This window comes from Actinoallomurus sp. NPDC052308 (genome assembly GCF_040679195.1).
Taxonomy (GTDB): Bacteria; Actinomycetota; Actinomycetes; order Streptosporangiales; family Streptosporangiaceae; genus Actinoallomurus; species Actinoallomurus liliacearum.
In genome coordinates this window covers 397065-454529 of record NZ_JBFAUM010000004.1, presented here as the reverse complement: position 1 = coordinate 454529, position 57465 = coordinate 397065, and the positions used below count along the sequence as shown (strand labels likewise).

54 protein-coding genes and 1 pseudogene (2 of these 55 running past the window's edge) are annotated in these 57465 nt (G+C 70.5%); 32 read left to right on the top strand and 23 right to left on the bottom strand.

The annotated features are described in order from the left end of the window. From zwf to tkt, 4 genes are all read right to left on the bottom strand, one after another. On the bottom strand, positions 1–211 hold the 5' end (the start) of the coding sequence (gene zwf, locus AB0L00_RS16730) for a glucose-6-phosphate dehydrogenase (RefSeq protein WP_364434293.1). It extends 1325 nt beyond the left edge of the window; the window shows 211 of its 1536 coding nt (coding positions 1–211); the start codon lies at positions 209–211; the stop codon falls past the left edge of the window. A gap of 381 nt (positions 212–592) precedes the next feature. Next, positions 593–2215, bottom strand: a complete 1623-nt coding sequence (locus tag AB0L00_RS16725) for a glucose-6-phosphate isomerase (protein ID WP_364434291.1) — start codon at positions 2213–2215, stop codon at positions 593–595. Between the two features lie 245 nt (positions 2216–2460). Next, entirely contained in the window at positions 2461–3555 is a 1095-nt protein-coding gene (tal, locus tag AB0L00_RS16720; protein WP_364434288.1) for a transaldolase, read from the bottom strand. Between the two features lie 8 nt (positions 3556–3563). Then, entirely contained in the window at positions 3564–5684 is a 2121-nt protein-coding gene (tkt, locus tag AB0L00_RS16715; protein ID WP_364434285.1) for a transketolase, read from the bottom strand. 364 nt (positions 5685–6048) lie between these two features. Between tkt and AB0L00_RS16710 the strand changes: the two genes are divergently transcribed. The 3 genes from AB0L00_RS16710 (at position 6049) to AB0L00_RS16700 (ending at position 11983) form a co-directional block, all read left to right on the top strand. Continuing rightward, entirely contained in the window at positions 6049–6987 is a 939-nt protein-coding gene (locus AB0L00_RS16710) for a heme o synthase (protein WP_364434478.1), read from the top strand. 16 nt (positions 6988–7003) lie between these two features. Continuing rightward, positions 7004–8404 carry a PrsW family intramembrane metalloprotease gene (locus AB0L00_RS16705; RefSeq protein WP_364434283.1) on the top strand — a complete coding sequence of 467 codons (1401 nt, stop codon included), beginning with the start codon at positions 7004–7006 and terminating at the stop codon, positions 8402–8404. 291 nt (positions 8405–8695) lie between these two features. Continuing rightward, entirely contained in the window at positions 8696–11983 is a 3288-nt protein-coding gene (locus AB0L00_RS16700) for a GH92 family glycosyl hydrolase (protein WP_364434280.1), read from the top strand. An 84-nt stretch (positions 11984–12067) separates the two neighbouring features. Here the strand turns inward: AB0L00_RS16700 and AB0L00_RS16695 are convergent, their stop codons facing one another. From AB0L00_RS16695 to AB0L00_RS16670, 6 genes are all read right to left on the bottom strand, one after another. Further along, positions 12068–13306 carry a cytochrome P450 gene (locus AB0L00_RS16695; protein ID WP_364434278.1) on the bottom strand — a complete coding sequence of 413 codons (1239 nt, stop codon included), beginning with the start codon at positions 13304–13306 and terminating at the stop codon, positions 12068–12070. Between the two features lie 23 nt (positions 13307–13329). Further along, positions 13330–14937: an FAD-dependent oxidoreductase gene (locus AB0L00_RS16690; RefSeq protein WP_364434275.1), complete on the bottom strand. Its 1608-nt coding sequence runs from the start codon at positions 14935–14937 to the stop codon at positions 13330–13332. Between the two features lie 145 nt (positions 14938–15082). Further along, complete coding sequence (locus AB0L00_RS16685; RefSeq protein ID WP_364434272.1) at positions 15083–15931, bottom strand: carbon-nitrogen hydrolase family protein; 849 nt, start codon at positions 15929–15931, stop codon at positions 15083–15085. Beyond that, positions 15928–16584 (bottom strand): response regulator transcription factor, encoded by a 657-nt coding sequence (locus AB0L00_RS16680; RefSeq protein ID WP_364434269.1) that lies wholly within the window; start codon positions 16582–16584, stop codon positions 15928–15930. The genes AB0L00_RS16685 and AB0L00_RS16680 overlap by 4 nt, the downstream gene beginning before the upstream one ends. Continuing rightward, positions 16581–17729, bottom strand: coding sequence for a sensor histidine kinase (locus tag AB0L00_RS16675; RefSeq protein ID WP_364434267.1), 1149 nt, complete (start codon positions 17727–17729; stop codon positions 16581–16583). The genes AB0L00_RS16680 and AB0L00_RS16675 overlap by 4 nt, the downstream gene beginning before the upstream one ends. Beyond that, a complete protein-coding gene (locus AB0L00_RS16670) occupies positions 17726–18934 on the bottom strand; it encodes a sensor histidine kinase (protein ID WP_364434264.1) in 1209 nt (402 codons plus the stop codon). The genes AB0L00_RS16675 and AB0L00_RS16670 overlap by 4 nt, the downstream gene beginning before the upstream one ends. Positions 18935–19068: 134 nt before the next feature. Here AB0L00_RS16670 and AB0L00_RS16665 point away from each other — a divergent pair, with 134 nt between their 5' ends. The 5 genes from AB0L00_RS16665 to AB0L00_RS16645 all read left to right on the top strand — a co-directional run bounded on the left by AB0L00_RS16665 (position 19069) and on the right by AB0L00_RS16645 (position 24467). Then, positions 19069–19980: an ABC transporter ATP-binding protein gene (locus tag AB0L00_RS16665; RefSeq protein WP_364434262.1), complete on the top strand. Its 912-nt coding sequence runs from the start codon at positions 19069–19071 to the stop codon at positions 19978–19980. Further along, a complete protein-coding gene (locus tag AB0L00_RS16660; RefSeq protein WP_364434260.1) occupies positions 19977–20828 on the top strand; it encodes a hypothetical protein in 852 nt (283 codons plus the stop codon). Before AB0L00_RS16665 ends, AB0L00_RS16660 begins: the two co-directional genes overlap by 4 nt. Positions 20829–21726: 898 nt before the next feature. Next, a complete protein-coding gene (locus AB0L00_RS16655; RefSeq protein ID WP_364434258.1) occupies positions 21727–22257 on the top strand; it encodes a peptidase inhibitor family I36 protein in 531 nt (176 codons plus the stop codon). Between the two features lie 5 nt (positions 22258–22262). After that, a complete protein-coding gene (locus tag AB0L00_RS16650) occupies positions 22263–23540 on the top strand; it encodes a NucA/NucB deoxyribonuclease domain-containing protein (protein ID WP_364434254.1) in 1278 nt (425 codons plus the stop codon). Positions 23541–23660: 120 nt separating this feature from the next. Then, on the top strand, positions 23661–24467 hold the full coding sequence (locus tag AB0L00_RS16645; protein WP_364434252.1) for a hypothetical protein: 807 nt from the start codon (positions 23661–23663) through the stop codon (positions 24465–24467). Between the two features lie 455 nt (positions 24468–24922). Here AB0L00_RS16645 and AB0L00_RS16640 read toward each other — a convergent pair whose 3' ends face one another. Next, a complete protein-coding gene (locus tag AB0L00_RS16640) occupies positions 24923–25024 on the bottom strand; it encodes a DUF397 domain-containing protein (protein WP_364401750.1) in 102 nt (33 codons plus the stop codon). Between the two features lie 11 nt (positions 25025–25035). After that, the gene (locus tag AB0L00_RS16635; protein WP_364434249.1) at positions 25036–25875 is read right to left on the bottom strand and encodes a helix-turn-helix transcriptional regulator; all 840 of its coding nucleotides are present in this window, start codon (positions 25873–25875) and stop codon (positions 25036–25038) included. 207 nt (positions 25876–26082) lie between these two features. Between AB0L00_RS16635 and AB0L00_RS16630 the strand changes: the two genes are divergently transcribed. The 3 genes from AB0L00_RS16630 (at position 26083) to AB0L00_RS16620 (ending at position 27537) form a co-directional block, all read left to right on the top strand. Next, positions 26083–26583, top strand: coding sequence for an ATP-binding protein (locus AB0L00_RS16630; protein ID WP_364434247.1), 501 nt, complete (start codon positions 26083–26085; stop codon positions 26581–26583). Continuing rightward, positions 26580–26804: a hypothetical protein gene (locus AB0L00_RS16625; protein ID WP_364434244.1), complete on the top strand. Its 225-nt coding sequence runs from the start codon at positions 26580–26582 to the stop codon at positions 26802–26804. The genes AB0L00_RS16630 and AB0L00_RS16625 overlap by 4 nt, the downstream gene beginning before the upstream one ends. A gap of 316 nt (positions 26805–27120) precedes the next feature. Continuing rightward, a complete protein-coding gene (locus AB0L00_RS16620; protein ID WP_364434241.1) occupies positions 27121–27537 on the top strand; it encodes a hypothetical protein in 417 nt (138 codons plus the stop codon). Between the two features lie 473 nt (positions 27538–28010). On the opposite strand, the gene AB0L00_RS16615 is transcribed toward AB0L00_RS16620, so the two are convergent. The 3 genes from AB0L00_RS16615 to pdhA are packed head-to-tail and all read right to left on the bottom strand — an operon-like array spanning position 28011 to position 31355. After that, a complete protein-coding gene (locus AB0L00_RS16615) occupies positions 28011–29291 on the bottom strand; it encodes a dihydrolipoamide acetyltransferase family protein (RefSeq protein WP_364434239.1) in 1281 nt (426 codons plus the stop codon). 8 nt (positions 29292–29299) lie between these two features. After that, a complete protein-coding gene (locus AB0L00_RS16610; RefSeq protein ID WP_364434236.1) occupies positions 29300–30286 on the bottom strand; it encodes an alpha-ketoacid dehydrogenase subunit beta in 987 nt (328 codons plus the stop codon). A 10-nt stretch (positions 30287–30296) separates the two neighbouring features. After that, on the bottom strand, positions 30297–31355 hold the full coding sequence (gene pdhA / locus AB0L00_RS16605) for a pyruvate dehydrogenase (acetyl-transferring) E1 component subunit alpha (protein ID WP_364434233.1): 1059 nt from the start codon (positions 31353–31355) through the stop codon (positions 30297–30299). Positions 31356–31499: 144 nt separating this feature from the next. On the opposite strand from pdhA, the gene AB0L00_RS16600 reads away from it, so the two are divergent. The 5 genes and pseudogenes from AB0L00_RS16600 to AB0L00_RS16580 all read left to right on the top strand — a co-directional run bounded on the left by AB0L00_RS16600 (position 31500) and on the right by AB0L00_RS16580 (position 36924). Next, on the top strand, positions 31500–32117 hold the full coding sequence (locus AB0L00_RS16600) for a GntR family transcriptional regulator (protein WP_345347191.1): 618 nt from the start codon (positions 31500–31502) through the stop codon (positions 32115–32117). A gap of 54 nt (positions 32118–32171) precedes the next feature. Further along, positions 32172–32300, top strand: a pseudogene (locus tag AB0L00_RS16595) (hemin transporter); the annotation flags it as partial. Positions 32301–32417: 117 nt separating this feature from the next. Further along, positions 32418–33899 carry a phytoene desaturase family protein gene (gene crtI / locus AB0L00_RS16590; RefSeq protein ID WP_364434229.1) on the top strand — a complete coding sequence of 494 codons (1482 nt, stop codon included), beginning with the start codon at positions 32418–32420 and terminating at the stop codon, positions 33897–33899. Between the two features lie 52 nt (positions 33900–33951). Next, positions 33952–35664: a DNA polymerase/3'-5' exonuclease PolX gene (polX, locus tag AB0L00_RS16585; RefSeq protein ID WP_364434226.1), complete on the top strand. Its 1713-nt coding sequence runs from the start codon at positions 33952–33954 to the stop codon at positions 35662–35664. A gap of 192 nt (positions 35665–35856) precedes the next feature. Further along, the gene (locus tag AB0L00_RS16580; RefSeq protein ID WP_364434223.1) at positions 35857–36924 is read left to right on the top strand and encodes an alpha/beta hydrolase-fold protein; all 1068 of its coding nucleotides are present in this window, start codon (positions 35857–35859) and stop codon (positions 36922–36924) included. Between the two features lie 127 nt (positions 36925–37051). Here AB0L00_RS16580 and AB0L00_RS16575 read toward each other — a convergent pair whose 3' ends face one another. The 5 genes from AB0L00_RS16575 to AB0L00_RS16555 form a co-directional block, all read right to left on the bottom strand. After that, positions 37052–38059, bottom strand: a complete 1008-nt coding sequence (locus AB0L00_RS16575) for a COX15/CtaA family protein (RefSeq protein WP_364434220.1) — start codon at positions 38057–38059, stop codon at positions 37052–37054. 37 nt (positions 38060–38096) lie between these two features. After that, complete coding sequence (locus AB0L00_RS16570; protein WP_364434217.1) at positions 38097–38678, bottom strand: Uma2 family endonuclease; 582 nt, start codon at positions 38676–38678, stop codon at positions 38097–38099. A 173-nt stretch (positions 38679–38851) separates the two neighbouring features. Next, complete coding sequence (locus tag AB0L00_RS16565; RefSeq protein WP_364434214.1) at positions 38852–39793, bottom strand: EamA family transporter; 942 nt, start codon at positions 39791–39793, stop codon at positions 38852–38854. Between the two features lie 3 nt (positions 39794–39796). After that, the gene (locus AB0L00_RS16560; protein ID WP_364434475.1) at positions 39797–40513 is read right to left on the bottom strand and encodes an ABC transporter permease; all 717 of its coding nucleotides are present in this window, start codon (positions 40511–40513) and stop codon (positions 39797–39799) included. A gap of 47 nt (positions 40514–40560) precedes the next feature. Continuing rightward, on the bottom strand, positions 40561–41472 hold the full coding sequence (locus AB0L00_RS16555) for an ABC transporter ATP-binding protein (protein ID WP_364434211.1): 912 nt from the start codon (positions 41470–41472) through the stop codon (positions 40561–40563). Between the two features lie 119 nt (positions 41473–41591). On the opposite strand from AB0L00_RS16555, the gene argF reads away from it, so the two are divergent. The 12 genes from argF (at position 41592) to AB0L00_RS16495 (ending at position 51541) form a co-directional block, all read left to right on the top strand. After that, complete coding sequence (gene argF, locus AB0L00_RS16550; protein ID WP_364434472.1) at positions 41592–42590, top strand: ornithine carbamoyltransferase; 999 nt, start codon at positions 41592–41594, stop codon at positions 42588–42590. A gap of 32 nt (positions 42591–42622) precedes the next feature. Next, positions 42623–43930 (top strand): epoxide hydrolase, encoded by a 1308-nt coding sequence (locus AB0L00_RS16545; protein WP_364434208.1) that lies wholly within the window; start codon positions 42623–42625, stop codon positions 43928–43930. Continuing rightward, a complete protein-coding gene (locus AB0L00_RS16540; RefSeq protein ID WP_364434469.1) occupies positions 43848–44333 on the top strand; it encodes an MFS transporter in 486 nt (161 codons plus the stop codon). The genes AB0L00_RS16545 and AB0L00_RS16540 overlap by 83 nt, the downstream gene beginning before the upstream one ends. 168 nt (positions 44334–44501) lie before the next feature. Beyond that, on the top strand, positions 44502–45032 hold the full coding sequence (locus AB0L00_RS16535; RefSeq protein ID WP_364434466.1) for an MFS transporter: 531 nt from the start codon (positions 44502–44504) through the stop codon (positions 45030–45032). Between the two features lie 76 nt (positions 45033–45108). Beyond that, positions 45109–45867 (top strand): metalloregulator ArsR/SmtB family transcription factor, encoded by a 759-nt coding sequence (locus tag AB0L00_RS16530; protein ID WP_364434205.1) that lies wholly within the window; start codon positions 45109–45111, stop codon positions 45865–45867. Next, positions 45864–47276, top strand: a complete 1413-nt coding sequence (gene sufB, locus AB0L00_RS16525; RefSeq protein ID WP_364434202.1) for a Fe-S cluster assembly protein SufB — start codon at positions 45864–45866, stop codon at positions 47274–47276. Before AB0L00_RS16530 ends, sufB begins: the two co-directional genes overlap by 4 nt. A gap of 2 nt (positions 47277–47278) precedes the next feature. After that, on the top strand, positions 47279–48397 hold the full coding sequence (gene sufD / locus AB0L00_RS16520) for a Fe-S cluster assembly protein SufD (protein WP_364434199.1): 1119 nt from the start codon (positions 47279–47281) through the stop codon (positions 48395–48397). Beyond that, entirely contained in the window at positions 48394–48708 is a 315-nt protein-coding gene (locus AB0L00_RS16515; RefSeq protein WP_364407930.1) for a non-heme iron oxygenase ferredoxin subunit, read from the top strand. The genes sufD and AB0L00_RS16515 overlap by 4 nt, the downstream gene beginning before the upstream one ends. Positions 48709–48712: 4 nt before the next feature. Continuing rightward, entirely contained in the window at positions 48713–49462 is a 750-nt protein-coding gene (gene sufC / locus AB0L00_RS16510) for a Fe-S cluster assembly ATPase SufC (RefSeq protein WP_364434196.1), read from the top strand. After that, entirely contained in the window at positions 49459–50739 is a 1281-nt protein-coding gene (locus tag AB0L00_RS16505) for a cysteine desulfurase (protein WP_364434193.1), read from the top strand. The genes sufC and AB0L00_RS16505 overlap by 4 nt, the downstream gene beginning before the upstream one ends. A 38-nt stretch (positions 50740–50777) precedes the next feature. Continuing rightward, on the top strand, positions 50778–51224 hold the full coding sequence (gene sufU, locus AB0L00_RS16500) for a Fe-S cluster assembly sulfur transfer protein SufU (RefSeq protein WP_364434190.1): 447 nt from the start codon (positions 50778–50780) through the stop codon (positions 51222–51224). Continuing rightward, complete coding sequence (locus AB0L00_RS16495; protein WP_345347137.1) at positions 51221–51541, top strand: metal-sulfur cluster assembly factor; 321 nt, start codon at positions 51221–51223, stop codon at positions 51539–51541. The genes sufU and AB0L00_RS16495 overlap by 4 nt, the downstream gene beginning before the upstream one ends. 6 nt (positions 51542–51547) lie before the next feature. On the opposite strand, the gene AB0L00_RS16490 is transcribed toward AB0L00_RS16495, so the two are convergent. After that, complete coding sequence (locus tag AB0L00_RS16490) at positions 51548–52060, bottom strand: hypothetical protein (protein ID WP_364434186.1); 513 nt, start codon at positions 52058–52060, stop codon at positions 51548–51550. A 96-nt stretch (positions 52061–52156) separates the two neighbouring features. Here AB0L00_RS16490 and AB0L00_RS16485 point away from each other — a divergent pair, with 96 nt between their 5' ends. Next, positions 52157–52741, top strand: a complete 585-nt coding sequence (locus AB0L00_RS16485) for an HD domain-containing protein (RefSeq protein WP_364434183.1) — start codon at positions 52157–52159, stop codon at positions 52739–52741. A 22-nt stretch (positions 52742–52763) separates the two neighbouring features. Continuing rightward, entirely contained in the window at positions 52764–53249 is a 486-nt protein-coding gene (locus AB0L00_RS16480) for an SRPBCC family protein (RefSeq protein WP_364434180.1), read from the top strand. Here the strand turns inward: AB0L00_RS16480 and AB0L00_RS16475 are convergent. Continuing rightward, on the bottom strand, positions 53244–54071 hold the full coding sequence (locus AB0L00_RS16475) for an alpha/beta fold hydrolase (RefSeq protein ID WP_364434178.1): 828 nt from the start codon (positions 54069–54071) through the stop codon (positions 53244–53246). The genes AB0L00_RS16480 and AB0L00_RS16475 overlap by 6 nt on opposite strands. A 94-nt stretch (positions 54072–54165) precedes the next feature. Between AB0L00_RS16475 and AB0L00_RS16470 the strand changes: the two genes are divergently transcribed. Then, positions 54166–55509 carry a PLP-dependent aminotransferase family protein gene (locus AB0L00_RS16470; RefSeq protein WP_364434176.1) on the top strand — a complete coding sequence of 448 codons (1344 nt, stop codon included), beginning with the start codon at positions 54166–54168 and terminating at the stop codon, positions 55507–55509. Positions 55510–55603: 94 nt separating this feature from the next. Further along, positions 55604–56836 carry an alpha/beta hydrolase gene (locus AB0L00_RS16465; RefSeq protein ID WP_364434173.1) on the top strand — a complete coding sequence of 411 codons (1233 nt, stop codon included), beginning with the start codon at positions 55604–55606 and terminating at the stop codon, positions 56834–56836. Here AB0L00_RS16465 and AB0L00_RS16460 read toward each other — a convergent pair. Next, positions 56830–57465, bottom strand: the 3' portion of a protein-coding gene (locus tag AB0L00_RS16460) for an EAL domain-containing protein (protein ID WP_364434170.1). 501 nt of this gene lie beyond the right edge of the window; only the last 636 of its 1137 coding nucleotides appear in the window; its start codon lies beyond the right edge, outside the window; its stop codon occupies positions 56830–56832. The genes AB0L00_RS16465 and AB0L00_RS16460 overlap by 7 nt on opposite strands.

Below are 57465 nucleotides of genomic sequence, written 5' to 3'. Positions count from 1 at the left end.
GCTCCCAGTCGCGGCGGGCGAAGCCGACCAGCGAGAAGCCCGGCGGCAGCAGGCCGCGATTGGCCAGGTCGTAGATGGCGGGCAGCAGCTTCTTGCGGGACAGATCACCGGTGACGCCGAACAGCACGAGCACACACGGCCCGGCCACCCGCGGCAGCCGCTTGTCCCGGGGGTCGCGAAGCGGGTTCGGTGGCTGTTGACCCGTGTTCATCGCGTATCTCCGTTTCCGTGGGCTTCATGTGTCCCGGAGGGCCATCTCATGCCCAACTTCCCCGTCCTTCCTAGTGGCGCGCCTGGCGGCGCTCCGGCCGGGCGGTGGGCCGCTCGGCGTTCGTATTCTCTCGTTTCGGGCCGATCATCCGCACGCTGGCGAGGCGACGGCCACCTTCGGTAACCCTCGCACGGTGCGCGATCTTCCCGTCACCGGAGGATCCACACAGTCCGTATTCGGCTCCTCGACTGCTTCATTCTCCGCCGAAGGCTCGGTGAACCGAAATGGCACGATACTTCGACCGTCCCCGGAGACGCCGGAAAGACCCCGATGACCCGGCGAACCCCCGGTAGGTCCCAGGATCGCACGCCGGGCTCCCCGTCAGTCGCCGAGGGCGCTCCCCAACTGGGCGAGGCCCGCGGCGCGGTCCCGCAGGTGCAGGCGCACGGCCGTGCGGCCGCGAGAGCGCAGCGTCCGTAGATCGCCGAACGCCTGGGCGAGCTGAAGGGCCGTCAGCCCGTACGGCCGGCCGGGCACGGGTACGTCCGCCCGCGCCGCGCCGGTGAGCTGCAGGACGACTCCGCCCGGAGGGCCGTCCTTGTGCGCCTGACCGGTCGAGTGCAGGCTCCGGGCGCCCCATCCGAAGCCGACCGGAGCGCCGCGCAGCCGGCGGGCGAGCAGCGGCCGCAGGCGCTCGGCGGCCGCGTCCCCGACGCGGTCCAGGTGGGCGACGACGGCGAGATGGCCGCGGTCGGGGACCGCGCGGATCACCGCGTCGAGAGCGCCGCGCAGGTCCTTGACGCCGTGGAACAGCTCGGCGGCGCCGTGCACCTCGACGTCGCCGTCCACCAGCGCGGGCTCCCCGGCGATCAGAGTGGGGGCGGCGCCGTCCTCCGAACCGCGGAGCAGCGACGCCGCCGCGGCCCGGGACTCGCGCAGCGCCGGCTCGTCGAACGGATCGACGCCGACGACCCGGGCGGCGACGGCCACGGCGAACTGCCAGAGCGCGATCTGCGCGCCGAGCGGGCCGGCCACCGCCAACCCGGCGCCGGCGGTCCGCCCGCCCAGGGTCAGGGACAGCAGATCACCACCCGGGCGGGCCCTCGGCGCGGCCGGATCCTCGACGACGACCGGGACGATGCCCTTGCCGTCCTTGCCCGTCGCCGCGGCGACCAACTGCTCGACCCAGCCCGCGAGCCCGGGGATCCCCGAGCCGCCGTCGGCGATGACGAGCTTGTCCCTGCCGCGGGACGCGGCCGCGCCGAGCGCCGCGCCCAGCGTCAGACCCGGGTTGTCGTACGGCAGCCGGAGCGCGGGCAGGATCGCCGCGGCCTCGTCGAGCCACCGCTCGACGTCCACGCCGCACAGCGCCGCCGGGAGCAGCCCGGACGCCGACAGCGCCGCGAACCGCCCGTTCACCTCTGGATCGGACAGGACCACCCGGTAGCCGGTCTCCTTGGCCGTGGCCTCCAGCGGCGAGCCCGGATCGGTGACCACGACGATGCGGTCCGCCGGGTCGGCGCCCGCCGCCTGGAACGCGCGCTCGAAGATCCGCCGCAGCACGTCGGCCTCCAGGGTACGGCCGCTCTTGCTCGACACGACCAGGACCGTGCGGTCCAGCCGGTCGTCCAGCGCACGGCGCACCTCGTGCGGATCGGTGCCGTCGAGGACGGTCAGGTCGGCGCCGCCCGCGCCGGCGATGAGCTCGGCGGCGCGCGCGGAACCGCCGGTGCCCGCGAGCACGACGTGGTCCAGATCCGCGAACCGGTCCGCGGCCTCGGTCAGCTCGGGGAGCAGGCGGCGGGACGTCTCCGGCGCGTCGACCCATCCGAGCCGCCCGGCGGCCCGGCCCGTCGCGTCGGGCCCCCAGAGGCTGGCGTTCTTGGCCATGAGCGCCGCCGGCACCCCGTCGTACGTGAGACGCCCCAGCGCCTCGTCGGTGTGCGCGACGGCGTCGTCCTGGACGGTCACGGACGTGCGTCCGGCGGTCACTCGCAAGGTCACGGCGTCTCCTGGCCCCGATGCGTCCGCCACGCCCCGCGCGGCGGGCGCCGCCGGTGGGTCGCAGTCCCTCCTGCCGCGTGCGCCGACGCGCCACGCGGGCCGTGACGTGTCCTGATTCGCTTCTCGCGTCCGGCAATACCCGGCCCGGCGCGTGTCACTCACAGTACGCGCTCATAACGGAACGTGCCCGGCCGGTCACCCGCCGCATGGCGGGGACCGGCCGGGCACGTATCACGTATCGGCGGTCAGGCCTTGTCGCGCAGCTCGCCCTTGATCGTGTCGAGCAGCTCGGTCCAGGACGCCTCGAACTTCTCGACGCCCTCCTCCTCGAGGACCCGGACGACGTCGTCGTAGTCGACGCCGGCCTCCTTGAGCGCGGCCATGTGCGCCCGCGCGTCGTCGTAGGCGTGGATCGTGTCGCCGGTGATCTCGCCGTGGTCGGCGACGGCGTCGAGCGTCGGCTCGGGCATGGTGTTGACCGTGTCCGGGGCGACGAGCTGGTCGACGTACATCGTGTCGGAGTAGTCCGGGTTCTTCACGCCCGTCGACGCCCACAGGGGACGCTGGACGCGGGCGCCCGCGTCCTTGAGCGCCTTCCACCGGTCGGTGCCGAACTTCTCCTCGTACAGCGCGTACGCCAGCCGGGCGTTGGCGATGCCCGCCTTGCCGGCCAGGTCGGAGCGGCCGGCCTTGTCGAGACGCTTGTCGATCTCGCTGTCGACGCGGCTGACGAAGAACGACGCGACGGACGCGATCTTCGACAGGTCGTGGCCGTTGGCCCGCGCCTTCTCCAGGCCCTCGAAGAAGGCGTCGATGACCTGGCCGTAGCGCTCCAGCGAGAAGATCAGCGTCACGTTCACGCTGATGCCCTGCGCCAGGGTCGCGGTGATCGCCGGCAGGCCCGCGAGGGTCGCCGGGATCTTGATCATGGTGTTCGGCCGGTCGACCAGCCACCACAGCGCCTTGGCCTCGGCCGTGGTCTTCTCGGTGTCGTGCGCCAGGCGCGGATCCACCTCGATCGACACCCGGCCGTCGAGGCCCTCGGTGCGGTCGTAGACCGGGCGCAGCACGTCGGCGGCCCAGCGGATGTCGTACGTCGTGACGGCCCGGACGGCCTCTTCGAGGTCGACGCCGCGGACGGCCAGGTCACGAACCTGCTCGTCGTACGCCGAGCCCTGGCTCAGCGCCTTGGAGAAGATCGTGGGGTTCGAGGTGACGCCCACGACGGACTTGTCGCGGATCAGGGACTCGAGGTTGCCCGTCCGCAGGCGCTCCCGGCTGATGTCGTCCAGCCAGATGGACACGCCCTCGGCAGAGAGCTTCTTCAGGATGTCGCTCATGTCTCTCCTCAGTTGCCGGTCGTCGAACCCCGGCCGCCGGCGTTCGCCTTCGTGAGGCTGGCGCGCGCGGCCGCCACGACCCGGTCGGCGGTGAAGCCGAACTGCTGGTACAGCGTCTTGTAGTCGGCGGAGGCGCCGTAGTGCTCGAGGCTCACGCTCTCGCCGGCCTCGCCGACGTAGCCGCGCCAGCCGAGCGCGATGCCGGCCTCGACGGACACCCGGGCGCGCACGGCCGGGGGCAGCACCTGCTGCTTGTAGGCGTCGTCCTGCTCCTCGAACCACTCGACGCAGGGCATCGAGACGACACGCGTCGGCGTGCCCTCCTCCTCGAGGACCTTGCGGGCCTCGACGGCGATCTGCACCTCGCTGCCGGTGGCGATGAGGATGACCTCCGGCTGCCCGTTCGAGGCGTCGGCCAGGACGTACCCGCCCTTGGCGGTGCCCTCCGCGGAGCCGTACTCCTCGCGGTCGAACGTCGGGACCTTCTGGCGGGTCAGCGCCAGGCCCGCGGGCCGGTCGGTGTGCTCCAGGACCGTCCGCCAGGCCACCGCGGTCTCGTTGGCGTCCGCCGGCCGGACGAGGTCGAGGCCGGGGATGGCGCGCAGCGCCCACAGGTGCTCGACGGGCTGGTGGGTGGGGCCGTCCTCGCCCAGGCCGATCGAGTCGTGCGTCCAGACGTAGGTCACCGGCAGCTTCATCAGCGCGGCGAGCCGCACCGACGGGCGCATGTAGTCGCTGAACACCAGGAACGTGCCGCCGTACGGGCGGGTGCCGCCGTGCAGCGCGATGCCGTTCATGATGGCGCCCATGCCGTGCTCACGGATGCCGAAGTGCAGGGTCCGGCCGTAGCGGTCGCCGGGGAACGACTTCGTCTGGTACTCGTCGGGGATGAAGGACGGCTCGCCCTTCATCGTCGTGTTGTTGCTCTCCGCGAGGTCGGCCGAGCCGCCCCACAGCTCCGGCAGCACCGGGCCGATGGCGCTCAGCACCTCGCCGGAGGCCGCGCGGGTCGCCAGGTCCTTGCCCGCCGGGAACTCCGGCAGCTTGGCGGTCCAGCCGTCCGGCAGCCGCCGCGCGCGGATCCGGTCGAACTCCGCGGCGCGCTCGGGGTTGGCCGCCCGCCATGCCTCGTACGGCTTCTCCCACGCGGCGTGCGCCGCGCGACCCCGGTCGACGACCTCGCGGACGTGCTCGAGCACGTCCTCCGGGACCTCGAAGGTCTGCTCCGGGTCCCAGCCGAGGACCCGCTTGGTGGCGGCGACCTCGTCGGCGCCGAGCGCCGAGCCGTGGATCTTGCCGGTGTTCTGCTTGTTCGGCGCCGGCCAGCCGATGATCGTGCGCAGCGAGATGAACGACGGCCGGTCGGTCACCTCGCGGGCGGCCTCGAGCGCGCGGTACAGCGCCTCGGGGTCCTCCTTGTAGTCGCCGTCCGCGGTCCAGTCGACCTTCTGGACGTGCCAGCCGTACGCCTCGTACCGAGCCGCCACGTCCTCGGACTTGGCGATGTTGGTGTCGTCCTCGATCGAGATGTGGTTGTCGTCGTAGATGACGACGAGGTTGCCCAGCTTCTGGTGGCCCGCGAGCGAGCTGACCTCGTGGCTGATGCCCTCCTCGATGTCACCGTCGGAGACGATCGAGTAGACGAAGTGGTCGAACGGGCTGTCCCCGACCGCCGGCTCCGGGTCGAACAGGCCGCGCTCGCGGCGCGCCGCCATCGCCATGCCGACGGCGTTGCCGAGACCCTGGCCGAGCGGCCCGGTCGTCGTCTCGACGCCGATGGTGTGCCCGTGCTCCGGGTGACCGGGCGTCAGGCTGCCCCACTTGCGCAGGTGCTTGAGGTCGTCCACGGTGAGGCCGTACCCCGACAGGTACAGCTGGATGTAGAGGGTCAGGCTCGAGTGGCCGGCCGACAGGACGAACCTGTCGCGACCGGTCCAGTCGGGGTCGGTCGGGTCATGGCGCATCACCCGCTGGAACAACACGTAGGCCGCGGGGGCGAGGCTCATCGCGGTGCCCGGGTGACCGGAACCCGCCTCCTCCACCGCGTCCATGGCCAGCACGCGGATGGTGTCCACCGCCCGCCGGTCCAGGTCGGTCCACTCGAATGACTTATTGGATTGCGTACTCACGAGACGCTCCAGGCTCCTCTCGACTTCTGTCATGTCCCCAGACCCGACCCCAGCCGAAAAGAACCCATGACCAGGCCATGCCGGGGCCCGAATGCGAGCCTATCGCCCGCGCTCCCACCGCTTTGACGGGTGCTCCTCTATCTCAACGCCGCGACCTTGTGCCGAATTTCCCATGGACGCCGCGGTTAATCCGATCTGCCGCGCCTACCCCGGTGACGGGGTACACGGGGACCGGCACTACAGTGATTGCGCGGTGGAGCCCACGTGGCCGGTGCCCGATCAGAGCCGACTGGCGGCAGGAAATCCGAGGATCAGACACAGTGTCCCTTAACGTCGTGAACGTGCAGGTGAACATCCGGTGACGGTGGTCATCAACCGTCCGGCGAGGACCCCTGCGCCGCCCACGTCCGGCCGTCGACCGTTCGGCGCTCTCGTGCGCGCCTACGTGGCGCTGACCAAGCCGCGGATCATCGAGCTCCTGCTGATCACGACGATCCCGGTGATGTTCCTGGCGGCCCGCGGACTGCCGCCGCTGTGGCCCGTCATCGCCACCCTCGTCGGCGGCATGCTCTCGGCGGGCAGCGCCAACGCCCTGAACTGCTACATCGACCGCGACATCGACGCGAAGATGCGGCGGACGCGCCGTCGGCCCCTGCCGATGGTGCAGGTCACGCCGAAGGAGACGCTGGTCTTCGGGATCACCCTCGCCATCGCCTCCACCGTCTTCCTCGCCCTCGCCGTCAACCCGCTGTCCGCCGGCCTGTCGGTGTTCGCGATCCTGTTCTACGTCTTCGTCTACTCGCTGGTGCTGAAGCGGCGCACGAAGCAGAACGTCGTTTGGGGCGGGATCGCCGGCTGCATGCCGGTCATGATCGGCTGGTCCGCCCTCACGAACAGCGTGTCCTGGACCCCGATCGTGCTGTTCCTCGTGGTGTTCTTCTGGACGCCGCCGCACACCTGGACGCTGGCCATGCGCTACCGCGAGGACTACGCGGCCGCCAACGTTCCCATGCTGCCCGTCGTGGCCACCGAGCGCCGCGTCGCCGTCGAGGTCATCGTCTACACCTGGGTCACGGTGGCCTGCTCCCTCGCGCTCTGGCCGATCGCGCACACGACGATCTTCTACCCGATCGCCGCGGCCGTCCTCGGCGTCGCCTGCCTCGTCGAGGCGTACCGCCTCCTCGGCAGGGTCCGGGCGGGCATCACCGGCGCGGTGCTCAAGCCGATGCGCTACTTCCACCTGTCCAACGCCTACCTGGCGCTGCTCTTCCTCGCGGTGGCGATCGACCCGCTGCTGCACTGACGGTTAATCTCCCGGCATGGCACGTGTCGATCCGAAGGCGATCCTCGAAGGACGGATGCCGGGCCGGGCACCGGTCGGGCTGATCATCGGTCTGGTCGTCTCGTCGGCCTGTGCGATCGTCGTCCTGGGCCTCGACGCGATGAACGGAGCGCCGTTCATCGTCGGGTTCGTCCTGGCGATCCTGCCCGTTCCGCTGCTGATCGCGCTCGTCCTGACCCTGGACCGGCTCGAGCCCGAGCCGTGGCGGGCCCTGCTGTTCGCCTTCATGTGGGGCGCCGGCGTCGCCGTCCTCGGCGCGCTGATCCTCAACACCGCCGGGTACGAACTGCTCACCAAACCGGTCTTCGGCGAGCGCGGGGAGCTGGTGACGGCCTCCGTCGGCGCGCCCCTGGTCGAGGAGTCGCTGAAGGGCGCGGTGCTCTTCGGGTTCCTGTGGTTCCGGCGCAACGAGCTGGACGGGCTGACCGACGGGATCATCTACGCCGCGATGGTCGCCCTCGGGTTCGCGATGATGGAGAACGTCGGGTACTACATCCGGGCGTTCCACCAGCACAACCTCGAGGCCGTGTTCATCATGCGCGGCGTGGTCTCGCCGTTCGGGCACCCGCTCTTCACCTCGATGACCGGGCTGGGCGTCGCCTACGCCGCGCTGCACCGGGGCGCCGCCCGGGTCGCGGCGCCCGTCGCCGGCCTTTGCACGGCGATGCTGCTGCACGGCGTTTGGAACTTCTCCACCGCGTTCGGTCTCAAGGGCCTGATGGTCGCCTACGGCATCGACTTCTGCATCCTCATCGGGCTGATCGTCATCGTCCGATGGGAGCGCCGCCAGACCGTCCGGCTGATCCAGCGGCACCTGCCCATGTACGCCGGCACGGGGCTGGTCACGCCGCAGGACGTTCACATGCTCGGCAACCTCAAGCTGCGCCGCCGGGCCCGCCAGTGGGCCCGCATGGCCGGCGGCACCGGGGCGAGCCGGGCGATGGCCGACTACCAGCTCGCCGCGACGGAGCTGGCCCTGCTGCACCAGCGGGCCGAGCGGAACGTCGCCGAGCCGGCGTGGTTCTACCGGCGCCGCCAGGACCTGCTGAACCTCATGCACCTGGCCCGGCAGGCGTTCCAGGGCCGGCAGCCGCGTCCTCTCGTCCCACCGTGGACCGGGCAGGGCCAGTCGGGATTCCTCCATCCGGGCGCGTCGTACGGCCCACCGCCGCCGGGCCCGTTCTCGGCACCGGGTCCGTACGCCGGTCCCGCCGGCCCCTACGGCCCGCCAGGCCCGTCCGGCCCACCTGGTCCACCGGCTCCTCCGGGACCTTCCGGTTCGCCGGGCTCCTACGGCCCGCCGGGCCCGTACGGTCCGCAGGGCGGCGACGGCATGTCCGGGCCGGGGGGACGGCCCTGGGGCCCACCGGGCTCCTGAGGCCCCGAACCGTACCGGGACGGTGACCGGATCCTGCCGGGCCGCGCACGGCGGGACCGGGACGGTGCGGCTTGTCCGCGGTCTACGGCGCATTCGGCGAGCCTCGCGTTCGGAGTGAGTCGATCAGTGGGCAGCGCGGTCAAGTGACTGGTTGATGCGCTTGTGACCGGTTTTGACCATTGACTCCGCAGTGACGGACGTTGACAATGCGGGTAGCCGTGACAACGTTGTCATGGCCCTGCGATGGTCCTCCGCCAGCGCGCCCTGTGACCTCCCCCCAGAGGAGCAGCTGTGTTCAGACGCGTCCGCCCTCGATTGGCAGGCCTGCTCGGCCTCGCCTTGACCTCCCTGGCCCTCCCCGCCCTGCCGGCCCACGCGGCGGCCCCCGATCTCGCCTCCTACGTCAATCCGTTCGTCGGGACCCAGGACGGCGGGCCCGACTTCGGGCACGGCGGCGGCGCCGGGATGAACTTCCCCGGCGCCGTCGCGCCGTTCGGGATGATGCAGTGGAGCCCCGACACCGTCCGTTCGTCCGGCGGCGGCTACAAGTACGAGGACAACCGCCTGCGCGGCTTCAGCATGACCCACATCTCCGGGCCGGGCTGTACGGGCGCGCAGGACTTCCCCGTCATCCCGTTCTCCGGGCCGATCAAGAACTCGCCGGCGACCCACGGCACCGACTACGTGCAGACCTTCAAGCATGAGAACGAGCAGGCCGCTCCGGGGTCGTACGCCGTGACGCTCGACAGCGGCGTGAAGACGGAGCTGACCGCGACGCAGCGGGCCGGCGTCGCGCGGTTCACCTTCCCGACGGACAAGGTGGGCACGCTGCTGCTCAACGTGACGGGGTCGATCAACGGCGTGGACGACGCCGAGGCCACCGTCAAGGGCAACACCGTCTCGGGCTGGGCGAAGACCGGGGGGTTCTGCGGCGCGGACACCAAGTACTACGTCTACTTCACCGCGACCTTCGACCGGCCGTTCCAGGCGTACGGCACGTGGAAGGACGACTCGGTCGAGCCCGGCGAGGACGCGGTGCGCGGCAGCTCCCCGGCGAAGGTGCCCCAGCAGACGCGGAAGACCTTCGGGCGGCTCAACAACGGCCCCCAGGGCAGGCCGATGCCGCAGCGCTCCGCGCAGGCCTTGACCCGTGACGTCACCGTCAAGGGGCCGGGATCCGGCGTCTACCTGCAGTTCGACACCAGCAAGGCCAAGCCGGTGCAGATGCGCACCGCGGTGTCGTACGTGAGCATCGACGGCGCGAAGCAGAACCTGAAGAAGGAGATCGGCGGACGGGGCTTCGACTCCGTACGATCCGCCGCGCGGGCCGCGTGGAACAAGCGGCTCGGGCAGATCCAGGTCGGCGGCGGTGCCGCCGACCGGCTGCGGACCTTCTACACGGCGCTCTACCACGCCATGCTGCAGCCGTACGTCTTCGACGACGTGGACGGCACCTACACCGGGTTCGACTACCGCACCCACAAGGTCAAGAAGGGCCACCACCAGTACGCGACCTTCTCCGGGTGGGACATCTACCGCAGTGAGGCGCAGCTCATCGCGCTGCTCGCCCCGGACGTCGGCGCGGACATCGCCCAGTCGATGTACAACGACGCGCACTCCGTCGGTGACGTGTGGGACCGCTGGTCGCACCAGAACACCATCACCGGCGTGATGAACGGCGACCCGTACCACTCGATCATCGCGACGATGTACGCCTTCGGCGCCCGGAACTTCGACGCGAACGGCGCGCTGGCCGCCATGGTCAAGGGCGCGAACCGCGTCGGCGAGGACAAGGGCACCGGATACACCGAACGCCCCGGCAACGCCGACTACCTCAAGCTCGGCTACGTGCCGGGCGACCCGGCGACCACGCTGGAGTACGGCATGGCCGACTTCGGCATCGCCCAGCTCGCCCAGCGCCTGGGGGAGAAGGACACCTACCAGGAGTTCATGAAGCGGGCGCACGGCTGGGAGACGATCTACAACCCGTTGAACGACTGGATCCAGCCGCGCTTCGGCGACGGTTCGTTCCTCACGCCGTTCGACCCCGCCGACTCCAACTGGTACGTCGAGGGCAACGGCGCGCAGTACCACTGGATGGTCTACGAGGACGTGGCCGGGCTGTTCAACGCGATGGGCGGCCGGGACCAGGCGGTCAAGCGGCTCGACACGTTCTTCACCAAGCTCAACGCCGGCTCGCACGAGGCGTACGCCTACCTCGGCAACGAACCGTCCCTGCAGTCCCCGTGGCTGTACGTCTGGGCGGGGCAGCCGTACAAGACCCAGGACGTCGTCGCGCGGGCCCGTACCGAGCTGTTCAAGTCCACCCCGAACGGGCTGGTCGGCAACGACGACCTCGGCACGATGTCGGCGTGGCGGGTGTTCGCCGGACTCGGCATGTACCCGGCGGTCCCGGGGCGCGCCGAGATGGTGCTGAACAGCCCGGAGTTCCCGCAGATCACGGTCAAGCGGTCGAGCGGCCAGAAGATCACGATCAACGCGCCGGGAGCCTCCGACACCAACAAGTACGTCCAGTCGCTCAAGGTCGGCGGCAAGGCGACGAGCCGCGCCTGGCTGCCCGAGTCCTTCGTGGCCTCCGGCGGGAAGCTGGACTACACGCTCGGCGCGCAGCCGAACACGAAGTTCGGCAGCGACCCGAAGGACGCGCCGCCGTCCTTCGGCACCGGCGCGCGGCCGTTCCTGTCGGCGCTCCAGCCGGGCACCGCGTCGGTCGAGCCCGGCGGCTCCACCGAGGCCACCCTGCGCGTGCAGGCCGTCGGCGCGGGTGACACCGTCACCTGGACCGCCAAGCCGCCAGCGGGCATCACCGTCACGCCGTCCTCCGGCACGCTGAAGGTGGCCGACGCCGGGCACGCCGACCAGAAGGTCACCGTGTCGGTGGCCGCCGACCAGAAGCTGGACTACTACTCGGTGCCGTTCGAGCTGACCGCCTCCGGGAAGTCGGTGGGCACCACCGGCATCTCGCTGAACGTCGCGAAGCGCGGCACGATCGAGTGGTACCAGAACAACGCCGGCATCTCCGACGACGGCAAGGCGGGGACGGCCAACTTCGACGGCGGCGGCTGGAGCTACTCCGCGCAGGCCCTGGCGGCGGCCGGCCTCAAGCCGGGGCAGCCGGTGGCGTGGAACGGCTTCACCTTCACCTGGCCGAACCGGACGCCCGGTCAGCTCGACAACGTCCAGGCGAACGGTCAGGTCGTCGACCTGCCGACCGCCCCGAGCGGCGCGTCGAAGCTGGCCTTCCTCGGCGCGGCCGGCAACGGCGACGCCTCGTCGACGGTGACGATCACCTACACCGACGGGTCGACGGCAACGGCCAAGCTGGAGTTCAGTGACTGGGCGCTCGGCGCCGACGCCTACCCGCCGAAGTTCGGCAACGCGACCGTCGCCAAGACGCCGTACCGGAACACCTCCGACGGCGGCAACCAGAAGATCAACATCTACGTGTTCGCGGCCACGCCGATCGCGCTCGACGCGAGCAAGCAGGTCAAGAGCGTGACGCTCAACACGCCGTCCAGCGGAGGATCGCTGCACGTCTTCGCCTGGGCGTTCGCCTGATCCGATCCGGGTGAGCCCGCCGCGCCGGCGGGCTCACCCGGACCCGGCTCCCCGTGATGCCCCGGTGCCACGCGTACCGGGGCATCAGCCGTGCTCCGGGTCCGCCACGCCGTCGACGTCGACGAGGAGGTGGCGGGGCCCGCGCAGTTCGGCGCTCGGACGGTACGGCGGCGGGTCGGCCACGAGGCGGGGATTCTTCAGCCGCTTCGCCAGCTCGGTGAGGGCGATCTGCGTCTCCAGCCGGGCGAGCGGAGCACCGAAGCAGTAGTGGACGCCGCCGCCGAACCCCAGGTGCTCGGTGTACCGGCGATCCGGGTCGAAACGGTCGGGGTCGGGCACGTGCGCCGGATCGCGGCTCCCCGCCGCGAGCGCCACGGCGATGGGCGAGCCCTTCGGGATGGTGGTCCCGCCGAGCTCGATGTCATCCAGGGCGACCCGTGAGGACAGGAAGTGCACGGGAGGCTCGTACCGGAGCAGCTCCTCGACCGTGGAGACGGCCAGGTCCGGCTCGTGGCGCAGCCGATCGAGCAGCGCCGGGTGACGCAGCAGGGTGAGCATCCCGTTGGTGATCAGGTTGACCGTGGTCTCATGGCCGGCGATCAGCAGCAGCGTGGCGGTGGCCACCACCTCGACCGGGGACATCGCCCCTTCCGGGCCCTCGTCGGTGACGAGGCCGGAGAGCAGGTCGTCCCCGGGCCTCTCGCGGCGCTCATCGATGATCCCGCCGAGGTACCGGTGCAGTTCGATCACAGCCGCCTGCCGTCGCCGCATCCGCTCCGCCCGGCCCTTCTCCCGGGGGTCGAGCGACTCCACCACCGCGTCGGCCCACTCGTGGAACCGAGCCTCGTCCTCGTGCGGCACCCCGAGGATCCGGCAGATCATCGTGACCGGGAACGGGTAGGCGATGTCGTCGACGATGTCGATGCGCGCCCGGGTCGCGACACCGTCGATCAACTCCGTGACCACGCGGAGCATCTCCGGCCGCAGGCTCTCCACCAGGTGCGGCGAACGCGGCGGACCGAAGTGACGCATCGCCAGGCGACGGAGCCGGTCGTGCTCGGGCGGGTCGGTGTTGATGAAGGAGGGCGGCAGCACCGCCGTGACGTCCCCGGATCCGGGCTCGCCCGGCTGCGGGACGTTCCGGCGGGTCGAGCTGAGACGCGGATCGTGCAGCAGCGCGACGATCTCGTCGTACCCGCTGACGACGTAGAGTCCGTCCTCCTGCCGGGACACCGGGGTCCTGCGCAACTCGGCGTACAGCGGGTACGGGTCGGCGCGGTTGGCCGGATCGAGGATCTGGTCGAAGACGCTGATCGGCGCCACGGCGGCACCTCCTTCTGACTCGTTCACCGGTCGCCGTGCAGCAGCGAGGCGCGGCGTTCGGCCGGATCGTGCCCCGTCACCATGACGGTGACCTGGGTCGCCTCCAGCCGCTCCGGCACCTCGGCCGGGACCGGCCGCCTCTCCTCGGCCCGGTCGGCGGTGCGGAGCTCGGGCGGGAAGGGCGCGGCGCGCTCGATCAGGCGCTGATAGAACTCCAGCCACATGGCCTGGTCGAACGTGACCGCGGCCGTGATCCGGCCCCGGTAGCCGTAGACGGCGACGAATCGGCGTTCCGCGAGGGAACCCTGCGCGATGACCACCTCGTCGGCGAAGGTCGGCACTCCGACGGACTTGATGTTCGTCCCGAACTGGTTGGACCAGAACACCGGCAGGGACAGGTGCGGCCAGCGGTGCGCCTGGTCGCTGATCATGTTGTGAGCCGCGATCTCGGCCTGGGCGACCGCGTTGCCCCAGTGCTCGAGCGCCATGAACTGGTAGTTGTAGACCGGATGCGGGAAACGCGCGACATCCCCCGCGACGAAGACGTCATCGGTCACCAGGCCGTTGCTGTCGAAGGCCCGGCAGCCCGCGTCGCAGGCGACCCCCCACACTCCCGCGGCCAGCCCGGAGTCCCGCAGCCACTCGACGTTGCGGATCGCCCCGAGGGCGACCACCACGACGTCGGCCTCCACCGTGCTCCCGTCGGAGAGCCGCGCGGCCCGGACCCGGCCGTCCGCGTCGCCGTCCAGGGCCTCCACCGTCACGCCGCACCGCAGGTCCACGCCATGCTCCCGCTGCAGGTCGGCCGCGGCGGCTCCGATCACCCCGCCCAGCGCGCCGACCAGCGGTGCCGGGCCGCGCTCCACGACGGTCACCGGCAGGTCCAGCACCCGGCAGACCGACGCGACCTCCGAGCCGGTGAACCCCGCACCGATGACCAGCACCCGGCGCGGGCCGGCCGCGAGGCGCTCCCGCAGCCGGGCCGCCTCGTCCATCCCGCGCAGCGGGAGCACCCCCTCCAGCGCCGCCTCCCGGGCGTTCGGCCACGGCCGGGCCCGCGCGCCCGTCGCGATCAGCAGCCGGTCGAAGGACACCTCCCGGTCGTCGGCGAGCCGCACCCTCTTGGCCGCCAGGTCGAGGCCGGTGGCGGCGATACCGGACAGCCACTCGGCATCCAGTTCGCGCAGGCGGGGCAGCAGCGTGTGATCCTCCGGAGCGAGGCCCGTCAGCACCTGCTTGGACAGCGGCGGCCGGTCGTACGGCTCGTACGGTTCGTCACCGATCAGGGTGAGCGAGCCGGCGAAGCCGTCCCGGCGGAGGACGCCCGCGGCCCGCGCGCCGGCCAGCGAGGCGCCGACGATCACGATCCGTCCCGTCTTCCGGAACCCGTCGCCGGCCGCCGGGGGCGCGGGACCGGCCCTCGTCCCACGATGCCGGGTGGCCATCCGGTCGACGTGGATCGCCTGTACCGGGCAGGCCGCGGCCGCCCGCAGGATGTGCTCGCGCTGCGCGTCGTCCGGGTCGGGGTCGTACAGCAGCGCCTCCTCACCGTTCATGGTGAACACGTCCGGCGCGAGGAACGCGCACTGTCCGTACCCCTGGCACCGCGTGAGGTCGACGATCACCCGCATCCGGCGCACCCCCCGTTGCGCGCGGCCGCCCGGCGAACCCGGCCGACGCCGACGCGACGGCCTTACCCGGCTGTCGGTCGGAGACCTACCCCGCGTTCCGGCCTTTCAGGCAAGGTGAAAGACCGGTACGCGGCATCGACGACGCTCAGAAACGGGTCTTGGCCACGCTGCGGGGGTCGTCGACGCGGCGGGCCTCGTACAGGTCACCCGCACGCGCCCTCGCCCGCCACGGCCGGGCCTTGTGCAACGCCACGTCGAGGGCCGGGTCGCCCCGATCGAGCCGCACGCAGACCAGCCCGGGCCGGCCGTCCCCGGCACAGCTCCCGAGCCGGTACCCGTGGGGCCCGATCACCCCGGACGGCATGGCGGCGCTGCACTGCGCCGGCACGGACACCGAGATCCACAGGCCGGCGGCGGCCGCGTGCGCCCGCGCGAGGACCTCGAAGATCGGGTCCCGCGAGTACGAGGAGAACAGCACGCAGTCGACCCCCGAGGCGGCGTACTCGAGGAACAGCTCCGGGAAGTTGATCTCGATGCAGAGCGCACAGCCGAATCGGAACCCGTCGACGTCGAACACACAGGCGTCGAAGCCGGGGGAGTACCAGTCGCTGATCTCGGTGTGCGAGCACCGCCTCTTGTCGTACCGGCCGATCGGCTCACCCTGGTCGGAGATGACGTACAGGCTGTTGTGCGGCCGGTTCGGAGGTGTCAGACGGTGGTTGCCGCCGACCACCACCCACAGGCCGAGCTCACCCGCCAACGCGGCGACGCCCCGCAGTTGCTCCCGGACGGCGGCCCAGTCGACGTTCCAGCCGGACAGGGCCTGCTTCGCCGCCCGGTCGCCGGGATAGCCGGAGATCGCGCCTTCGGGGAACTGGACGAGCCGGGCGCCCGCCGCTCTCGCCGCCGTCATCATCTCCCGGACGGCCGTGCCGTTGGCCTCGGGGTCGCACCCGACCGGGATCTGCGCGGCCGCGACGGTCAGGGCGTTCATTGCGTCGCGGTCACCAGGCCGGTCTCGTAGGCGATGATGACGAGCTGCACCCGGTCGCGGGCGTCCAGCTTGGTCAGCAGCCGGGTCACGTAGGTCTTGACCGTCGCCACGCTGATGACCAGCTCGGCCGCGATCTCGGCGTTGGACAGGCCGCGTCCGACGAGGGTCAGCACCTCGTGCTCGCGTTCGGTGATGCCGTTGAGCGTGCGCCGCCCCGGAACGGGTCCCGGACGGTCGGCGAACTCCTCGATCAGGCGGCGCGTGACGCTCGGCGCGATCAGACCGTCCCCGGCGGCGACGACGCGGATGGCGGTGAGGATGTCGTCCAGCGCCATGTCCTTGACGAGGAACCCGGCCGCACCGGCGCGCAGGGCGCCGTAGACGTAGTCGTCGTCGTCGAACGTGGTGAGGACGACGACGTGCGTCGATCCGCCGTCGGCGGTGATCCGCCGGGTCGCCTCGATCCCGTCCATTCCGGGCATGCGGATGTCCATCACGACGACATCCGGCTCGAGGCTCCCGGCCAGCTCGACCGCCTCGGCGCCGTTTCCGGCCTCTCCGACGACCTCGATGTCGGGAGCGTCGGTGATGACCATCTGCAGTGCGGTGCGCACCAGCGGCTGGTCGTCGGCGAGGACAACGCGGACGGTCATTCGACTCTGACTCCTGTCGGTAGGGGGAGGCGGGCGGTCACGCGGAACCCGCCCTCAGGGCGTGGTCCGGCGGTGAGGTCGCCGTGCAGCAGGGCGGCGCGCTCGCGCATGCCGACCAGGCCGTAGCCGGTGCCGGGGGTGGTGCCGTGGCCGCGGCCGTCGTCGACGACCTCGATCGACACGTCTTCGTCCTGGTAGTCGATGGAGACGGTGCAGGAGGTGGCGTCGGCGTGGCGGACCACGTTGGTGACGGCCTCCTGGATGATCCGGTACGCCGACAGGTCGACCTCCGGGGGCAGCGGGCGTCGTTCCCCTCGCCGGCGGACGTCGACACGGACCCCCGCGGCGGTCGTCGTCGCGGCCAGCCGGTCGACGTCGGCCAGGCCGGGCATCTCGTCGAGCGGCGCGGTCTCGGCTCCCTTCTCCAGTTCTGCCTGGCGGAGGGCGCCGAGCATCCGGCGCAGCCCGGACAGCGTCTCCCGGCTGGCGGTCTCGACCTCGCCGAGCGCCTCGCGCGCCCGGGCGGGCTGCGTGTCGATCACTCGTTTCGCCGCGCCGGCCTGGAGTGCGACGATGCCGATGGTGTGCGCGACCATGTCGTGCATCTCGCGCGCGATCCGGAGCCGCTCGGCGGTGACGGCGTCGGCCACCGCGCGCGTACGCAGCGCCTCCCCGTGCTCACGGCGCTCGCGGATCAGCCTGCCGACCATGTACGCCGTGGCGAGCGCCAGCAGGGCCATCTCGGCGTTGCTGCCCACGTCCGTTCCGTCGGAGAAGGCCCCGACGGTCAGGAACTGCACAACGAGGGACAGCAGGACGGCGGCGATCGAGACCCGGGAGGTCCGCGTGGCGACGATGAACGCCAGGGCCAGATCCACCGCCAGAAAGGGGAGGAACGGGGCTCGGCCGCTCTGGTGCTGGGGCCCCGCCAACAGGACGACGGTGACGCAGCCGAGGAGCATCATGAACAGCGCGAGCAGCGGGACCCGCCGGAGCACGCCGATGAGCAGGCTCATCGACAGCATCGCCGCGACGGCCAGGACAGGGTTGTAGTACAGCCTGGGGCCCGGCGAGCCCAGTTGTGACCAGGCCAGCGCGAGCGGGAACAGGGCGGCTCCGCCCCAGACCGCGATCGTCCTCATCATCGCCGGACTCCCGCCGGCAGGGGAAGGCGGGCCGCGACGCGGAAGCCGCCTTCGGGGCGGGGCCCGGTGGAGAGGTCTCCGTTCAGCAGGACGGCGCGCTCTCGCATGCCGAGCAGGCCGTAGCCGGTGCCGGGGGTGGCACCGTGACCGCGGCCGTCGTCGACGACCTCGATCGACAGCTCATCGTCCCGGTAGTCGATCGACACGACGCATGATCGGGCGTCGGCGTGGCGTACCACGTTGGTGACGGCCTCCTGGATGATCCGATACGCCGACAGGTCGACCTCCGGCGGAAGCGGGCGTCGTTCACCCAGCGATCGGACGTCGACGCGGACCCCGGCGGCGGCCGTCGCCGCGGCCAGCCGGTCGACGTCGGCCAGGCCGGGCATCTCGTCGAGCACGGTCGTCCGTGCTCCATCCTTCAGCTCGGCCTGGCGGAGGGCGCCGAGCATCCGGCGCAGCCCGGACAGCGTCTCCCTGCTGGCCATCTCCACCTCCCACAGGGCGTCGCGCGCTCCGGTGGGCTGCGTGTCGATGACTCTTCGCGCCGCGCCGGCCTGCAGGGCGACGATGCCGATGGTGTGCGCGACCATGTCGTGCAACTCGCGCGCGATCCGGAGCCGCTCGGCGGTGACCGCCTCGGCCGCGGTCTGGGCCCGCCTGGCCTCGGCGTGCTCGCGGGCCTGGTGCGTCGAGTTGCCAACGAGCCAGGCGACCAGCGCGGTCATCGCCACGGCCAGCTCCGTCGACGTCTGGATGGACCAATCGCGGGCCAGCCGGAACGTGAGAAACGCCATGAGCGTGGCGAAGACCAGACCGGCGGCGGTGAGGGACACCCGGCGTCGCCCGGTGGCCGCGATGAAGTACAGGGCGACGTCGACGGACAGGAACTGCGGCACCGGGATCGCGCCGACGCTCAGCGGGAGCGTCCCGAAGACGGAACCGGCGAGCACCAGGACGAGAGCCGCGATCGGCCACCGCCGCAGCAGGCCGCCGCCGAGCAGTGTGAGCGCCGTGGCCAGCGCCAGCGTCGTCCGGCCGTCCCACCGGTGGAAGAGGACCCCGGCGTAGACCGAGGCCACGCTCTCCCCGGGCAGTCTCATTCGGATGAGGAACGTGAACACCGTGCCGGCGCACCAGGCCAGGGCCGTCCACGCGCCCGGCGGTACGCGCTTGAGCAGGGGAGAAGGGGGCACGGCGGACATGCCTGGAATCGTAATCGTCTGATCTTCGTGCGGCATCGGACCACGGATGTACGACCACGGTCGGCACCCGCGCCACGCGAATGCCGACGACGGCCCGATGCGCGGCGGACCCGGCGCGCGACACCGTTGGCCCCGTGATCGAAGTGAGCGGACTGACGAAGCGCTACGGCTCGAAGACGGCCGTCAACGGATTGACCTTCAGCGTGCGTCCCGGACACGTCACGGGGTTCCTCGGCCCCAACGGCGCGGGCAAGAGCACCACCCTGCGGATGATCCTCGGATTGAACGAGCCCACCAGCGGAACCGCCACCGTCGCCGGCCGTCCGTTCCGCGACCGCCCGTGCGGCCTCCGTCACGTCGGCGCGCTGCTCGACGCCCAGGACGTGCACGGCGGCCGCACGGCGTACGCGCACCTGTCCACCCTCGCCCGCGCCAACCGGATCCCGCGCGGCCGGGTGGACGAGGTCCTGCGCGAGGTGGGGCTGACGGAGGCGGCGCGCCGTCGCATCGGCGGGTTCTCCCTCGGCATGAGGCAGCGGCTCGGCATCGCGACCGCCCTGCTCGGCGACCCGCCCGTCCTGCTGTTCGACGAGCCGATCAACGGCCTCGATCCCGAGGGCGTGCGGTGGGTCCGCGGCCTGTTCCGCCGCCTGGCTGCCGAGGGCCGGACCGTGTTCGTCTCCAGCCACCTCATGAGCGAGATGGAGCACACCGCCGACCATCTCATCGTCATCGGCCGGGGCGAGCTGATCGCCGACGAGAGCCTGGCCGAGTTCGCCGCCCGCGGCACGCCCCAGAGCGTGACCGTGCGCACGCCCGACACCTCCGCGCTCACGGCCGTCCTGACCGCCGAGGGCGGGTCCGTGCGACCGGACGGCGACCAAGCGCTGATGGTCACCGGGCTGAGCGCCGCCCGCATCGGCGAACTCGCCTTCCAGCACCGGGTGCTGCTCCACGAACTCGCCCCCCGTACCGCCTCGCTGGAGGAGGCGTTCATGGAACTCACCGCCGACAGCGTCGAATACCTCGCCGGAGACCCCCGATGACCGCACCGACCCGCACCGTCCGCCCCGCCGTCACCGAGCCGCGCGCCCGGTTCCGCGACCTCCTCGCCGCCGAGTGGGCCAAGCTCTGGTCGCTCCGCTCGACCTACTGGACCCTGCTCCTCAGCGGGCTGACCATCATCGGAATCAATATCAACGCGGCCGTCGCCGACTACCACAACTGGCCGCAGTACAACTCCGACATCCGCGCCATCTTCGTCCCCATCTGGGCGATGCGCGACGCGTTCGCGCAGCCCTCCGGCCTGGTCCTCATGCTCGCCGCCGGCAGCATCGGCGCCATCACCCTCACGGGCGAGTACGGGACCGGCCTCATCCGTACCACCTTCGCGGCCGTGCCGGCCCGCCGTTCGCTGGTGACGGCCAAGCTGATCGACGTCACGGTGGTCATGCTCGGCTACGGGACGGTCGTCGCCGGAGTCTCCTTCTGGGCCACCCAGGCCATCCTGTCGGGCCGCCACGTCGGCATGTCCATCGAGTACCCCGGAGCGTTCCAGGCGGTGGTGGCGTCGGCGCTGCTCGCACCGGTCAGCGCGCTCATCGGCATGGGCCTCGGCGCGATCGTCCGGCACGGCGCGGCCACCATAGTGATCACCACGGCGGTGCTCCTGCTGCTGCCCCTCTGCTTCACCGACCACTACCGCTGGACGGCCGACATCAAGCACGCGCTGCCCGCCAGCGCCTGGCAGCGCCTGGTCGACATCGGCTACGGACGCTTCAACTTCGCCGTACGCCATCCCACGACGACCACCGAGGCATGGATCACGCTGGCCTCATGGGCGGTCGCCGCTGCGGTCGTCGCCGTCACGGTCGTCGACCGCCGCGACGTATAGCGGAGGGCGCTCTTCCACGCCGATGGTGGAAGAGCGCCTTCCCTTGGCTCAGGCGATGATGCAGAGCGGATTCTCAACAACTCGGCCAGCTCACCGAGGAACTTCGCGCCGGTCGCGCCGCAACTGCGCTTCTCCGCGTCGGTGCCTGCCTTCGTGATGCGGGGGTGGGGCGCGCGAGCACCGCTCGTAACCGGGATTATGCGCTAGGAGGGGTGGCCGGAGGGCGCCAACCAGTTCAGCCAGCGCATACGGACTCGCCGGCCGGGCGAGCACCGGCCAGGAACAAGACAAGGCGATGTGGGTGACCTTCCGCTGATCCAGTAGTCACCAGGTGGCCGTCGTTCGTGCTGCACGGGCCAACGTCCGGTCACCCATGCTCTTCGATAGGCATCGACGGCGGCTCAAGTACGCGGTGGCGGCATCAGCTCTGGATTCCGGCCCAGCTATCACTAGACCAGCTACTCGTTCGCACGCTTTGGCGTCGAATCGATCTTCCATGTTCGCCAACGCCTGTGTATCGGCGCCGACTAGTCGAGCTCGCAATCGGCTTTATCGCGCACTCGTCTTATTTCTTCAGTCGCTGCAACTGTCAAGTCAGATAGCACCCGTCGGTGTTGCCTGTTGCCTCTGATGGCCATGATCGGTCGCCAGAGGCAGTATTTGCCACGTTGTCGAAACGCTTCCCCGTGTGGTAAATGGGGCCACCTCGATAGAGCAGGGGCCTGTTGGGAGAGTGAGTGTCTGGCTACAGGTCGTTGTGTGACCTAAATAACACATTTCATGACGACTGAGTCATCGACACTTTTCTCGCTTGTGACACACGTGATCTGATCGGGATCGCAATGCATTGCGCTTTGCTGCGTTGCTGGTTGTCCGAATCGGATCAAGGAGTAGTGGCTTGAAGTTCGCCCTCCCCCTAAGCAAGCTTCCTTCAATCCCCATGATTGCGGCATCGGTGATCGCCGCTACGATGCTGGCCGCCCCGGCGCAAGCCGCCTCAAGCAGCGCGCCGGCAGATGTGCAACAGCAGGTCGATCAGGTCATATCCGGGCACCCGGATGCCCGGCAGACCGGGCCAGGAACGGTCACCTTTAGCAACGGAGTCGTTCTGACAATCCCGGCTGCCGACACTACCGCCGGAGTCTGCGACTCCGGGTCTTACTGCTTCTTCCAATACACCAACTACGGGGGCCGCAAGCTTACCTTCAAGGACTGCAGCGCTACGGGCCTGTGGCAGTACCTCACCGACTACGGGTTCGGCAACATGACGTCCTCCTGGCAGAACTACTCCCCGAATACCGTGGTGGTCTACAACCAGGCCACGACGCCGCCGACCGCCCTGTGGACCGAAAACCCGAGCACGGAATCCACGAACGTCGGTACCGCGACCGATAACAAGGCCGACGCGTTCCAGACGTACTGCGGGTGACCGGGATGAGATTCACGCGGACCCGCACCGGTACGCTGGTGGCCGCCGTCGTCACCTGCCTCACGTTGACGCTGACGGCCTTCACCCCTAGCCCAGGGGTGGGTCGCTCGTCGAGAAACCTGCCACATGACGAAAAGAAGCTGTCGAAGGCGATGACAGAGGCCCGTGCGTCGGGTCCCCACTGCGTCGGCGGGCAGGGCAAGGACGGCAAGAAGATCAAACTGTGTCTTGAGGTTGTCGACCCGAGCCAGTTGCCGCCGTCATTCTCGCGGCCGCTACGTGCAGCCGCTGATCCGGTCCCTCCAGACCTGTGCTACGACAAGCCAGGTCAGGTGAACTACGACCGGTTCCACGCCTGCCAGCAGAGCGCTAGCAAGATTACCTTCACGAAGGAGGGCAATCCGGCACCGCAAGTCGGATGGCTGTGGTGGGGCGTCTGGGAGACCCTCCCCGCCAAGGGCGGCCGGTCGTGGAAGATGCAGTTCGGCGTCAAGCCATACAACCTTCCCCCCGACCTGGTCAACGCCGGGCTTCTTGGGACCGTAGGCACGCTGTGCACGCAGCATTGCGACGTATCCGATACTGAGATGAAGCCCCTCAGCAACGGTACCTACACCTACTATGACAGCCAAGATGTCAAGTCTTCCGGCAGCGACATCGCCTACTCCAATCCGGCGATCGTCCTCAAGCTCAGCACAGACGACGCCACCATTCTTTGGGATAAAGACACCGCCGAGCTCAACGACCCATTCGACATCCGCTGCGACAGCGAGTCCTACATCGGCAGCACCGGCGGATGCGTCCACTACATGGGACAGTCCGCCATCCCCATCTACTACATCAGCTATACCGGACCCTATGCTGGCGTCGCCGCGAACGATCTATACGGAGAAACAGTTGGTGACCCAGTCAACCACTACGGCAATATTCAATACGGCCACCCATTGACCCGTGAAGACCCTGGAGTGGCTGACGATCACCGTGACTCGATCTGTACCTCGAGCATTAAGAATAAGGCGTCCGCGCTAGGACTATCCTGCGACGAGTATCCATACGCATCGTCTGAGCAGGGTGGCAGCGGCAACCCACGATTCTCCTGTGCCTTCGTTCCTGGACCTGAGAACACGAATCAGGGGAGCGACCTGAACAGCCACTTCTATATCCCCAACCGGATCCTGCCTGCGCTTCACGAAACCACTTACATTCCTGGTGACGCTTTCTGGGTGTGGGTGACCGACGCGCCAGCAAGCCCTCCGGCGGTCAAGCAGTGCAAGACCTATTGATATAACCGGAGACCAGCCACAGGTGACATGCGACGCGGCCAGGACATCGATACCCTGGCCGCGTCCGTCCTGCCCTTCGGAAAGGATCAGCACGTGAGGACTCCCGGCAGGTCCTGGCCTGTGACTCTCACCGCATCCCAGGCCGACGACATTATCCTGGTCACCGCCGAAGAGGCCGTGGTAGAGGCCGAGCGGGGCGACCCTCGTAATGTCATCGACGACTGCACGACAATCACGGACGCCATCAGATCGCAACGCCGAGAGGGCGGCGGACAGGTGCAGGGCGCCTTGACCTCCAGGCAATGGGACGTCACCGTCGCGGCCCTCGACAGGCAAGCCCTCCGCGCCTTGCAGGCTGGTGAGGCGGACGTGGCCGACTCCTATGCCAAGGTCCGCGACACGGTGCTCGCACAAGTCGCAGAGCAGTTGCCCGTCCATGCCCGGCAGTCCGTCACCGCACGGCATGTGCTTCTTCGTGAAGAAGGTGCGTCCGCATATGTTGTTTTCCAGCCTTCACGGCGTGGGCGGTACACCTGGTCAGGAAGCACGTCGGCTCTCGACGACATCGGCACCCCGAGTCTCGGCACGACTCTCAACGGTAAAGTGGTCGTGGCCCAGGCGCGCGCCGGCAAGGTGAACATCGAGGCCCAGGTCCTGCCCCGAGCACCCAAGCCCGATCAGACGTCATGGGAATCGATCGGCGAGATCAGCAAGCAGTGGGCCAGCTACCCGTATCCCGAGCTGGTTCTAGCGGTGCCCGGCCAGGAGGGAACGGTACTCGGGGAACTGACGACCGAGGTGTGGCCCCACGTCACCTATCGCATGCGACTGAGTGTCAACGCCTCCGGCCATACTGCAGAGGATCACCTGCTTCAGATGTGGCCGGACCACGCAGCCCCGCCTGTCGTGTATAAGCCCACCGCGTAAGTCGACGCTTGGTGGATCGCTCACGCTGATGGCCGCGAACGTGGCCCATCTCCTTAAATGATCAAGTAGATAACCTTCGTTATCTGGCACGATCGCCCTATGGAAGGCGGGGCGATCTCGACGGGGCCGACCCGGCGCGAGGTGTTCGTTTCCAGTTACCTGGAAACTCGCCGAACGGCGCAAGGAGAGAGGCAGGGGTCGCCGGTCCTGAGTGAACACCTGGGCCTCGAGCATCCGCTCGCCCGGCACCTCGACGACTTCCTCACCGACCTGTCCAACGCTGGCGCCTCCGCGCCTACCGCGGCGACTTCATCGGCTTCGCCGCCCACATCGACGGCGAGCTCGGCCAGATGTCCGCCGGACCGGTCCGCGCCTACCCGGGCAAGATCCCGGTCGGCTGGATACAGCGAGGGTCTCAGAAACGTTCTGACTCTGAGACCCTCGGTGTTGCCGTATTACGGGCGTTGCGACTCGGTGACGACGGCGACCTCGACGCAGTTGCCGGACCCGCTGCCGGAGCGGCTGCTCTTACGCCAGTTGGTGGAGGACTGGGGCACGGTGTGCTACCTCATTCATTCTCGGCCAACCGCCTGAGCCAGGCGATCGACTCATCCGGCCCGAGCGCGGTTGCGGTCAGGAACTGGAAGACGTCTCGTCGTTCCTCGATCTCGGCGACGCCTTCTACGTAGGAGGAACCCGGCTGTGCCTCGCGGTAGACCAGGGTTGGATCATCCTTATAGTCCAGGATGACGAACGATCCGTTAAGACCTGCATGCGGCGCAATCTTCATCGGCATGACCTGAACGGTGACGTGCTCCAGCCGCTCCGTGTCGATCAGCCGCTGGAGCTGCTCGATCTTGGCCTGGCGTGGTCCGAAAGAGCGTTTCAGGGCGTTTTCGTCAATGACCGCCCATAGCTTCGGTGGGTTCTTGTCGGTGAGGATCTTCTGTCGCTCCATGCGGAGCTGGACGAGGTTCTCGATCTCGTGCTCGTCCTTGATGCGGGCGCGCTGAATCGCGCGGGCGTACTCCGGTGTCTGCAGCAGGCCGGGGATGATGGCGAGCTCGTAGGTACTGATCTTCATCGCCTCAGCCTCGAACTCGACGTAGTTGTCATCGAGCGGTCCATAGGCGGTCCACCATCCGCGCTCGCGTGCTTGTCGGGTCAGGTCGAACAGTGCATCGCGGATGGTTTGGTCGTGTACCCCGTAGGTCTCCAAGAGCACCCGGATGTCGGTGACGCGCGGCCGGACGGTCATGGCCCGCTCCAGCTTGTTCACCTTGCCGTTCGCCCATTCGAGCTTCCGGTTGACCTCGTCGGCGGTCATCCCTGCCGCCTCGCGAAGCTTGCGAAGCTCCCTGGCGAGTCGACGGCGGCGCACCGTCGGGCTGTGCCTGGCGTCGGCCATTGTGTCGTCCTCTTCCCGCTTCTCTCGGAGCGTCACTGATCGTAGAGCTTCCGACACAGAATCGGCGCTACTACACGAATGACTAATCGATCTTGACTAATAGCGCCAACCTCATTGTGAATTACCTAATAGGCAGAGCATAGTGAGGCGCAACGTGTTCTGGTGGCTACTGCACGTAGCAATCCTCCGCCTCCAGAGGAGACCTCCATGACGCGATGCGTGCCATCACCGCGACGACCGGGGCATATCGCCCAGGGCTACGTTTCAGGCTCAAACCGGATCGAAATCATGCCGATGTCTTCAGCCGTCGCTGACGCTTGCCGTGCAGTTCGCGATCGACTGGTCCAGGCCGATCCGGATTTCACCTACAACGTCCAATTGGTGGCTTCCGAACTCGCCACCAATGCCATTCGGCTTGTCCGGACGCAGGAAGCACCATCGCCCCGAGTCGATCCGGGTATCTGGCTCGCCCTCGAGGCGTGGGCCCGATGGACCCACCTGCGGGTCCGCGACGCCTACCCCAGTGTGCTGCCGACGAAGAGGCGGCCCGACCACACCGAGGTGAGCGGGCGAGGCGTCCTCATCAGCGAGTCCGTGGCCGATTACCTCTGGGTTGAGGTCTCCGACACGGACAAGGTCGTCCATGCCGTCCTCGCGATGCCTGGAGTGGTCCTGTCCAGAGACGACGTCGCGAGCTTCGGGCAATGAACGAGCAGCGCCCCGTCCCGGTGATCCCCGGCTTCACCGTCCAGGAGGATCCGCTCACCAGGGAGTGGGTCGCCGTCTCCGCGTCCGGCAAGTACAAGATCCGGGGCCGCTCCCAGTGGGAGTTGGAGAGCCGGCGCTGGGCCCTGTACACGCAGGTGCTGGCGGAGTTCCGTCAGGCCATCGCCGAGACCTGGCCCCATCTCAACGTGCCGGCCTCTTAGAACTCCGCACGGTCGTCCTCCCCCGAGACGGCCGTGCGGACCCCACGCCTCAGGGGCGGCGAGGGGGCCGCTCCTGAGGCTACTTCCCCTGCCCTGACTCCCTCCGCGGCCCGTGGAGGGCCACGACGAGGTCAGAGAGGAGGTGAGGTTCGTGAAGAAGACCGTGGGGCGCAAGGCCGTACGCCGTTGCGGTGGCTACACCGGTGAGGACGGCGAGGCCTGCGTCGAGATCACCGTCATCCGCAGGTAGTGAGTGACGGGGCGTCCCCCCGAGGCCAAGTCGGGGGGACGCTCCCACGATCCTAGGGACTGATCCGTGCACTTCCACGCGTACCTCTACCGAGGTCCCGGCGAAGCGATCAAACCGTTCGACGACGCCCGGAGACTCGGCACCCCACAGTTCCAGACCGCCGTCGTCCCACCCGAGGCCACGAGTGCCTGGCTCGGCAGACCCGCTCGGACGGTGCAAGGCACCTGGGAGGACCCGGCCGACGCGGTCACCTGGCTGGCCCAGCAGTACGCCGACATCTCCGACCTGCGCCTGCACATCGACCAGCAGCGCGCCGCCCCGCTCATGGGAACGATGACCGGCAACGCCCTGGACACGCTGAAGCGGGGTAACGACGTCGTCTGGGCCTGGTGGCTCCGGGGCGGGAATTTCATCGACCTGGCGGTGGTCTGCTGCCCGAACCGCGACGGCGACGTGCGCTGCCCACTGGGGCTCGCCGGCTGAGGCGTACCGAATGCTCGGCGACCGCGGTCCGAGAAGGGGGCGAAGCTCGCATATCGGCACCACGGGCGAGGCCTTTCCCGAGCATCCGGTACGGCCCCGCGCGATCACGCCAAGGAGGAAACGGGCGATCTCTATAGATCGCATGCCAGGGTCGCCCGTTGCTCTCACCGGCGTCTCACTGCCGAGGATTTCAGTCGCTCACACAACCAAATCCTCGGCAGAGACCGAGGGCGACCAGCAGCCCGGCCGGCGGGCGAGCCAGCGGATGACAGCGCCGCCATCAGGCTCTCGCCGGGCAGGCGGGGGAGCGCCGTACCGGAGACGTATCGAGCCGGGAACGCGAGAAGACGCCCCGTCATCCTCCGCAGAGGATGACGGGGCGTCGTCGTGTCGTTCCGGCCGGGCAGCGGGCACTCTGTCCTGCCGGAGGGGCACCCTTCCACGGCGACCGTGGAGGGGTGACCTCGCTCTGGTCAGGCGATGATGCGGAGCGGGTTCTCCAGCAGTTCGGCCAGCTCGCCGAGGAACTTGGCGCCGGTCGCGCCGTCGCAGGCGCGGTGGTCGACGGACAGCGTCAGCGTGAGCCGGTCGCGGGCGACGAACTCCCCGTCGTCGCCGACCACGACGTCCTTGCGGGTCGCGCCGACGGCGAGGATCCCCGCCTCCGGCGGGTTGATGACCGCGGTGAAGGAGTCGACGCCGAACATCCCGAGGTTGCTGACGGTGAACGTGCCGCCGGACATCTCCTGCGGGGTGAGGCGCTGCTCGCGCGCCCGCCCGGCCAGCTCGCGGGTCTCCGTGCCGATCTGCGACACGGTCTTACGGTCGGCGTCCCGGATCACCGGGACGACGAGGCCGTCCTCCAGCGCCACGGCGACGCCGACGTTCACCCGCTTGTGCACGAGGAGGTTGTCCTCGGTGAACGACACGTTCAGCACCGGGTTCGCCCGCAGAGCCGTCGCGCACGCCTTGACGATGAGGTCGTTGACGCTCACCTTTGCCGGGGCGAGCGACTCGTTCAGCGTCTTACGGAAGGCCAGCAGCGCGCCGACGTCGACGATCCGCGTCAGGTAGAAGTGCGGCGTCGTCTGCATGCTCTCGGTGAGCCGGCGGGCGGTGACCTTCCGGATCCGGCTGAGCGGCACCCGCTCGACGTCCGGGTCCTCGGTCGCGGCGGGAGCCGCGGTCGCCGCGGGCGCCGCGGCGACCGCCGGGGCCGGCGCGTTCTTGAGCGCGGCCTCGATGTCGGCGCGGACGATCCGGCCGCCGGGGCCGGAGCCGGTGAGCGTCGCCAGGTCGATGTCGTTCTCGCGCGCCAGCCTGCGCGCGAGCGGGGAGGACGGCGGCCGGGAGCGGGCGCCGTTCGACGCGGCGGCGGCGACGTCCTGCGCCGGAGCCGTGGCGGTCGCGGCGGGGGCCGGCGTGGCGGCGGTCTGCTGCGGCGCGCCCGCCTGGCCGTTCGCGGCGGCGGAGGCCTCCGGCGCGGCGGGGGCCTGCCGGGGCGCGGGCGCGGACTCGCCTTCGGCCAGCAGGACCGCGATCGGCGTGCCGATGCCCGCGGTCTGGCCCTCCGCGACCAGGATCTCGCCGAGGACGCCGTCCTCGTACGCCTCGTACTCCATGAGGGCCTTGTCGGTCTCGATGTCGACCAGGGCCTCCCCGGCGGTGACCTTGTCGCCGGGCTTCTTGTGCCACGCGCTGATGACGCCTTCCTCCATGGTGTCGGACAGGCGCGGCATGAGGATCTCGGGCATGAATCTTCCTAACGGCCGGTCGCGCGTACGGTGTCGCGGACGGCGGTGACGAGCGACTCGGCCGACGGCAGGGCGGCCAGTTCGAGCGGCTTGGAGTAGGGGAGCGGCACCTCGGCCATCGCGACCCGGCGCACCGGGGCGTCGAGCCAGTCGAACGCTCCCTCCTGGATCGTCGCGGCGATCTCGGCGCCGATGCCGTACGTGAGCCAGTCGTCCTCGGCGACGACGGCGCAGCCGGTGCGGCGGACGGACTCGACGACGGTCTCGCGGTCCAGCGGGCGCAGGCTGCGCAGGTCGACGATCTCGGCGTTGATGCCCTCGGTGGCCAGCTTCTCGGCCGCCTCGGCGGCGACGTGGGCCATCCGCGAGTAGGCGACGATCGTCACGTCGGTGCCCGACCGGGTGACGGCGGCCCGGCCGATCTCGGCGGGCTCCAGGTCGTCGGGCACCTCGCCGCGCGTGTTGTACAGCGCGAGGTTCTCCAGGAACAGCACCGGGTCGTCGTCGCGGATCGCGGCCCGCAGCATCGAGGAGGCCTCGGCGGGCGTGCTGGGCGCGAGGACCTTCAGACCCGGGATGAACGAGTAGAACAGCTCGACGTTCTGCGAGTGCGTGGCGCCGAGCTGCTGGCCGCCGCCACCGGGCGTGCGGATCACCATCGGCACGCTGCACTGCCCGCCGAACATGCCGTAGATCTTGGCGGCGTGGTTGACGATCTGGTCCAGCGCGAGCAGCGAGAAGTTGATCGTCATGATCTCGACGACGGGGCGCAGGCCGAGCATGGCCGCGCCGATCGCGGCGCCGACGAAGCCCTCCTCGGCGATCGGGGTGTCGCGGACGCGCTTGGGCCCGAACTCCTTGAGAAGCCCCTCAGTGATCTTGTACGAGCCCTCGAAGACGCCGATCTCCTCGCCCATGACGAAGACGTTCTCGTCGCGCAGCATCTCGTCGCGCAGGGTGTCCCGGAGGGCCTGGCGGTAGGTCATGGTCGCCATGTGAATCTCCTCAGAAGACCGGGTCGGCCGGCAGGCGGCGGGACTCGCCATGCACGGGCGTGGCGTAGGTGTAGTCGAAGAGCGTGGACACGTCCGGGTGCGGGCTGTCGTCGGCGAACGCGGCCGCGTCGTCGACCTCGGCCTTGACCTCGGCGTCCAGCTTCTCGCGCGCCTCCGCGTCCAGGACGCCGGCCTCCTCCAGTTCGAGCCCGAAGTGGGCGAGCGGGTCGGCGGCCTTGAGCGCGTCCTTCTCCTCCGCCGTGCGGTAGCGGGCCGGGTCGACGACCGAGTGGCCGCGCAGGCGCGGGCTCGTCGTCTCCAGCAGGAACGGCTTGTGCTCGGTCCGGGCCCGCTCGACCGCCGCCCGCGCGGCCTCCCGTACGGCGACGACGTCGGTGCCGTCGACGCGGGCGCCCTCCATGCGGTACGCCGCGGCCCGGCGGTACAGCTCCGGCTCGGCCGAGGAGTTCTCGACCGTGGTGCCCATGCCCAGGCCGTTGTTGACGACCACGAAGACGACCGGCAGGTCCCAGAGGGCGGCCATGTTCAGCGACTCGTGGAACGCGCCGATGTTGGTCGTGCCGTCGCCCATCTGGCACATGACGACCTCGTCGCCGCCCTTGTAGGACACGGCGAGCGCCGCGCCCGTGGCAAGGGGGAGCTGGCCGCCGACGATGCCGTACCCGCCGAGCAGTCGCGACTCCAGGTCGAACATGTGCATCGAGCCGCCCCAGCCCTTGGAGACGCCCGTGCTCCGGCCGTACAGCTCGGCCATGACCCGGCGGGCGTCGATGCCGCGGGCGAGGGCGTAGCCGTGCTCCCGGTAGTTCGTGAACAGGTAGTCACGAGGCTCCAGCGCGGCCATCAGCCCGGTGACCGTCGCCTCCTCACCGAGATTCAGGTGGCAGTAGCCACCGATCTTGGCCTCGGTGTAGGCCCGGGCGGCGCGCTCTTCGAACCTGCGGATCAGCAGCATCTGCCGGTAGTACGCGACCAGCGTCTCCGGCTCGGGCTGTGCCGCGCGGGTCTTGGCCCGTCGTGCCGGGGTCCTCGTCTTGGTGTCACCCATCGAGGTCTTCCCTTCGTGTCCGGGCGCCTCGATGGGGTTCCCATGAGTCGCGCCCATACAATCAGGAGGCGATTATCTATGATCGATCATAGATCAGCGATAAGAAGGGTTTTACCACGTAGGGGGCGGCTACCATTGAGTAACATGAACGCGTCTGCCCCGCTGGTGCGCACCGGCCTCGGCGACCAGATCCGCCAGGTCCTGATCGACGGCATCACCTCGGGTCGCTGGGCCCCCGGCGAGCGTATCGTCGAACGCCGCATCGCGGCCGAGCTCGGCGTCAGTCAGGCACCCGTCCGGGAGGCGCTCCGCCATCTCGAGGCGCTCCGCCTGATCGAGACGCTGCCCAACCGGGGCGCGAGAGTGCGCGATTTCACAGACGAGGACCTCGCGGAGGTCTTCCCGGTCCGCGCGGGCCTGGAGGAGACCGCCGCCGACCTCGCCGTGCGCCGGATGGCCGGCCGGGTCGAGGCGCTCGAGGCCCACATCGCGCGCCTGGCCGCCGCCACCGACCGGGACGAGGAGATGCGGCACAGCATCGCGTTCCACCGCGAGATCGTCGAGGCGTCCGGCAACCGCCTGCTGCGGTCGGTGTGGCAGTCGCTGGGCATCGAGGTGTGGACGGCCCTGTCCCTGCGGCGCCGGGGCACCGAGCTGTGCGGCAAGGCCGCCGAGCACACCCACATCACCGAGGCGTTCCGCCGGTGCGACCCCGCCGTCGGCCGCATGGTCCACGCCCACGTGATGAGCTACGCCCCCTGACGCGAGAGGCCGGGTCGCCGACACCGGAAGCCGCATATCCCCGAGAACACCCGCGCCTACCTGTGCGGCCCGGTGCCCTTCATGCGCTCGATCCGGTCCCAGCTCCTGGACCTCGGTGTTCCGGCGGATCGCATCCACTACGAGGTGTTCGGCCCGGACCTGGGGCCCGCGACCGCCGCCTGACCGCGTCGCCGCCGGGACCGCCGGTGCATGCCGACTCCAAAATCGATGCCAAAACCGCACCGCGCCCGGTGACGCGGTGCGGTGCGGGGGGACGCATCCGGGGGGCGGGAGGGCGCGATGAGGACGGTTGCCGGACCGACGGACAAGGTGATCGTCGTCGGCGCGGGGCTGGGCGGCCTGGCCTGTGCGATCCATCTGGTCGCGGCCGGGCGCGATGTCACCGTGCTGGAGCGGACGAGCGCGCCGGGCGGACGCTGCGGTGAACGCCGGGACGGCGACTTCCGGTTCGACACGGGGCCGACCGTGTTGACGATGCCCGAACTGCTGGACCGTACGATGGCGGCGGTCGGGGAGCGGTCGGCCGACTGGGTTGACCTCGTGCGGCTGGACCCGGCCTACCGGGCGCACTTCCCGGACGGGTCGACCCTCGACGTGCGGGCCGCCACGACGGACACCGCCGCCGAGATCGGACGGCTGTGCGGCCTCCGGGAGGCCGACGGGTTCCTCAGGTTCGTCGACTACGCGAGCCGGCTCTACGACATCTGCTGGGACGCCTTCATCGACCGCAACCTCGACGGCCCGCTCGACCTCGCCGGCCCGAGCCTGGCGCGCCTCACCGCCTCCGGCGGGTTCGGCCGGTTGTCCCGGCGCATCGGCACCTTCTTCGCCGATCCGCGCACCCGGCGGGTGTTCTCCTTCCAGGCGCTCTACGCCGGAGTACCGCCGCACCGGGCCCGTGCCCTGTACGCGCTGATCTCCTATCTGGACACCGTGGCCGGCGTCTACTATCCGCGCGGCGGCATGCACGCCGTCGCCCGGGCGCTCGCCGACGTGGCCGCCAAGCACGGTGTCGACATCCGCTATGACCACGAGGTCGCCGGCGTCGACCTGGTCCAGGGCCGGGCCCGCGCGGTATGCCTGGCCGACGGTACCCGGCTGCCCGCCGACGTGGTGGTCCTCAACCCGGACCTTCCGGTGGCCGCCGCCGAGTTGCTGGGGCGGCCACTGCGCAGACGGCTGCGATACTCGCCGTCCTGCGTCCTGCTGCACCTCGGCGTCGCCGCCGGCTACCCGCACCTCGCCCACCACAACATTCATTTCGGCCGGCGATGGCGTACGACGTTCGACGAGATCACCCGGCACGGCCGTACGATGAGCGACCCGTCGCTGCTGGTGTGCAACCCGAGCATCACCGAGCCGGCCATGGCACCGCCCGGAGCGCGGGGCCTCTACGTCCTGGCCCCGGCGCCCAACCTCACCGCCGGCATCGACTGGCGCCGCACCGGACCACGCTATGTCGAGCACCTGATCGACACGTTGGAGCGACGCGGCTACCGCGGCCTGTCGGGAGCGACCACGGTGCGCAACGTCGTCCTGCCGTCCGACTGGGCGGCGGCGGGAATGGCGGCCGGCACCCCGTTCGCGCTGGCGCACACGGTCGGTCAGACGGGGCCATGGCGCCCCGCGAACCTCGCGCCGCGGCTGGAGAACGTGGTGTTCGTCGGTTCGGGAACGCAGCCGGGGGTCGGCGTGCCCATGGTGCTGGTGTCCGGCCGGTTGGCCGCCGAACGCGTCACCGGGCCCGTCCCGCGCGGCTAGCGGTGTCCGGGGACCGGAGCGCTTGTCGGGGGTCCCGCCTAACATCGGGTCCATGGGGCGCCCTAATGATGACGTCGCGGCTCTGTTCCAGGAGTTCGCCGACCTGCTGTCGATCACCGGTGAGGCGGCGTACAAGGTGCGCGCCTACGAGAAGGCCGCGCGGGCCATCGGCGGCCACCCCGACGACGTCACGGCGCTCGACCTGAAGGGGCTGCGCACGATTCCGAACGTCGGCGAGGCGATCGCCAAGAAGATCCTCGACTACCAGCAGACCGGCACGATCCGGCAGCTCGAGGCGCTGCGCGAGCGCATCCCCGCCGGGGTGCGAGCCCTCACCGCCATCCCGACCCTCGGGCCGAAGAAGGCGATGGTGCTCTACGAGGAGCTCGGGATCTCCTCTGTCGAGCAACTCGCCGAGGCGATCCCGGCCGGCCGGCTGACCGGGCTGAAGGGCTTCGGCGCCAAGACCGAGGAGAACATCCTCCACGGCATCGAGCTGCTGCGGACCCAGGGGGAGCGGGCGCTCATCGACGTCGCCACCGAGCTCGCCGCGGAGATCGTCGCCGAGCTGTCGCCGCTCGCCGGCCGGTGCGCGGTCGCCGGGTCGCTGCGGCGGTGCCGCGAGACCATCGGCGACATCGACATCCTCGCCACCGCCGACGACTCCGGTCCGCTCATGGCGGCGTTCACCTCGCTGCCGCTCGTCACCGAGGTGATCGGCAGCGGCGAGACGAAGACCTCCGTCCGTACGGTCAAGGGGATCCAGGTCGACCTGCGGGTCGTGCCGCCGGAGTCCTGGGGCGCCGCGCTGCAGTACTTCACCGGGTCCAAGGCGCACAACGTCCGCACCCGCGAGATCGCCGTACGGGCCGGGCTGAAGCTCTCGGAGTACGGCCTGTTCTCGGTCGAGACCGGCGAGCTCATCGTCTCCGCCACCGAGGAGGACGTCTACGCCCGGCTCGGGCTCCCGTGGATCCCGCCGCCCCTGCGCGAGGACGAGGGCGAGATCGAGGCGGCCCTTCGCGGGGAGCTGCCCCGCCTCGTCGAGCTCACCGACCTGCGCGGTGACCTGCACACCCACACCGACCTGACCGACGGCGTCGCCTCGCTGGAGGACATGGTCGCCGCCGCGGCCGCGCGCGGCAACGAGTACTACGCGATCACCGACCACGCGCCGAACCTCTTCATGCAGCGCATGACGGACGAGAAGATGCTCGCCCAGCGCGAGGCCGTCCACGCCCTGCAGGAGCGGTACCCGGACATGGCGCTGCTGCACGGCACCGAGCTGAACATCGACCCCGATGGCGAGGTGGACTGGCCGGCCGAGTTCCTCGCGGGCTTCGACGTGTGCGTCGCGTCCGTGCACTCCCACTTCACCCAGGACCGGGCGGCGATGACCCGCCGGCTCGTCCGCGCGGTCGAGAACCCGCACGTGCACATCATCGGTCACCCCACCGCCCGCAGCATCGGCCGCCGCGCCTCCGTCGACGCCGACTGGGAGGCCGTGTTCGCAGCGTGCGCGCGATCCCGGACGATCCTGGAGATCGACGCCTTCCCCGACCGGCTCGACCTGCCCGCCGACCTGATCCGGCACGCCCGGCGGCACGGCGTGAAGTTCGCGATCGACAGCGACGCGCACGCCCCGGGACACTTCGACAACCTCCGGTACGCCGTCGGCACCGCCCAGCGTGGCTGGCTCACCCCGGACGACGTCGTCAACACCTGGCCGCTCGACCGCCTGCGCGCCTACCTCCGAGGCGACTGAACCCCGAGCGCACCGGCGATGGTGTGGCACCTTCACGTCAGGTGAATGCGGAGTACACGCGGCCGACACCTTCGCTCAAGCCGGAGAGAACCCCCGCCCCTCTACGATCGGCCCGCGACCGCAGCGCGTTGAGCCACCGTTCAGGTGCCATTGCGGTGACGCTCAGTTCGAACGCCTTCGGGGAGGCCACGGTTGAGTTTGCTGGGCTGGCCGCTGCTCGTCCTGTCGATCCTGCTGGCACTGGCCGCGCCGGTCGGCTGCGTGCTGCTGTGGGGACGAGCGCGGGGCACGACCGTCCTGCCGATCAGGGCGGCGCTCATCCTGGTCTGCCAGGTCACGGCGGTCCTCCTGGCCGGCGTCGGCCTCAACGACCACTTCCAGTTCTTCGCGTCCTGGAACGACCTGCTCGGCCAGAACGGCGCGGACGCGCCCATCCAGCAGCAGAACGGCGGATCGCAGCCACTCGCCCGCGGGCTCTCCAAGCGGCTGCGCAACGACTTCCGGCCCGACCGATCCGATCGGGCGCTCTCGGCCGACCTGGTCGGCGCCAAGTCGGGTATCCGCAGCAAGATCTGGGTGTGGCTGCCACCGCAGTACCACCGGCACCCGCAGCAGCGGTTCCCGGTCGTCGAGCTGTTCCCCGGCTTCCCCGGAACCCCGATCACCTGGTTCCACACGATGCAGGGGCCGAAGAAGCTGCAGGAGGCGATGAAGCAGGGCGCCGCTCAGCCCTACATCCTCGTCGCGCCCACCATCACCGTCGTGCCGGGCCGCGACACCGAGTGCACCGACGTGCCGGGCGGCCCCAAGGTCGCCACGTGGCTCACCGACGACGTCCGGCGCATCGTCACCGAGAACTTTCGCGCCCTGCCCGGTCGTGACGCCTGGGGGACGATGGGCTACTCGACGGGCGGCTACTGCGCCGCGAAGCTCGCCACGGAGCACTCCCATCTGTTCCGGGCGGGGGTCAGCCTCTCCGGTTACTTCACCGCCTACAGCCCGGCGCTGGCCAGGCTCCCGGGCGCCGACGTCCCCGCGCTGCTGCGGACCAGGCGCCCGGCCGTGGACCTGCTGCTGACCGCGAGCAAGCAGGACCCGGGCACCACGACGGCGGTGAACTCCATGGTCCAGGCGGCCCGCGCGCCCTCGATCGTCTACACGTACGTCGTGCCGCGCGGCGGCCACAACACCGGCGTCTGGACGGCCATGCTCCCCAAGTGCTTCCAGTGGCTCACCACCAAGCTCACCCACGCGGCCTGACCACCGAGCGGCGGCCGGCCGGACCGAACGCTCGGCGAAGAGCCCGCAGCAGCCGGACGTTCCGCCCGGAACCGGGCGCGAACCCACGATCGCCGAGCGCTGTGCGCGCCCAGGAGCGGGCGGCGGATCAGCCGCCGAGGGAGGCGGCCGGGGCGGTGTCGCGGGTCGCCGCTGCGGGCTCGGCGGCCGAGGGCGCCGGCATGCCGCCACGGTCGCGGAGGGCGAACAGGACCCGGAGGGTGGCGATCCACACCAGGGCCGCGCCCAGCACGTGGGCGACGACGAGTGCGCCGGGGACGTTGGTGAAGTACTGCACGTAGCCGATGACGCCCTGCGCCAGCTCCACCACCAGGAGCTCCACCGCGCGCCGCTGGACGTGCTTCGGGGCGTTGGTCAGCCGCAGGCCCAGCAGCAGTGCGAAGGTCAGCCCGACCGTGGCCCAGACGATGTCCGCGTGGAGCTGGGCGACCTGCTCGATCTGGAAGTCATAGCGCCGGGCCTTGGGATCCCCGGCGTGCGGCCCGGTGCCGGTCACGACGGTGCCCGCCACGAGGAGCAGGAAGACCACGCCGGTCAGGGCGCGGCCCAGCCAGACCAGCTCCTGCCGGACGAGGGGCCGGGCGCGTTCGTCGCCCTCGCTCGCACGCACCCACAGCACCACGGCCGCCGCGAGGATGGCCGGCGACAGCAGGAAGTGCACGGTCACCGAGACCGGGTGCAGGTCGGTGAGCACGACGATCCCGCCGACGATCGCCTGCGCGACCACGCTGAGGGGCTGGATCGCGGCCAGCCGCACCAGGTCCCCGCGCCGGGGGCGCAGCCGCAGCGCAGCGACGAAGACCGCCAGGCCGAGCGCGAGCACCAGGAAGGTCAGCATCCGGTTGCCGAACTCGATCGCCATGTTGACGGCCGAGTGCTGCGGGGTGTGCGTCGGCACCAGGCTGGTGCCGGTGCACTTCGGCCAGGTGGGGCAGCCGAGGCCCGAGCCGCTGACGCGCACGGCCGCGCCCGTCGCCATGATCAGGGCGTTGCCCGCGACGCTCGCGAGGGCCAGCCCGCGCAGGGAGGCGGGCGTGGGACGCCACACGAGATCACGGAGCCGGGCCAGCGGGTTGTCGGATCGCACGCCCTTCATCGTACGAGCGCCCCGCCATGCCCGGGATCCGGGTCCGTCACTCGACGAGCGAGGCGACGTCGAAGGTGAAGGGGAACGGCTCGTCGGTCTTCAGCGCAGATTCTTGATCGGCGGAACCGGTGACGTGATATCTCCCGTCCGCGCCGAGCCTGCGGACCAGAACGCGCGGCTCCGGCTCCAGGTCGACCAGCCAGTACTGCGGGATCCCGGCTCGCGCGTACTCGAAGACCTTGTCCACCCGATCGTGCTGTTCGCTGCCGCTGCGCGGGGAGACGATCTCCACGACCAGGAGCACGTCAGCGGCGTCGTACGCCCGAGCGCGGCGTGCGCGTGCCGCGCGAGCCGCCTCGCCCTCGACCACCACGATGTCCGGAACACGGATCGACGGTCCGGTGTCGATGTCGAGCGGCCCTTTGATGTACACGTCGGTCGCCGCGTCGGTCGCCGCGTCCTCCAGCGCCCGTTCCAGCCTCTTCGCCGCGTGATCATGGAAGGTGCTCGGCCAGGGGGCCACGATGATCCATCCGTTCACGAGCTCACGACGCACGCCCTCATCAGGCAGCGCGTCCAGGTCATCGACGGTGTACGGGCCGTACGGCCAGTCCGGAACGGCGATCATCGGAGTCCTCGGTAGAGATGTCGTGGCCATGTCGGGCATGGCATGACCCCTCTCCAGTCTGTCAGGTCACCGGCCGAACGCCACAGCGCTGCCGCGTATACGAAGAGTACATGAATGACCCCCTATGGTGACCACTCGACCGCAGGTCGCGGTCAGACCGGTCGGATGAGCGGTCAGGCCTCGGGGGCTTCGGGTGGGGAGTCCTGGAAGCGGGTGGCGCCGACGCAGGCGGCGATGACGCAGCCGATCGCCAGCCACTCGCGCCACACCAGGACCTCGCCGAGGAAGACGAGGCCGACCAGGGCGGCGACCGCGGGCTCGACGCTCATGAGGATGCCGAACACGCGGGCCGGCATGCGCCGCAACGCCTCGAGCTCCAGGCTGTAGGGGATGACCGACGACAGCAGTCCGACGCCGAGCCCGATCAGCAGGATCTTCGGGTCGAGCAGCGTCGAACCGCCGGTGGCGATCCCGACGGGCATGATGGCGATCGCGCCGACGACGCTCGCGATGGCCAGGCCGGTGGACCCGGAGAACCGCTTGCCCGTCGCGCCGCTCAGCACGATGTACGCCGCCCAGCCCACCGCCGCGAGCAGGCCGAACGCCACCCCGGCCAGCGAGACGTCGCCGCTGCCGTGGGCGAGCATCGCCACTCCGCCCAGCGCCAGGACCGCCCACACCAGGTCCAGCCTGCGCCGGGACGCGACGATGGCCACGGTGAGGGGTCCCAGGAACTCGATCGTCACCGCGACGCCGAGCGGAATGCGGGCCATCGCCTGGTAGAAGCTGAAGTTCATCCCGGCGAGGGTGAGGCCGAACAGCACGGCGACCCCCATGTCGCGCCAGGAGTGCAGGCGCCGCAGGTCGCGCAGCGCGGAGCGGGCCATCACCGAGAGCACGATGGCCGAGGTGGCCAGGCGCAGCATCACGATGGCGTCCGGCGAGATCTGGCCGAAGAGGTTCTTGGCGAGGCCCGCGCCGACCTGCACCGAGACGATGCCCAGCAGGATCAGCGCGGGCGGCGGGACCGAGCCGAGGGACAGCCGGAGACCGGTCGGCCGGGACCGGACCGACCCGGCTCCGTCATACGAGCCGGGGGCGTCGGCGAGCGCCATGCGTCACTCCCAGGAGAAGAACCGTGCGGCGAGAGCGAGGCCGAGCACCGCCCACACGGCGAGGATCACCAGATCGCGGGCGGGGAGCCCGGCACCGTGCTGCAGCACCTGGCGCAGCCCGTCGGCGAGCGCGGAGATCGGTAGCAGTTCGAGGACCGACCGTACGCCCCCGGAGAATCTTGTCAACGGGAATATGACGCCGCCGAGGGCCAGCAGGAGGATGTAGACGAGGTTGGCGGCGGCCAGGGTCGCCTCGGCGCGCAGGGTGCCCGCCATCAGCAGCCCGAACCCGCTGAACGCCGCCGTTCCCAGGAGCAGCAGGAGGATCACGGTCGCCGGATTCCCGTGCGGGCTCCAGCCGAGCGCGACCGCCACGACGCAGATCACCAGCGCCTGCAGGACCTCGACGGCCAGCACGGTGAGCGTCTTGGCGATGATCAGCCCGGACCGGGGGAGCGGTGTCGCGCCGAGGCGCTTGAGCACGCCGTACCGGCGCTCGAACCCGGTGCCGATGGCCTGCCCGGTGAACGCCGTGGACATCACGGCCAGCGCCAGCACGCCCGGCGTGAGGAAGTCGACACGCCGTCCCGCGCCCAGGTCGAGCAGCGGCGCGCTGCTGAACAAGAGCAGCAGCGCGACGGGGATGATCAGAATCAGCAGCAGCTGCTCGCCGTTGCGCAGCAGTGTGCGCAGTTCGTACGCCGTCTGCGCCCGGACCATTTGGGACCTCGGCGCCGCACCGGGCGAGGGGGTGAAGGTCAGGTCCGTCACGAGCGGAGCTCCCGTCCGGTCAGTTCGAGGAAGACGTCTTCGAGGGTCCGGCGTTCGATCCGCAGGTCCTCGGTCATGATGCCGTTGGAGGCGCACCAGGCGGTCACGGTGGCCAGCAGCTCGGGGACGAGGTCGCCCTCGATGACGTAGTGGCCGGCCGGGGACTCCTTGGCGATCGTCGCGGGCGGCAGCGCGGACAGCAGCTCGTCCAGGCCGAGCCCGGGACGGGCGCGGAAGCGCAGCTGGCGTTCGGCGCCGGTCAGCGAGGACGGCGGGCCCGAGGCGATGACCCGGCCGTGGTCGACGATGACGACCTCGTCGGCGAGCCGTTCGGCCTCGTCCATGTGGTGGGTGGTGAGGATGACCGCGACGCCGGCGGCCTTCAGGTCCTCGACGAGCTCCCAAGTCGCGTGGCGGGCCTGCGGGTCGAGGCCGGCGGTCGGTTCGTCGAGGAACACCAGCTCGGGGCGGCCGACCACCGCGGCGGCGAGGGCCAGCCGCTGCTGCTGGCCGCCGGACAGGCGGCGGTACGAGGTCCGGGCCGAGGAGGTCAGCCCGAGACGGTCGAGCAGCGCGGCGGGGTCCAGGGGAGTGGCGTAGAAGCTCGCGATCAGGCGCAGGAACTCGGCGGCGCGGGCGTTCGTCGGCACACCCCCCGACTGCAGCATCACGCCGATGCGCGTCTTGAGCCCGGGGTCCCGGGGATCGCGGCCGAGCACGCGCACGCTGCCGGAGTCCGCGCGCCGGTAGCCCTCGCAGATCTCGACGGTGGTCGTCTTGCCCGCTCCGTTCGGCCCGAGCAGGGCCGTGACCTCGCCGTATCGGGCGCCGAAGGAGAGGCCGTCGGCCGCGGCCGTCATGCCGTAGCGTTTGACCAGGTCATTGACTGCGACGGCGAGGGGCTCCATGGACCCGAGTCTAGGAGGAACCGCCCGCGAGGGAGGCGGGCACCCCTGACCATCGATCTGAATATTGATTCAGTCGAGCGCATGGCGATACAGTCTTGCCCATGTCTCTGGGAGGTCACATGCTGCGCGGCCGGAGCTTCTGCAAGGAGCTCGACTTCACCGCCGAGGAGTTCCGTTCGCTCGTCGACCTGGCCGGCGAGCTGAAGGCGGCCCGGCGGGCGGGCACCGAGCGGCCCCGTCTGACCGGCCGCAACATCGCGCTGATCTTCGAGAAGACGTCCACCCGCACGCGCAGCGCGTTCGAGGTGGCGGCGCACGATCAGGGCGCGCACGTGACGTACCTCGACCCGGCCGGCTCGCAGATCGGGCACAAGGAGTCGGTGAAGGACACCGCGCGGGTGCTGGGCCGGATGTTCGACGGCATCCAGTACCGCGGCCGGCGTCAGAAGGACGTCGAGACCCTCGCCGCGTACGCCGGGGTCCCGGTCTGGAACGGTCTCACCGACGAGTGGCACCCGACGCAGAGCCTGTGCGACGCGTTCACCATGGCGGAGTCCGCGGCCAAGCCGATCGAGGAGATCGCCTTCGCCTACCTTGGCGACGCGCGCAACAACATGGGCAACTCCCTTCTCATCATGGGGGCGCTGCTCGGCATGGACGTCCGCCTTGTCGCGCCCGACGGCCTGCTGCCGTCCGCCGACGTGCGGGCGGCCGCCCGTGACCTGGCCGAGCGCAGCGGGGCCCGGATCACGCTGACGGACGACGTCGGCGAGGGCGTCCGCGGCGCCGACTTCCTGCACACGGACGTGTGGGTGTCGATGGGCGAGCCCAAGGAGGTCTGGGCCGAGCGCATCGCGTTGCTCACGCCGTACCAGGTCAACGCCAAGGTGCTCGCCGCGACGGGGAACCCGTCGGTGCGGTTCATGCACTGCCTGCCGGCCTTCCATGACCGGGCGACGACGGTCGGCGAGGAGATCTACGCGCAGTTCGGCCTGGAGGAACTGGAGGTCACCGACGAGGTCTTCGAGTCGGAGGCGTCGATCGTGTTCGACCAGGCCGAGAACCGCCTGCACACCATCAAGGCCGTCCTCGTGGCCACCCTCGCCGAGGCAGGTTAATCAGGGATTTATATAAGCAACTGATATTGTCCGTGGCGCACAGCATCACGCCGACCGCCGCGCAGCGGCTCCAGGGGACCCCGATGAGCCACGAGACCACTGACCTCCGCCCCGCCGGACCGCGCCCGTTCCCGCTGGAACCGGCACCGATCCACGTGCCCGACGACGTGCTCGCCGACCTCCGGTACCGTCTCGAGCTGACGCGCTGGCCGCTCGACGCGGGCAACGAGGACCGGTACTACGGCGTGGACCGCGCCTACCTGCAGGAGCTCGTCGACTACTGGCGCACCGGCTTCGACTGGCGCCGGGCCGAGGCCGCGATCAACGCCTATGAGCACTACCGCGTCGAGGTCGAGGGCGTCCCGGTGCACTTCATGCGCCGGCCCGGCGTCGGCCCGGACCCGACGCCGCTGATCCTCACGCACGGCTGGCCCTGGACGTTCTGGCACTGGTCGAAGGTGGTCGACCCCCTCGCCGACCCCGGCGCGTACGGCGGCGACCCGGCCGAGGCGTTCGACGTCATCGTCCCCTCGTTCCCCGGGTTCGGCTTCTCCGGCCCGCTGCCGGACCACCCGGACATGAACTTCTGGAAGGTCGCCGACCTCTGGCACGTCCTCATGACCCGGGTCCTCGGCCACGACCGGTACGCCGCCGGGGGCTGCGACGTCGGGGCAATGGTCACCGGCCAGCTCGGGCACAAGTACGCGGCCGAGTTGTACGGCATCCACATCGGCTCCGGCCAGAAGCTCACGCTGTTCAACGGCGACCGGGGCTGGGACCTCAGCGGCGGCCGCCCCATCCCCGACGGCCTGCCCGCCGACGTCCGCGCGCAACTCGTCGCGTTCGAGAAGCGTTTCGCCGTCCACCTCGCCGCGCACGTCCTCGCCCCGAGCACGCTCGCGTACGGGCTGTCGGACTCACCCGCCGGAATGCTCGCCTGGATCCTCGAACGCTGGATGACCTGGAGCGACAACGGCGGCGACATCGAGACCGTCTTCTCCAAGGACGACCTGCTCACCCACGCCATGATCTTCTGGGTGACGAACTCGATCGGCACGTCGATCCGCACCTACGCCAACAACAACCGCTACCCGTGGACCCCGTCCCACGACCGGCAACCGCCCATCGAGGCGCCCACCGGCATCACCTTCGTCGGCTACGAGAACCCGCCCGGCGTGAGCACCGACCGCCGGGTCGAGCACTTCGTGAACAGCGATCGCGGCCCCTGGTACAACCACGTCAACCTCACCGCCCACGATCACGGCGGTCACTTCATCCCCTGGGAGCTCCCCGGCGAGTGGGTCGACGACCTGCGGCGTACGTTCCGGGACCGCCGCTAGACGCCGCCCCGGCCTGACGCTCTTCACCGTCGCCTCGGCGGCCTGCGGGCTGGCGCCGACCGCGGGCGCCCTGGTCGTGGCCCGGCTGGTCCAGCGCGCCGCGGCCGCCGTCCTCGTCCCGTCCTCGCTGGCGCTGCTGCAGGCGGCGCACCCCGACCCCCGGGCGCAGGCCCGCGCCGTCGGCGTGTGGGGCGGGGTGGCGGGGATCGCGGCCGCCTTCGGCCCGGTGGTCGGCGGGGTGCTGACCGACGCGGCGAGCTGGCGCCTGGTCTTCTTCGTCAACGTGCCGATCGGCGTGGCCGCCCTGCTGCTCACCGTCCGGTACGTCGTACGCCCCGAGGGGCACGGGCGGCGGGGCCTCGACCGGCGCAGGCCGCGGCGGTGGCCGCGCTGGGCCTGCTGACGTTCGCGCTGATCCAGGCGCGTACCCGCGGCTGGGTCTCGCCCATCGTGCTCGGCGGCCTGGCGGTCGCGGCGCTGTCCGCCGCGGCGTTCGTGGCGGTGGAGCGCCGTTCGGCCGACCCGATGCTGCCGCTCGGCCTCTTCCGGAGCTCGGCGTTCTCCGGAGGGCCTGCTGATCAACCTCGGCTTCTACGGCCAGCTGTTCGTCGTCAGCCTGTTCTTCCAGGACGTACGGCGGATGAGCCCGACGCTGGCCGGCCTGGCGCTGGCGCCCGAGGGCATCCTGGTGTCGCTGGCCTCGTTCCTGTCCGGGCGGATGACGGGCCGGTCCGGCACCCGGCCGACCATGCTGATCGGCCTGGTCACGGGGGCGGCCGGACTGTTCGCGCTGATGGCCGTCGGCCGTGGCACGCCGTACGTCCTGCTCATGGTCCCGCTGATGGCGGCGGGCTTCGGGATGGCGTTCACGATGCCGGCCGCCACGACCACCGTCGTCGGGGCCGCGCCGCCGGAGCGGGCCGGCGTCGCCTCCGGGGCGGTCAACGCGGCCCGGCAGGTGGGGAGCACGGTCGGCGTCGCGCTGCTCGGCACGCTCGGGGCCGGGGGTCGCCTGGCCGCGCCGATGGCGGGCGCGGGCGCGGCGTTCCTCGCCGGGGCCCTCGTCGTGGCGATCTTCGTACGGAGCCGTCCGCGCAGGTGAGGCAAGGCACACCTAAGTGAGCCAGATAACCGGAGTCGGTTTGTCTTGGGGGAAGGAATTAGGCCACACTGATGTTGTGAAAAACGTGACCGAGACGACGAGCAGCGACCCGGCGGCCGCCGGCGTGCCCGCGCTCGGTCCGAACCACGCGGAGCGCACCACGCGCGCCCGGGTGGCACGCCTGATTCTTGAATATGGTCCCATCAGCGCCTCGGCGCTCGGACAGCGGCTCGGGCTCACGCCCGCCGCCGTGCGCCGCCACCTCGAGACCCTCCTCGCCGAGGGGATGATCGAGGAGCGGCGGAGCCGTCCGCAGTCGAGGCGCGGGCGCGGCCGTCCGGCGAAGCTGTTCGCGATCACCGACGCCGGGCGCAGCGCCTTCGTGCACGCCTACGACGACCTCGCGGCCAACGCGCTGCGGTTCCTGGCCGACAAGCTCGGCGAGGAGGCCGTCGCGGAGTTCGCCCTCCGTCAGGTGGGCGACCTGGAGGCGCGCTACGGCGCGTCGATCCGGGCCGTCGCGCCGCAGCAGCGGGTGCGGGCTTTGGCCGAGGCGCTGTCCGCGGACGGCTATGCCGCCTCGGCCAGCACCGCTCCGGCGGGCGGGCAGCAGCTCTGCCAGCACCACTGCCCGGTCGCGCACGTCGCGGCCCGGTTCCCGCAGCTGTGCGAGGCGGAGACCGCGGCGTTCGGGCGGCTGCTCGGCGTTCCCGTCCAGCGGCTGGCCACGATCGCGCACGGCGATGGAATATGCACGACCCACGTGACGTCACGTGAACTGACCGAAAAACCCGACAAGAACGACAAGCAGGAGTCCGGAGGCACCTCCGTATGACCACGGCAGCCCACCCCGAGCTCGAGGGGCTCGGCAAGTACAAGTTCGGCTGGGCCGACCCCGACGTGGCCGGCGCCTCGGCCCGTCGCGGGCTGTCCGACGAGGTCGTCCGCGACATCTCGGGGAAGAAGAACGAGCCCGACTGGATGCTCGACCTTCGCCTGAAGGGCCTGCGTCTTTTCGGCAAGAAGCCGATGCCGACGTGGGGCGCCGACCTCTCCGACATCGACTTCGACAACATCAAGTACTTCGTCCGATCGACGGAGAAGCAGGCCGCGTCGTGGGACGAGCTCCCGGCCGACATCAAGAACACCTACGACAAGCTCGGCATCCCCGAGGCGGAGAAGCAGCGTCTGATCGCCGGCGTCGCCGCCCAGTACGAGTCCGAGGTCGTCTACCACCAGATCCGCGAGGACCTGGAGAAGCAGGGTGTCATTTTCCTCGACACCGACACCGGCCTGCGGGAGCACCCGGAGATCTTCCAGGAGTACTTCGGCTCCGTGATCCCGGTCGGCGACAACAAGTTCGCCGCGCTCAACTCGGCGGTGTGGTCGGGCGGGTCGTTCATCTACGTGCCGCCGGGCGTGCACGTCGAGATCCCCCTGCAGGCCTACTTCCGGATCAACACCGAGAACATGGGCCAGTTCGAGCGGACGCTGATCATCGTCGACGAGGGCGCGTACGTCCACTACGTCGAGGGCTGCACCGCGCCGATCTACAAGTCCGACTCGCTGCACTCCGCGGTCGTCGAGATCGTCGTGAAGAAGAACGCCCGCTGCCGCTACACGACCATCCAGAACTGGTCGAACAACGTCTACAACCTCGTGACCAAGCGCGCCGTCTGCTACGAGGGCGGCACGATGGAGTGGATCGACGGCAACATCGGCTCCAAGGTGACGATGAAGTACCCGGCGGTCTACCTCATGGGCGAGCACGCCAAGGGTGAGACGCTGTCCATCGCCTTCGCCGGCGAGGGCCAGCACCAGGACGCGGGCGCCAAGATGGTGCACGCCGCGCCCAACACCTCCTCGACCATCATCTCCAAGTCCGTGGCGCGCGGCGGCGGCCGTACGAGCTACCGCGGCCTGGTCCAGGTGCAGGAGGGCGCCGAGCACTCCAAGTCGACCGTCAAGTGCGACGCGCTGCTGGTCGACCAGATCAGCCGTTCCGACACCTACCCGTACGTCGACGTCCGCGAGGACGACGTCGAGATGGGCCACGAGGCCACCGTCTCGAAGGTCTCGGAGAACCAGCTGTTCTACCTCATGAGCCGCGGCCTCACCGAGGACGAGGCGATGGCGATGATCGTGCGCGGCTTCGTCGAGCCGATCGCGCGCGAGCTGCCGATGGAGTACGCGCTCGAGCTGAACCGCCTGATCGAGCTGCAGATGGAAGGAGCGGTGGGCTGATCATGGGTCTGGAGACCAAACCACTGTCCACCCTCCACGAGCACTCCTCGTACGACGTGGCCGACTTCGCCGTCCCGACCGGGCGCGAGGAGGAGTGGCGCTTCACCCCGCTGCGCCGGCTGCGCGACCTGCACAAGGGCGCGGCGGCCGACGGCAAGGTGATCGTGGACGTGTCCGCGGCGCCCGAGGTCACCGTCGAGACGGTGGGCCGCGACGACGAGCGGGTCGGCAAGGCGTACGTCCCGGCGGACCGCGTCAGCGCGCAGGCGTACGCCTCGTTCGCCCACGCGACCGTCGTCACGGTGCGCAAGGAGGTCGTGGCCACCGAGCCGACCGTCCTCACGCTGCGCGGCGAGGGCGGCGGCGCCGCCTACGGCCACACGACCGTCATCCTGGAACCGTTCGCCCAGGCGACGGTCGTGCTGGAGCACACCGGCTCGGCCGCCTACGCCGACAACGTCGAGTTCGTCGTCGGCGACGGCGCCTCGCTCACCGTGTTCAGCCTGCAGAACTGGGCGTCGGACGCCGTGCACCTGTCACACCAGCACGCCAAGCTGGGCCGGGACGCGCGGTTCAAGAGCTTCACCGTCAGCCTGGGCGGCGACGTGGTGCGCATCGCCCCGTCGATCGAGTACGACGCGCCGGGCGGCGACGCCGAGCTGTACGGCGTGTACTTCGCGGACGGCGGCCAGCACCTCGAGCACCGCCTGCTCGTCGACCACACCCAGCCGAACTGCCGCAGCCGCGTCGACTACCGGGGCGCGCTGCAGGACGAGGACGCGCACGCCGTCTGGATCGGCGACGTGATCATCCGGGCCGAGGCCGAGGGCACCGACACCTACGAGCTGAACCGCAACCTGGTGCTCACCGACGGCACGCGGGTCGACTCGGTCCCGAACCTCGAGATCCTCACCGGCGAGGTCGCCGGCGCGGGCCACGCCTCGGCGTCCGGCCGCCTCGACGACCAGCACCTGTTCTACCTCCAGGCGCGGGGCATCCCGTACGACACCGCCCGGCGGATGGTCGTGCGCGGCTTCCTCGGCCAGCTCGTCGACAAGATCGACGTTCCCGGGCTCAAGGAACGCGTGATGGCCGCGATCGACGAGGAGATCGCCCGATGAGCTTCACGCGCGCGTGCGCGTTGTCCGAGCTGCCCGCCGAGGGGGCGCTCGCGGTCGAGATCGACGGCACCCCGGTGGCGGTCGTCCGCGCCGGCGACGACGTCTACGCGGTGCGCGACGTCTGCTCGCACGCCGAGGTCGCGCTCAGCGAGGGCGAGGTCTACGACCACACGATCGAGTGCTGGCTGCACGGCTCGTGCTTCGACCTGCGCACCGGCAAGCCCACCAACCCGCCGGCCACGCAGCCGGTTCCCACGTACCCAGTGAAGATCGAGGGCGACGACGTGTACGTGTCGCTCAAGGAGTCCTGAAACCATGGCCACGCTTGAGATCCGCGACCTGCACGTCTCCGTCGAGGACAAGGAGATCCTCCGGGGCGTCGACCTGACCGTGAAGGCGGGCGAGACCCACGCCATCATGGGGCCGAACGGCTCCGGCAAGTCCACCCTCGCCTACGCCATCGCCGGTCACCCGAAGTACACCGTCACCGGCGGCGAGGTCCTCCTGGACGACGAGAGCGTCCTGGACATGTCCGTCGACGAGCGCGCCCGCGCCGGGCTGTTCCTCGCGATGCAGTACCCCGTCGAGGTGCCGGGCGTGTCGGTGTCGAACTTCCTGCGCACCGCCGTCACCGCGGTGCGCGGCGAGGCGCCGAAGCTGCGGGAGTTCTCCAAGGAGATGCGCTCGGCAATGGCCGAGCTGCAGATCGACCCCGCCTTCGCCCAGCGCAACCTGAACGAGGGCTTCTCCGGCGGTGAGAAGAAGCGTCACGAGATCCTCCAGCTCGAGATGCTCAAGCCGAAGGTCGCCGTCCTCGACGAGACCGACTCCGGCCTCGACATCGACGCGCTGAAGGTCGTCTCCGAGGGCGTGAACCGGTTCCGCTCCGACGAGACGGGCGTGCTGCTGATCACGCACTACACCCGGATCCTCCGCTACGTGAAGCCGGACTTCGTGCACGTCTTCGCGGCCGGCCGCGTCGTCGAGCAGGGCGGCCCGGAGCTGGCAGAACTGCTGGAGACCGAGGGCTACGAGAAGTTCACGAAGGCGGGCGCGTCCGCGTGAGTATCGACGTCGAGCGGATCCGGGCGGACTTCCCGATCCTGACCAGAACCGTCCGCGACGGGCAGGCCCTGGTCTACCTCGACAGCGCGAACACCTCGCAGAAACCCCGCCAGGTGATCGACGCGATCGAGGACTACTACGCCCGGCACAACGCGAACATCCACCGGGCGACGCACCAGCTCGGCGAGGAGGCGACCGAGGCGTACGAAGGCGCCCGGATCAAGGTCGCGAACTTCATCGGCGCGGGCAGCGAGACCGAGGTGGTGTTCACCAAGAACATCTCCGAGGGCATCAACCTCGTCGCCTACGCCATGGGCAACGCGGCCACCGCCGGCCCGGAGGCCGAGCGGTTCCGCGTCGGCCCGGGTGACGAGATCGTCATCACCGAGATGGAGCACCACTCCAACATCGTGCCGTGGCAGCTCCTCGCCCAGCGCACCGGCGCGACGCTCCGCTGGTTCCGGGTGACCGACGACGGCCGCCTCGACCTGAGCGACATCGACGAGCTCATCAACGAGCGCACGAAGATCGTCGCGGTCGCGCACCAGTCGAACGTCCTCGGCACGATCAACCCGGTCCGCCTCATCGCGGACAAGGCGCACGCGGTCGGCGCGCTCGTGCTCGCCGACGGCGCTCAGGCCGTGCCGCACATGCGGGTGAACGTCCAGGAGCTCGGCGTCGACTTCTACGGGTTCACCGCGCACAAGCTGTGCGGCCCGACCGGCATCGGGGTGCTGTGGGGCCGCGCCGAGCTGCTCGAGACGCTGCCGCCGTTCCTCGGCGGTGGCGAGATGATCGAGACCGTGGCGATGGAGGGCTCGACGTTCGCGCCGCCGCCGCACAAGTTCGAGGCCGGCACGATGCCGATCGCCGAGGCCGCCGGGCTCGGCGCCGCGATCGACTATCTCGAGTCCGTGGGCATCGACGACATCGCGGCGCAGCAGAACGAACTGCTGGCCTACGCCCTCAAGTCGCTCACCGCGGTGGAGGGCGTGCGGATCCTCGGGCCCACCGAGGCCGAGGACCGCGGCACCGCGATCTCCTTCACCCTTGAGGGGCCGGACGGCCGCGAGATCCACCCGCACGACGTCAGCCAGGTGCTGGACGCCCACGGCATCGCCGTGCGCGCCGGTCACCACTGCGCGCGCCCGCTGCACCGGCGCTTCGGGGTGACCGCGAGCACCCGCGCGTCGCTGTACTTCTACAACACCCCGGCCGACGTGGACGCGCTGGTCGAGGGACTGCGGGAGACGCAGAAATTCTTCGGCAGCGCCTGACGTTGCACCCCCCATCGGCCGCCTGAGAAGGGACGCAGATGCAGCTCGAGTCGATGTACCAGGAGATCATCCTGGACCACTACCGGAACCCGCACCACAAGGGTCTCCGGGAGCCGTACGACGCCGAGGTGCACCATGTGAACCCGACCTGCGGTGACGAGGTGACCCTGCGCGTCCGCCTCGACGGCGACGCGGTCGCCGACGTGTCGTACGACGCGATGGGCTGTTCGATCAGCCAGGCCAGCGCCTCGGTGATGACCGACCTCATCATCGGCAGGCCGGTGAAGGACGCGATGGTGACCGGCGACGAGTTCCTCAAGCTGATGCAGTCGCGCGGGCAGCTCGAGCCCGACGAGGACATCCTTGAGGACGCCGTCGCCTTCACCGGAGTGTCGAAGTACCCCGCCCGTATCAAGTGCGCCCTGCTCGCCTGGATGGCGTGGAAGGACGCGACCGCGAAAGCCATGGAAGGCAACGACGCATGAGCGACACGAAGGCCGCCGAGGACGACGTCCTCGAGGCGATGAGGGACGTCGTCGACCCCGAGCTCGGGATCAACGTGGTCGACCTGGGCCTGGTTTACGGCGTCAACATCGACGACGGCAACGTCGTCACGCTCGACATGACGCTCACGAGCGCGGCCTGCCCGCTCACCGACGTGATCGAGGACCAGACGGCGAGCGCCCTCGAGGGCCTGGCCGAGAAGGTCACGATCAACTGGGTGTGGCTGCCGCCGTGGGGCCCGGACAAGATCACCGAGGACGGCCGCGAGCAGTTGCGCGCCCTCGGCTTCAACGTCTGAGCCCTCTCACTCGAGCCCGGCATGCCGGCGCCAGCCCGCCGGCTGCTGGGAGTTGGCGATCCACTGGTCCGTGTAGCGCAGGACCGCGGTCAGCGCGTCGAGCGCACCGGCGGGCCCGCCGGTGCGCCACGTGGTCTCCACGATCGTGTGGTGATCGGGGTGCGGGATCTCACAGTGGCACGCGATGGTCAGGCTCGCCCCGATCCGGCAGTGGTTCGGGTAGAAGTCGATCGACTCCATCCGGATCGCCACCTCGAGCCAGTCGTCGCCGGCCTCGTACGTGTGGCAGTCGTAGATGCGGTGGGCGGGCGGATGCCACATCCACTGACCGGGCCGCGGCCTGTCCCTCGCGCCCTCGGCCGACGGAGCCGGATGGCGGGCCTGCCACTGGCCGGTGAGGGTGAGGAAACGGGCGCGGACCTCCGCGCCGTCCCACGCCGGCCCGAAGACCGCGGCCAGCGGGAGCGCCCGGGGCCATATCCACACCGCGACGGCGTGATCGTCGGGCGGATTTCTCACTGGGCAATCATGCCGCGACCGTACGGTCCGGCGCACGTTCACGGTCGATCGAGACGACCTCGTGACGGTGCCCGGTCACCGGGAGGAGAAGGCAGCGTGGAGACCTTCACGAACTGGCGGACCTGGGAGCAGGCCCGCGCCGCCCTGACGTCGCAGCCCATCGACGTCGAGACGCTGGACCGGGCCGCCGAGGCCGCGCTGCGCTGGCACGGCGAGCAGCGGCGGCCCACCGGCGCGCCGTACGCCGAGCACCTGTTCGAGGCGCTGGAGGTGCTGGTCCGCGGCGCCGGCGTCACCGACACGGACGTGCTCGTGACCGCTCTGCTGCACGACACGGTGGAGGACACGGACGCGACACTGGCCGACGTCGAGGCCGCGTTCGGCCCGGAGGTCGGGGAACTGGTGGACTGGGTGACCAAGCCGCCGGTGGAGGGCAAGGCCGCCAAGCGCGCCGCGAAGGTCGCCTACCTGCGGCGGCTGCGCGACGCGCCCCGCGAGGCGATCCTCGTCAAGCTCGCCGACCGGGTCAGCAACGTCCAGACGCTCGACCGGATGCCGCCGGACTTCCAGCGCCGCTACCACGCCGAGACGGTCACCTACATCGTGCCGCTCGCCGCGAACGAACCCTGGTTCGCCGGCTGGTTCGCGGCCTGGCAGCAGCGATTCGCCCACCTGCGCTGACCGCCTGCGAGATGATCGTCCGATGGAACGCCAGTGGACGGTCGAGGAGAGCGTCGTCATCGACGCGGCGCCGGAACGCGTGTACGAGGCGGTGGCCGACCCGCGCCGGATGGGGGAGTGGAGCCCGGAGGTCTTCGCGGTGTGGGTGCGCGGCCGCCGGGTGGTCCCCGGACTGAGCTTCGTCGGATTCAACCGGATCGGCGCCCGCGTGTGGTTCACCACCTGCCGGGTCACCGAGGCCGTCCCGGGCAGGGCGTTCGCCTTCCGGGTGACGACCTTCGGCATCCCGGTGGCCGTGTGGGGCTACCGGGTCGAGTCGACCGATGACGGCTCGATCCGCCTCACGGAGCACTGGGAGGACCTGCGGCAGGCGGGCCGTGGAGCGGCGTTCGCGTCCCTGCTCGGCCGGGTCTTCACCGGCGTCCCCGCCGACGGACGCGCCGAGGTCAACCGGCGGGGTATGCGCACGACTCTCACCCGCATCAAGACGGCTCTGGAAGCCTCATGACCGGCGGACCTGGAACGCCGCGATCGAGTCGAGGAACCTGCTCAGCGCCTCGTTGAACACGGCGGGCCGTTCCAGGTTGGGCAGGTGCGCGGCGCCCTCGATCACCACCAGCGTGGAACCGGGGACGACCTCGTGCATGAGCCGCGCGTCGGCGATCGGCGTGTACTCGTCTTCGCTGCCGACGACGATGAGCGTGGGCACGCGGACGCGGGCCAGCGACGCGACGTAGTCGGGGCGCTCCGCGCGGCCGAGCTGCGCGGCGGCGGCCCCGTCCGGAGACGTCCCCCGCATCATCCCGAGAACGTGCTCGGCAACCGCGGGATACCGCCGGATGTTGGCCGGCGCCACCATCTTGGGCAGGACCTCCTCCGCGTAGCCGTCCATGCCCTCCCGGAGCAGCCGGTCGGCCATCGCCTCACGGGCCCGCCTGCTCTCCTCGGTCTCCGCCTGAGGAGTCGTGTCGGCGAGGACCAGGCCGCGCAGCCGGTCGGGGAACAGACGGTGGAACTCCATGACGATCTGGCCGCCCATGGACAGCCCGCCGAGAACGATCTCAGCCACGCCGAGATGGTCGAGAAGGTCGGCGATGTCCTGGGCGAAGACCTGGAGCGGCGTCTTGCCCGGGACGACCGTGCTCCGTCCGTAGCCGCGCAGGTCCGAGACGATCACCTGCCGCCCGGTTCGGCCGACGTGCTCCACCTGAGGTGCCCACATCGAGCGGTCGAAGGGGTGGCCGTGCACGAGCACCAGGGGCGGTGCGGTGTCGTCGGAGCGGTGGTCGTCGTATGCGATGGCGACCGGACCATTGGTGAACGTGCCCACGTCGAAGCTCTCCTTTACGCGCCGGACTTGACGGCTCGATGCTATGGAGGGCAATATCTCGGTGCAATAGAAAAATTGCTCTCGGAGCAAAGTCGTGGGTGAGGACGTGATGGACGACTACCGGCGGATCGCCGACGCGGTGGCGAAGCAGATCGCCTCCGGCCGGCTGCGGCCCGGCGACCGGCTGCCGCCGCAGCGGCAGTTCGCCCGCAGGCACGGCATCGCCGGCTCCACCGCGGCGCGGGTGTACGGGGAGCTGATCCGCCGTGGCCTCGCGGTCGGCGAGGTGGGGCGCGGCACGTTCGTCCGCGCCGCGGCGCCGTCGAGCGAGCCGGCCCTCGCCGAGCCGACCCGCGCGCGGGTGGATCTGGAACTGAACTTCTCCGTGCCGCCCGAGCAGCCGGCGCTCCTCGCGGAGAGCCTGGGCGGAATGCTGCGCCCCGACGTGCTGGCGGGTGCGCTGGCCCCCCTGGGGGCGGCGGGCACGCCCGCCATGCGTGAGGCGGCGGCCGCGATGCTGTCCCGTCCGGGCTGGACCCCCGACCCGGGACGCCTGCTGCTCGCGGGCAATGGACGGCAGGCGATCGCCGCCGCGCTCGCGGCCCTGGTCCCGGCCGGTGACCGCGTCGGCGTCGAAGAGCTGACCTACCCGCTGGTCAAGGGCATCGCCGCCCGCCTCGGCATCACGCTGATCCCGCTCGCGATGGACGAGCGCGGCGTGCTGCCGGAGGCCATCCGGTCGGCCGGGCCGCTGCGGGCCGTCTACCTCCAGCCGACGCTGCACAACCCGCTCGGCGGCACCATGCCCGAGTCGCGGCGCTCCGAGATCGCGGACGCTCTCCGGGACCTCGGGATCTACGCGGTCGAGGACGGCATCTACTCGTTCCTCCGCGACGACCCCGCGCCGCTGGCCGCGTTCGCGCCGGAACGCGTCATCGTCGTCGACAGCCTGTCGAAGCGTGTGGCCCCGGGCCTGACCGTCGGCTTCGCGGTGACACCGGAGGCGATCGGCGGCCGGATCGCCTCGGCGCTGCGCTCAGGCGGCTGGACCGCTCCGCGCTTCGCCGTCGAGGCCGCGACGCGATGGCTCACCGACGGCACGGTCGCAGCCCTCGGGGAGATGAAACGCCGCGACGCGGTGGCCCGCCAGCGGCTCGTACGCGAGCACCTCGCCGAGTTCGCCGTCGACGCCGATCCGCAGGCCTTCCACTGCTGGTGGCGGCTGCCCGACCCATGGCGGGCCGACACGTTCGTCGCGGCCGCCGCCCGTCGCGGCATCGCGGTCACCCCCGGCGCGGCCTTCACCGTCGTCGTGGCTCAGGCGCCCAATGCCGTACGTCTCGCCCTGTCGGCACCGCCGATCGGCACTCTCGCCGCGGCGCTCGAGACCCTGGCGGCGCTGGCCAGGGGCGCTCCCGACGACGTCGAGATCGAGTAAGGCCGGGGCCTCCGGGGCGTGTGGCGGCGATCACGTTGTCGGCTCGCCGTCCGTGATGGATCGTGAGAGCCGGTCCACGCCTCGGAGGGACCCCATGCCGTACGTTCTCCTCGCCTCGGGCGTCCTCGCGCTGCTGACGACGGTCAACGCGCTCTGGCCCCGGAAGGGGCTCCTGCTGCTGATCCCGGGGTTCTTCACCGCCTGGCTGACGATCGAGCTGGCCCCCTGGGTGCTGGTCGCCGAGGCGGCCGTCACGACGCTGATCGCCTGCTTCGGCGGTCTCACCGGCGCGGCGGGCCTGGCCGGGCTCCTCGCCACCGCTCTGGGCTGGGCCGGCCTCGCCGTGGTGATGGCGCGGGCCCGCCGGACCACCGTGACCGTTCAGCGGTGGAGCGCGGAACTCGACCTCGACCCGGGGGAGCGGGCACCGTCCTTCCCCCGGTCGCACGTCGTCCTCCCGTTCCTCATGACGCGGCGCCCCGGGGTGACGCGCACCCGCGACATCGCGTACGGGGACGGCCCCCGGACGCGGCTCGACGTGTACCGGCCGGCGGAGCCCGGCGAGCGGCGGCCCGGGATCATGCAGGTCCACGGCGGGGCGTGGATGATCGGCAGCAAGCGCGAGCAGGGGATCCCGCTGCTGGGCCACCTGGCCGCCAACGGCTGGGTGGGCGTCAACGTGGACTACCGGCTCAGCCCGCGGGTGAAGTTCCCCGACCACCTGATCGACCTCAAACGCGCGATCCGGTGGTACCGCGAGCACGCCGAGGAGTACGGCGCCGACCCCGAGTTCCTGTGCGTCACCGGCGGCTCGGCGGGCGGCCACCTCGCCGCCCTCCTCGCGCTCACGCCGAACGTCCCGGAGTACCAGCCCGGATTCGCGGATGTCGACACGACCGTGCGGGCGGCCGTGCCGTTCTACGGGGTCTACGACCTCGGGGCCCTCCTGGACGGCGGCTCGAAGGTCTTCGCCTCCGCCATCGAGCGCCACGTGATGGGCGTGCGCCGGGCGGACGGTTCCGAGGCGTACGGCAAGGCGTCACCGGCGCACTGGGTCAACGCGGACGCCCCGCCGTTCCTGGTGGTGCACGGGAGCCTGGACACGCTGGTGCCGGTCGAGCAGGCGCGCTCCTTCGCGGCGCGGCTGCGGAACGTGTCGGCGGCCCCGGTGCTGTACGCCGAGATGAAGGGCGCCCAGCACGCCTTCGACATCTTCCCGTCCTACCGCACCGCGCGCGTCATCGAGGGCGTCGAGCGCTTCCTCACCTGGGTGCGCCGGGCCGAGCACCCCGCCGCGGGCCGCGGTCCGGCGGCCGGATCTCAGTGATCCAGCGCGGACAGGCTGCGGATCAGGTCGCCGACCCGTGCGACGCCGAGGCAGCGCCCGATCTCGTCGATCACCACGAGGTCGTCGTAGACGCGTTCGGCGTCGTCGCCCGCGGCGCGGAGGGCCGCGATCGCGGGCACCGTCCGGGGCACCGAACGGGGTGGATCGGCCAGCCGCGCGGCCGGCTTGTGCGCGTGCAGGGCATGGCCGTACGCGCCGGCCAGCCGGAGCAGGAAGCGGGTGCGGTCGACCGTGTGGCGAGGGCGCTCGGTCCGGTCGACGAGGACGACGCTGCTGGTGCCCGGGTCGGCGTTGAACACCGACAGCACCTCCTCGGCGGTGGCCGTGTCGGGCATCACCGTCGCCGGCATCATGAACTCCGTCACGCGCGGGCCGAGCCGGTCACGCTCGAGATCGCGCGAGCCGACCGGGACGGTCACCGGCATGCCGGGCCGCCAGTCCCGGGGCGCCAGCAGCGGTCCCTGCGCCAGCCGTACGCCGCGTCCCCGCAGATGCGTCAGCTGGTCGTCGGAGGCGACGCCCGGAGCGAGCACGTGCCCGCCGATCCGGCGGCCCAGCGCGACGAACGCCTCGGCGATCGCGGCGCGCCGGGGGTCCGCCGCGGCCCG

Coding starts and splice junctions, on each gene's coding strand:
- tal (WP_364434288.1), bottom strand. CDS start 3,555: ATGAGCGACATCCTGAAGAAGCTCTCTGCCGAGGGCGTGTCCATCTGG.
- AB0L00_RS16705 (WP_364434283.1), top strand. CDS start 7,004: ATGGCACGTGTCGATCCGAAGGCGATCCTCGAAGGACGGATGCCGGGC.
- AB0L00_RS16690 (WP_364434275.1), bottom strand. CDS start 14,937: ATGCGGGTGATCGTCGACCTCACGCGGTGCCAGGGGTACGGACAGTGC.
- AB0L00_RS16685 (WP_364434272.1), bottom strand. CDS start 15,931: ATGAACGCCCTGACCGTCGCGGCCGCGCAGATCCCGGTCGGGTGCGAC.
- AB0L00_RS16680 (WP_364434269.1), bottom strand. CDS start 16,584: ATGACCGTCCGCGTTGTCCTCGCCGACGACCAGCCGCTGGTGCGCACC.
- AB0L00_RS16675 (WP_364434267.1), bottom strand. CDS start 17,729: ATGATGAGGACGATCGCGGTCTGGGGCGGAGCCGCCCTGTTCCCGCTC.
- AB0L00_RS16670 (WP_364434264.1), bottom strand. CDS start 18,934: ATGTCCGCCGTGCCCCCTTCTCCCCTGCTCAAGCGCGTACCGCCGGGC.
- AB0L00_RS16660 (WP_364434260.1), top strand. CDS start 19,977: ATGACCGCACCGACCCGCACCGTCCGCCCCGCCGTCACCGAGCCGCGC.
- AB0L00_RS16650 (WP_364434254.1), top strand. CDS start 22,263: ATGAGATTCACGCGGACCCGCACCGGTACGCTGGTGGCCGCCGTCGTC.
- AB0L00_RS16635 (WP_364434249.1), bottom strand. CDS start 25,875: ATGGCCGACGCCAGGCACAGCCCGACGGTGCGCCGCCGTCGACTCGCC.
- AB0L00_RS16630 (WP_364434247.1), top strand. CDS start 26,083: ATGACGCGATGCGTGCCATCACCGCGACGACCGGGGCATATCGCCCAG.
- AB0L00_RS16625 (WP_364434244.1), top strand. CDS start 26,580: ATGAACGAGCAGCGCCCCGTCCCGGTGATCCCCGGCTTCACCGTCCAG.
- AB0L00_RS16615 (WP_364434239.1), bottom strand. CDS start 29,291: ATGCCCGAGATCCTCATGCCGCGCCTGTCCGACACCATGGAGGAAGGC.
- AB0L00_RS16610 (WP_364434236.1), bottom strand. CDS start 30,286: ATGGCGACCATGACCTACCGCCAGGCCCTCCGGGACACCCTGCGCGAC.
- pdhA (WP_364434233.1), bottom strand. CDS start 31,355: ATGGGTGACACCAAGACGAGGACCCCGGCACGACGGGCCAAGACCCGC.
- AB0L00_RS16600 (WP_345347191.1), top strand. CDS start 31,500: ATGAACGCGTCTGCCCCGCTGGTGCGCACCGGCCTCGGCGACCAGATC.
- crtI (WP_364434229.1), top strand. CDS start 32,418: ATGAGGACGGTTGCCGGACCGACGGACAAGGTGATCGTCGTCGGCGCG.
- polX (WP_364434226.1), top strand. CDS start 33,952: ATGGGGCGCCCTAATGATGACGTCGCGGCTCTGTTCCAGGAGTTCGCC.
- AB0L00_RS16575 (WP_364434220.1), bottom strand. CDS start 38,059: ATGAAGGGCGTGCGATCCGACAACCCGCTGGCCCGGCTCCGTGATCTC.
- AB0L00_RS16570 (WP_364434217.1), bottom strand. CDS start 38,678: ATGATCGCCGTTCCGGACTGGCCGTACGGCCCGTACACCGTCGATGAC.
- AB0L00_RS16565 (WP_364434214.1), bottom strand. CDS start 39,793: ATGGCGCTCGCCGACGCCCCCGGCTCGTATGACGGAGCCGGGTCGGTC.
- AB0L00_RS16560 (WP_364434475.1), bottom strand. CDS start 40,513: ATGGTCCGGGCGCAGACGGCGTACGAACTGCGCACACTGCTGCGCAAC.
- AB0L00_RS16555 (WP_364434211.1), bottom strand. CDS start 41,472: ATGGAGCCCCTCGCCGTCGCAGTCAATGACCTGGTCAAACGCTACGGC.
- argF (WP_364434472.1), top strand. CDS start 41,592: ATGCTGCGCGGCCGGAGCTTCTGCAAGGAGCTCGACTTCACCGCCGAG.
- sufB (WP_364434202.1), top strand. CDS start 45,864: ATGACCACGGCAGCCCACCCCGAGCTCGAGGGGCTCGGCAAGTACAAG.
- sufD (WP_364434199.1), top strand. CDS start 47,279: ATGGGTCTGGAGACCAAACCACTGTCCACCCTCCACGAGCACTCCTCG.
- AB0L00_RS16515 (WP_364407930.1), top strand. CDS start 48,394: ATGAGCTTCACGCGCGCGTGCGCGTTGTCCGAGCTGCCCGCCGAGGGG.
- sufC (WP_364434196.1), top strand. CDS start 48,713: ATGGCCACGCTTGAGATCCGCGACCTGCACGTCTCCGTCGAGGACAAG.
- sufU (WP_364434190.1), top strand. CDS start 50,778: ATGCAGCTCGAGTCGATGTACCAGGAGATCATCCTGGACCACTACCGG.
- AB0L00_RS16495 (WP_345347137.1), top strand. CDS start 51,221: ATGAGCGACACGAAGGCCGCCGAGGACGACGTCCTCGAGGCGATGAGG.
- AB0L00_RS16480 (WP_364434180.1), top strand. CDS start 52,764: ATGGAACGCCAGTGGACGGTCGAGGAGAGCGTCGTCATCGACGCGGCG.
- AB0L00_RS16465 (WP_364434173.1), top strand. CDS start 55,604: ATGCCGTACGTTCTCCTCGCCTCGGGCGTCCTCGCGCTGCTGACGACG.